This window comes from Pseudorhodoferax soli (genome assembly GCF_003337555.1).
Lineage (GTDB): Bacteria > Pseudomonadota > Gammaproteobacteria > Burkholderiales > Burkholderiaceae_C > Pseudorhodoferax > Pseudorhodoferax soli.
In genome coordinates this window covers 57,672-114,776 of sequence record NZ_QPJK01000013.1, presented here as the reverse complement: position 1 = coordinate 114,776, position 57,105 = coordinate 57,672, and the positions used below count along the sequence as shown (strand labels likewise).

At 64.3% G+C, this 57,105-nt stretch carries 48 protein-coding genes (1 of these 48 cut by a window edge); 14 read left to right on the top strand and 34 right to left on the bottom strand.

Translation table 11 applies throughout. The features are described from left to right. Window positions 1-207, bottom strand: partial view of a hypothetical protein gene (locus DES41_RS33490; RefSeq protein WP_147283033.1) — the 5' portion only. Its footprint begins 69 nt before the window's first position; 207 of the gene's 276 nt are visible here — the first part of the coding sequence; the start codon lies at window positions 205-207; its stop codon lies beyond the left edge, outside the window. Next, window positions 207-443, bottom strand: a complete 237-nt coding sequence (locus DES41_RS33485) for a MerR family transcriptional regulator (RefSeq protein WP_211333136.1) — start codon at window positions 441-443, stop codon at window positions 207-209. The genes DES41_RS33490 and DES41_RS33485 overlap by 1 nt, the downstream gene beginning before the upstream one ends. 147 nt (window positions 444-590) lie before the next feature. Between DES41_RS33485 and DES41_RS33480 the strand changes: the two genes are divergently transcribed. The 4 genes from DES41_RS33480 (at window position 591) to DES41_RS33460 (ending at window position 8,971) form a co-directional block, all read left to right on the top strand. Continuing rightward, complete coding sequence (locus DES41_RS33480; protein WP_147283032.1) at window positions 591-1,217, top strand: hypothetical protein; 627 nt, start codon at window positions 591-593, stop codon at window positions 1,215-1,217. A gap of 1 nt (window position 1,218) precedes the next feature. Then, window positions 1,219-2,418 (top strand): tyrosine-type recombinase/integrase, encoded by a 1,200-nt coding sequence (locus tag DES41_RS33475; RefSeq protein ID WP_114471960.1) that lies wholly within the window; start codon window positions 1,219-1,221, stop codon window positions 2,416-2,418. A 300-nt stretch (window positions 2,419-2,718) separates the two neighbouring features. Further along, entirely contained in the window at window positions 2,719-4,026 is a 1,308-nt protein-coding gene (locus DES41_RS33470) for a tyrosine-type recombinase/integrase (RefSeq protein ID WP_114471959.1), read from the top strand. A gap of 931 nt (window positions 4,027-4,957) precedes the next feature. Beyond that, window positions 4,958-8,971, top strand: a complete 4,014-nt coding sequence (locus DES41_RS33460; RefSeq protein ID WP_147283031.1) for an nSTAND3 domain-containing NTPase — start codon at window positions 4,958-4,960, stop codon at window positions 8,969-8,971. 448 nt (window positions 8,972-9,419) lie between these two features. Here DES41_RS33460 and DES41_RS33455 read toward each other — a convergent pair whose 3' ends face one another. Both DES41_RS33455 and DES41_RS33450 read right to left on the bottom strand, forming a co-directional pair. Continuing rightward, window positions 9,420-9,854, bottom strand: a complete 435-nt coding sequence (locus DES41_RS33455; RefSeq protein WP_245965995.1) for an H-NS histone family protein — start codon at window positions 9,852-9,854, stop codon at window positions 9,420-9,422. 190 nt (window positions 9,855-10,044) lie between these two features. After that, entirely contained in the window at window positions 10,045-10,713 is a 669-nt protein-coding gene (locus DES41_RS33450) for a hypothetical protein (RefSeq protein WP_147283030.1), read from the bottom strand. A gap of 508 nt (window positions 10,714-11,221) precedes the next feature. Here DES41_RS33450 and DES41_RS33445 point away from each other — a divergent pair. The 3 genes from DES41_RS33445 (at window position 11,222) to DES41_RS33435 (ending at window position 18,625) form a co-directional block, all read left to right on the top strand. After that, complete coding sequence (locus tag DES41_RS33445) at window positions 11,222-16,093, top strand: AAA domain-containing protein (RefSeq protein ID WP_114471954.1); 4,872 nt, start codon at window positions 11,222-11,224, stop codon at window positions 16,091-16,093. Beyond that, window positions 16,086-17,663 (top strand): hypothetical protein, encoded by a 1,578-nt coding sequence (locus DES41_RS33440; RefSeq protein WP_114471953.1) that lies wholly within the window; start codon window positions 16,086-16,088, stop codon window positions 17,661-17,663. The genes DES41_RS33445 and DES41_RS33440 overlap by 8 nt, the downstream gene beginning before the upstream one ends. Before the next feature lie 563 nt (window positions 17,664-18,226). Next, window positions 18,227-18,625 (top strand): HU family DNA-binding protein, encoded by a 399-nt coding sequence (locus tag DES41_RS33435; RefSeq protein WP_114471952.1) that lies wholly within the window; start codon window positions 18,227-18,229, stop codon window positions 18,623-18,625. Between the two features lie 155 nt (window positions 18,626-18,780). Here DES41_RS33435 and DES41_RS38150 read toward each other — a convergent pair whose 3' ends face one another. After that, entirely contained in the window at window positions 18,781-19,116 is a 336-nt protein-coding gene (locus DES41_RS38150) for a hypothetical protein (RefSeq protein WP_147283029.1), read from the bottom strand. Beyond that, window positions 19,094-20,113 (bottom strand): PRTRC system protein D, encoded by a 1,020-nt coding sequence (locus DES41_RS33430; protein ID WP_114471951.1) that lies wholly within the window; start codon window positions 20,111-20,113, stop codon window positions 19,094-19,096. The genes DES41_RS38150 and DES41_RS33430 overlap by 23 nt, the downstream gene beginning before the upstream one ends. A gap of 1,171 nt (window positions 20,114-21,284) precedes the next feature. On the opposite strand from DES41_RS33430, the gene DES41_RS33425 reads away from it, so the two are divergent. Beyond that, window positions 21,285-22,490 (top strand): integrase domain-containing protein, encoded by a 1,206-nt coding sequence (locus tag DES41_RS33425; RefSeq protein WP_114471950.1) that lies wholly within the window; start codon window positions 21,285-21,287, stop codon window positions 22,488-22,490. A 505-nt stretch (window positions 22,491-22,995) separates the two neighbouring features. On the opposite strand, the gene DES41_RS33420 is transcribed toward DES41_RS33425, so the two are convergent. From DES41_RS33420 to DES41_RS38600, 4 genes are all read right to left on the bottom strand, one after another. Then, complete coding sequence (locus DES41_RS33420) at window positions 22,996-25,113, bottom strand: ParB/RepB/Spo0J family partition protein (protein ID WP_114471949.1); 2,118 nt, start codon at window positions 25,111-25,113, stop codon at window positions 22,996-22,998. 458 nt (window positions 25,114-25,571) lie between these two features. Next, window positions 25,572-26,207, bottom strand: coding sequence for a YkgJ family cysteine cluster protein (locus DES41_RS33410; protein WP_114471947.1), 636 nt, complete (start codon window positions 26,205-26,207; stop codon window positions 25,572-25,574). A 3-nt stretch (window positions 26,208-26,210) separates the two neighbouring features. Next, window positions 26,211-26,468: a hypothetical protein gene (locus tag DES41_RS38605; RefSeq protein ID WP_114471946.1), complete on the bottom strand. Its 258-nt coding sequence runs from the start codon at window positions 26,466-26,468 to the stop codon at window positions 26,211-26,213. A 22-nt stretch (window positions 26,469-26,490) separates the two neighbouring features. Next, window positions 26,491-26,667 carry a hypothetical protein gene (locus DES41_RS38600; protein WP_170168367.1) on the bottom strand — a complete coding sequence of 59 codons (177 nt, stop codon included), beginning with the start codon at window positions 26,665-26,667 and terminating at the stop codon, window positions 26,491-26,493. Window positions 26,668-26,915: 248 nt separating this feature from the next. Here DES41_RS38600 and DES41_RS33400 point away from each other — a divergent pair, with 248 nt between their 5' ends. Next, entirely contained in the window at window positions 26,916-27,179 is a 264-nt protein-coding gene (locus tag DES41_RS33400; RefSeq protein ID WP_114472062.1) for a hypothetical protein, read from the top strand. 66 nt (window positions 27,180-27,245) lie between these two features. On the opposite strand, the gene DES41_RS38140 is transcribed toward DES41_RS33400, so the two are convergent. The 5 genes from DES41_RS38140 to DES41_RS33380 form a co-directional block, all read right to left on the bottom strand. Beyond that, the gene (locus DES41_RS38140; RefSeq protein ID WP_147283028.1) at window positions 27,246-27,605 is read right to left on the bottom strand and encodes a DUF6283 family protein; all 360 of its coding nucleotides are present in this window, start codon (window positions 27,603-27,605) and stop codon (window positions 27,246-27,248) included. Continuing rightward, window positions 27,602-27,880 carry a hypothetical protein gene (locus DES41_RS33395; protein ID WP_147283027.1) on the bottom strand — a complete coding sequence of 93 codons (279 nt, stop codon included), beginning with the start codon at window positions 27,878-27,880 and terminating at the stop codon, window positions 27,602-27,604. Before DES41_RS33395 ends, DES41_RS38140 begins: the two co-directional genes overlap by 4 nt. A gap of 197 nt (window positions 27,881-28,077) precedes the next feature. Further along, window positions 28,078-28,602, bottom strand: a complete 525-nt coding sequence (locus DES41_RS33390) for a hypothetical protein (RefSeq protein WP_147283026.1) — start codon at window positions 28,600-28,602, stop codon at window positions 28,078-28,080. A 95-nt stretch (window positions 28,603-28,697) separates the two neighbouring features. Then, the gene (locus tag DES41_RS33385; protein WP_114471943.1) at window positions 28,698-28,958 is read right to left on the bottom strand and encodes a hypothetical protein; all 261 of its coding nucleotides are present in this window, start codon (window positions 28,956-28,958) and stop codon (window positions 28,698-28,700) included. A 749-nt stretch (window positions 28,959-29,707) separates the two neighbouring features. Continuing rightward, complete coding sequence (locus DES41_RS33380) at window positions 29,708-30,553, bottom strand: LysR family transcriptional regulator (protein ID WP_114472061.1); 846 nt, start codon at window positions 30,551-30,553, stop codon at window positions 29,708-29,710. Window positions 30,554-30,711: 158 nt separating this feature from the next. Here DES41_RS33380 and DES41_RS33375 point away from each other — a divergent pair, with 158 nt between their 5' ends. After that, window positions 30,712-32,103: a KamA family radical SAM protein gene (locus DES41_RS33375; protein WP_245965994.1), complete on the top strand. Its 1,392-nt coding sequence runs from the start codon at window positions 30,712-30,714 to the stop codon at window positions 32,101-32,103. Window positions 32,104-32,176: 73 nt separating this feature from the next. Then, a complete protein-coding gene (locus DES41_RS33370) occupies window positions 32,177-34,003 on the top strand; it encodes an FAD/NAD(P)-binding protein (protein ID WP_211333135.1) in 1,827 nt (608 codons plus the stop codon). 98 nt (window positions 34,004-34,101) lie between these two features. On the opposite strand, the gene DES41_RS33365 is transcribed toward DES41_RS33370, so the two are convergent. From DES41_RS33365 to DES41_RS33315, 11 genes are all read right to left on the bottom strand, one after another. Continuing rightward, entirely contained in the window at window positions 34,102-35,016 is a 915-nt protein-coding gene (locus DES41_RS33365) for a nucleotidyl transferase AbiEii/AbiGii toxin family protein (protein WP_114471942.1), read from the bottom strand. After that, entirely contained in the window at window positions 35,013-35,750 is a 738-nt protein-coding gene (locus tag DES41_RS33360; protein ID WP_170168379.1) for a type IV toxin-antitoxin system AbiEi family antitoxin domain-containing protein, read from the bottom strand. Before DES41_RS33360 ends, DES41_RS33365 begins: the two co-directional genes overlap by 4 nt. Window positions 35,751-35,891: 141 nt before the next feature. Beyond that, a complete protein-coding gene (locus DES41_RS33355; protein WP_114471940.1) occupies window positions 35,892-36,608 on the bottom strand; it encodes an alpha/beta hydrolase in 717 nt (238 codons plus the stop codon). A gap of 12 nt (window positions 36,609-36,620) precedes the next feature. After that, window positions 36,621-37,607, bottom strand: coding sequence for a Bug family tripartite tricarboxylate transporter substrate binding protein (locus tag DES41_RS33350; protein ID WP_170168366.1), 987 nt, complete (start codon window positions 37,605-37,607; stop codon window positions 36,621-36,623). Window positions 37,608-37,764: 157 nt separating this feature from the next. Continuing rightward, window positions 37,765-38,793 (bottom strand): SMP-30/gluconolactonase/LRE family protein, encoded by a 1,029-nt coding sequence (locus DES41_RS33345; protein WP_245965993.1) that lies wholly within the window; start codon window positions 38,791-38,793, stop codon window positions 37,765-37,767. A gap of 4 nt (window positions 38,794-38,797) precedes the next feature. Further along, the gene (locus DES41_RS33340; RefSeq protein WP_114471938.1) at window positions 38,798-39,784 is read right to left on the bottom strand and encodes a Bug family tripartite tricarboxylate transporter substrate binding protein; all 987 of its coding nucleotides are present in this window, start codon (window positions 39,782-39,784) and stop codon (window positions 38,798-38,800) included. A gap of 109 nt (window positions 39,785-39,893) precedes the next feature. After that, entirely contained in the window at window positions 39,894-40,400 is a 507-nt protein-coding gene (locus DES41_RS33335) for a cupin domain-containing protein (RefSeq protein ID WP_114471937.1), read from the bottom strand. Further along, window positions 40,397-41,692: an aspartate aminotransferase type Ic gene (locus DES41_RS33330; RefSeq protein WP_114471936.1), complete on the bottom strand. Its 1,296-nt coding sequence runs from the start codon at window positions 41,690-41,692 to the stop codon at window positions 40,397-40,399. The genes DES41_RS33335 and DES41_RS33330 overlap by 4 nt, the downstream gene beginning before the upstream one ends. Beyond that, entirely contained in the window at window positions 41,676-42,251 is a 576-nt protein-coding gene (locus tag DES41_RS33325; RefSeq protein WP_114471935.1) for a RidA family protein, read from the bottom strand. The genes DES41_RS33330 and DES41_RS33325 overlap by 17 nt, the downstream gene beginning before the upstream one ends. Next, a complete protein-coding gene (locus DES41_RS33320) occupies window positions 42,248-43,390 on the bottom strand; it encodes a threonine ammonia-lyase (RefSeq protein WP_245965992.1) in 1,143 nt (380 codons plus the stop codon). Before DES41_RS33320 ends, DES41_RS33325 begins: the two co-directional genes overlap by 4 nt. Beyond that, complete coding sequence (locus DES41_RS33315) at window positions 43,387-44,352, bottom strand: 3-hydroxyacyl-CoA dehydrogenase family protein (protein ID WP_114471934.1); 966 nt, start codon at window positions 44,350-44,352, stop codon at window positions 43,387-43,389. The genes DES41_RS33320 and DES41_RS33315 overlap by 4 nt, the downstream gene beginning before the upstream one ends. Before the next feature lie 104 nt (window positions 44,353-44,456). On the opposite strand from DES41_RS33315, the gene DES41_RS33310 reads away from it, so the two are divergent. Further along, window positions 44,457-45,881 (top strand): aminotransferase-like domain-containing protein, encoded by a 1,425-nt coding sequence (locus tag DES41_RS33310; RefSeq protein ID WP_114471933.1) that lies wholly within the window; start codon window positions 44,457-44,459, stop codon window positions 45,879-45,881. Here DES41_RS33310 and dinG read toward each other — a convergent pair. Beyond that, complete coding sequence (gene dinG, locus DES41_RS33305; protein ID WP_114471932.1) at window positions 45,843-48,101, bottom strand: ATP-dependent DNA helicase DinG; 2,259 nt, start codon at window positions 48,099-48,101, stop codon at window positions 45,843-45,845. The two genes, DES41_RS33310 and dinG, sit on opposite strands and share 39 nt — an antisense overlap. A 318-nt stretch (window positions 48,102-48,419) precedes the next feature. Beyond that, window positions 48,420-48,752, bottom strand: a complete 333-nt coding sequence (locus tag DES41_RS33300; RefSeq protein WP_114472057.1) for an ArsR/SmtB family transcription factor — start codon at window positions 48,750-48,752, stop codon at window positions 48,420-48,422. A 99-nt stretch (window positions 48,753-48,851) separates the two neighbouring features. Between DES41_RS33300 and DES41_RS33295 the strand changes: the two genes are divergently transcribed. Next, entirely contained in the window at window positions 48,852-49,940 is a 1,089-nt protein-coding gene (locus DES41_RS33295; RefSeq protein WP_114471931.1) for an NADH:flavin oxidoreductase/NADH oxidase, read from the top strand. A gap of 136 nt (window positions 49,941-50,076) precedes the next feature. On the opposite strand, the gene DES41_RS33290 is transcribed toward DES41_RS33295, so the two are convergent. Beyond that, window positions 50,077-51,324 carry a DUF1173 family protein gene (locus DES41_RS33290; protein WP_114471930.1) on the bottom strand — a complete coding sequence of 416 codons (1,248 nt, stop codon included), beginning with the start codon at window positions 51,322-51,324 and terminating at the stop codon, window positions 50,077-50,079. 904 nt (window positions 51,325-52,228) lie between these two features. Between DES41_RS33290 and DES41_RS33285 the strand changes: the two genes are divergently transcribed. Next, window positions 52,229-52,750 carry a hypothetical protein gene (locus DES41_RS33285; protein ID WP_114471929.1) on the top strand — a complete coding sequence of 174 codons (522 nt, stop codon included), beginning with the start codon at window positions 52,229-52,231 and terminating at the stop codon, window positions 52,748-52,750. Window positions 52,751-52,884: 134 nt separating this feature from the next. On the opposite strand, the gene DES41_RS33280 is transcribed toward DES41_RS33285, so the two are convergent. The 5 genes from DES41_RS33280 to DES41_RS33260 all read right to left on the bottom strand — a co-directional run bounded on the left by DES41_RS33280 (window position 52,885) and on the right by DES41_RS33260 (window position 56,634). Beyond that, window positions 52,885-53,643 carry a hypothetical protein gene (locus DES41_RS33280; protein ID WP_147283025.1) on the bottom strand — a complete coding sequence of 253 codons (759 nt, stop codon included), beginning with the start codon at window positions 53,641-53,643 and terminating at the stop codon, window positions 52,885-52,887. Between the two features lie 144 nt (window positions 53,644-53,787). Next, on the bottom strand, window positions 53,788-54,708 hold the full coding sequence (locus DES41_RS33275) for a site-specific integrase (RefSeq protein WP_170168365.1): 921 nt from the start codon (window positions 54,706-54,708) through the stop codon (window positions 53,788-53,790). A 272-nt stretch (window positions 54,709-54,980) separates the two neighbouring features. Further along, on the bottom strand, window positions 54,981-55,217 hold the full coding sequence (locus DES41_RS33270; RefSeq protein WP_114471926.1) for a hypothetical protein: 237 nt from the start codon (window positions 55,215-55,217) through the stop codon (window positions 54,981-54,983). A 51-nt stretch (window positions 55,218-55,268) separates the two neighbouring features. Then, entirely contained in the window at window positions 55,269-55,478 is a 210-nt protein-coding gene (locus DES41_RS33265; RefSeq protein WP_114471925.1) for a helix-turn-helix transcriptional regulator, read from the bottom strand. Between the two features lie 412 nt (window positions 55,479-55,890). Continuing rightward, a complete protein-coding gene (locus DES41_RS33260) occupies window positions 55,891-56,634 on the bottom strand; it encodes an AcaB family transcriptional regulator (RefSeq protein WP_114471924.1) in 744 nt (247 codons plus the stop codon). Window positions 56,635-57,105: the final 471 nt, after the last annotated feature.

Here is a 57,105-nt window from a genome sequence, read left to right as displayed (position 1 = left end):
GACCAATCCCCATCTGGTGGAGAAATAGCGCACCTGGCCGTCCTCGGCATTGGTGCGGTGCAGTTGGTGGCCGGCCCTTGCGAACTGGGCCTGCAGGTTGGCAAAGGACTTGTCGCCGGTGCCGGCGCCGCCCATAATCGCCTTCTCCTGCTCTCTCGTAGGTGCATTCGCCGGGCTCCACCCCGGCGTTTGCTTTTGTGCGGCCATCACTGCACCGCCTCCATCGCGCGAGCCGCAGCGGTGCTTGTTGCCGCTCCGGCTTTCAGCCAGTGGTCGAGGTCTTCCTTGAAGTACCAGACGCGACCACGCTTAATGAATCTGGGCCCAACCCCCTTGACCGCCCACTGCGCCAGCGTCTTGGGTGCGTTGCCCAGGTACTTGCTTGCGTTCTTCCGATCCATCCGGCCATCTGGAAGCACCAAGACCTCTGGTGTCGTTGCCATAACAGTCCTTTCGTGTGTTCAAAGTCAGCACAATTGCGGCCTTTCGGCAACTATAGCGGAAAACATGTGTTGAAAGTCAACTCATGAGCGCGGTAAGATGCGGTCGAGCACATTCGAGAACCATTGACCTACGGAGTAACCCAGAACATGACGAAAGCAGAAGCGCGCAAAGGCGGCGGGGCAAAGACGTCTCGGTCCGAAACCGTCACCGTCCGCCTTGATCCACGGCTTCGTTACCTTGCCGAAGTCGCTGCGGCAGTCCAGCGGCGCACGCTATCCAGCTACATCGAGTCGGCAGTCGAAGCGAGCTTGAGTTCCGTCTACTTGGACCATGAACACGACGTGACGGTGGCGTCGTCTGCCAAACTGTTGTGGTTTATCAACGAGCCGGCGCGACTGGCGCGCCTCAATAAGCTCTACCCGCATTTGCTTGACGTCGCGCAGCAGCGTCTAGTGCGCGCCGCGAAGGAGGCGTCGATCCTGATCGGAGCAGCCTTGCGCCGGCCTGGAGCTAGCGAAGAGGACCACGCCGAAGAGGAAGCAGAGGCACTTCGTCCGTACTGGGACTATCTCAAGCTGGCATCTGAGGATGACACGCCAATGGCAGAGATTCTCTCCACCGTAGCGGCTATGAAGAAGGAGTTCGAAACTGGGGGGGCTGTCACTCTAGAACGCATCGAAAAGCGAATGGCCGAGCTAGACGCCAAGCACAAGAAGGACATGGCGTGGCTGGAGGCGAAGAAGCAGGAAGTTCAAGCCGGCGCTGGGGCCTAACGTGGCGAAGTCGTTCGTGAAGTTGGATCGTCGCGAGCTGCGGAAGCTCAAGCCGGGCCAGAAGGTCATGGAGCACGGCATCAGCTTTCAGCGGCTCGAAAACGGCGACGGCGTCTACACCGTCAATGTCATGGTGGACGGCCAGCGCATTCACCGGGTGGTCGGTCGGGAGTCCGAAGGTGTCACCCGCAGCCAAGCAGAGGAGTTCATTGAGAAGGCTAGGACGGACGCCCGCCATGACCGTCTGGCGCTGCCCAAGGGTCGCAAGGTAGTGCTGTCCTTCAACGATGCAGCGGTCAAGTACATCGCCCGCCTGAAGGAGTCAGGCGGCAAGAACATCGATACCAAAGAGCAGCACCTACAGCAGCACCTGGTCCCCTTCTTCAGCGGCAAGCCCTTGGGCAAAATCGTCGCATTCGACATCGAGCGGTACAAGAAGCACCGCCTGGCCCAGGTGGTGCAGGCTGGGGGAGACTGGCGCAGCGGCAAGCGTGTGGCGAGGGAAACAGGCCGCACAACTTCGCCTGGCACGGTCAATCGAGAGATTGCCACCCTGTCGCACTTGTTCAACCAAGCTGTCGAGTGGGAGTGGATCGTTGCCAGGCCACGGATGCGCAGGATGGCGGAAGGCACCGGCCGCATCGTCTATCTGACCGCCGAGCAGGTACAGCGCTTTCTGGCTGCCTGCATGGCATCGGACAACGGCCAGCTGTACCCGTTCGCCCTGATCGCGCTGGAGACGTCTATGCGCAAGTCCGAGGTGCTGTCGGTGCGCAAGGAAAACATCCGCCTTGACCGCAGGATGATCTACCTGCCCAAAGCGAAGGCCGGGGCGCGTGAGCAGCCCATCACTGACCGACTGGCCGGCTTCTTGGAGCAGTACATGCGCGACTCTGTGCCGGCCAAATCGCCATGGCTCTTCCCGTCCGACCTTTCCAAGTCGGGCCACACCGTTGCGCTAGAGAAGCCATTCCGTACGGCAGCAACAGCTGCCGGCTTAGATCCGGCCCAGGTTGTGCGGCACACACTGAGGCACACCGCGGTAAGCCATCTCGTGCAGTCCGGCGTGGACCTGCCGACCGTGAAGCGAATCAGCGGTCACAAGACACTGCAGATGGTGGAACGCTACGCCCATCAGGATGGTGAACACATCCAGGCAGCAATGGATAAGCTGCAGGCCAGACTGACGCACAAGGCTTGACGCGATTACACGTGAACTACACAAAGCGAAGACGGAAAAAGAAAAAGCGCCTAGGTCTTTCGACCTAAGCGCTTGATTTCATTGCTTAATTTTGGTGGGCCCTGAGTGACTCGAACACTCGACCTACGGATTAAGAGTCTGGAATTCATGGGTTTTCATGGGACGGCGTGAGACCTCCTGAAATCAAACTTTCCTTATTTAAATCAACGGCTTATAGTCTCTCCGTCAGTCCACCTCGTCTCACCGAAAGTCGTGCAATCCGCCGATTTTTCGGACACCAGTCGGACACGGAGAACCAACATGCCGCTGCTAACCGTTCGTGCAATCGAGGCACTGAAGCCTCAAGCCAAGCCATTCAAGGTGCTGTTGGATCGAGGCCTACATTTGCGTGTAGCGATCGACGGCGTACGGACCTTGCTGGTCCGATACACAGTGAAGGGTTCAACCGATGAGCGCCAATATCGGTTGCCCCAACCTTATGGCGACGGCCCTGGCCAGATCCGTCTCGCTGCGGCGTGCGCCGAAGCTCTGAGAATTCGATCCCTGGCTCGCGATGGAGTCGATTGGCCAGCGCAGGAAGAGGCGCGGCTGAAGGCAGAGGCCGCCCTGCGCGCAAAAGCCGAGCGGGAGGTCGGCCTTACCGTAAAGGACGCTGTGCGCGAGTACGTCGACAAGAAGCGACGCGCCAAGGACGGCCTTGCGTTGAAGGCCCGGACGAAAGCTGACTACTTGGCCATGGTCGAGCCAGGCGGCAAGTCCAGCAAAGGCCGGAAGTTCAACGACGGCCTTCTTTTTCCGGTTGCCCACAAACTGCTTTCCAGTCTCACACCCGAGGACATCCGCGGTGTCTACCAGCTGCAGTTGAAGCGTTCGGAGCGCGAAGCGACGTATGCCATGCAGGTCCTGAGAGCGGTGCTGCGATGGCACGGCGTACTGATCCCGAATAGCCCGCTGAGCATCGAGACTGCAGGTCGTGATCGGATCATCCTGGCGCCCCCGCGGGGCAAGCCAGCCCCCCTCCCCGCCGAGAAGCTCGGGGCATGGTGGCTGGCGGCGTGCGCCTTCGACCGAGTTGCTGCCGACTACTATCGGTTCCAGCTTCTCACTGGTTGCCGTGGAGTCGAAATTCACGGTGACAAGCGATATGAGTACCAGCCCATCAAGGTCGGCGACCTGAACGTAGGGGCCGCGAGCATCACCCTGGTTGACACGAAGAACCGGACCGACCACAAGCTCCTGCTGTCTCGACAGGCGCTTGAGATTGCCAAGCGCTGCGCCAATGGTCGCAAGCCAGACGAGCCCCTGTTCGAGGTTGTTGATGCCCGCAAGACACTGGCACGCATCAACGCGGCGGCAGGCACTGAGGTTCAAGGACATGGGCTGCGCTCGACCTTCGCGAGCATCGCGGAGGAAATCGTGTCCGGAGGCGTTCTCAAGCGTGTGCTGAACCACACCGTGAGCAACGACGTCACTCTCGGCCACTACGTGGGCAAGGGCGAGGCACAGCTACGCGCGGGTTGGCAGGTTGTCTCGGACTACATCGAAGCGGCGGCGCAAGCCGAGCTTGCGGCGAGAACGGATGCATCCGCTCTTGTCACGACCGCTTGAGCGGCTGAAGATCGGCCGCTGGAGGCGAGGCGAGACGCCGGCAGATCAGGTTAAAGATCAACGGCAGGTCCGAACAGGACAGCCGAGCCGCGCGCTTCTGCGTCAACTAGCGACCAAACGAATCTCAGATCTGGGGCGAAAAACACTAGCCGGCAAGGGCACCTGCTTCGTCATCACCGAGCCGCATCACCACAGGGCGCTGTGTGCGCTCCCGAAGCAATGCCAAAGCTCGCCTCGCAACTGCCAGTCCTGCGCCATCGGAAGGAAGTCCGGCGAAGTTCAGTGGCTCGGTATCTCCGACCAATTGCCAGAGCAGCCGCTGGTATGCCCCCGCGACCGCGCACTCCGCGAAGCGCGTGGGATCGACCCCACTGGGGACGGACCGACCGCCCACGCTCATCAGTGGAGGCAGCCTGGCTAGGCTGTATTCCTTAAGCGGGCCCTCATGCAATTCGTCGGCGCGATGGATCGCGGTCTCGAGAGGAGCTAGGAGCGCCGCAGGCATGAGCCGGTGCAAGTGCGTCGAAGCAACGTGCGCGTCGTGAATGAGGAGGCGCAGTGAGCCCATCGGCGAAAGTTCCCGGGCGTGCCTCGGCAGGCGTGGCAGGCGACGAGGCGCGGACTGCGGTAGTCCTGCCGCGTCCAACAGATCGGCGCAGTAGGAACGCGTCTTGGCCGGCGTCAGATCACAGAGTATGTCGACCGGCACCATTCCGACGCGCCGTACGGCTCGGGCCAGCCGTAAGAACCGCAGCGGCGGTGAGACGTCCAGCCATGTGGGTTTGCTGTTCCCTACTTCCGGGGCGTAGTTGCCATCCACCCCACATGTTTCGATCTATTCCAGAGTACGCCTTCACTTGAAATCGCAGCCGTCGCCCTTGGCCGCCATTGCCCTGCCCAGGAGCGGCCGATCGAGTCTAATGTGCGCCCTATGATCGAGCCTGCCGACTCCGAACGAGCCCAAGAAGACAGGACTGGCGCTCGGCCCGCCCTAGCGGGTTATGCCTATCAAGTCGACGTTTCCATCCTGGCAGCGTTGCGCATCCTCTTTGTCAGCAAGTCGGCTTCACGCATCACGCTGGAGCCGGCGGGCACAGAAGACATCGAAGTAGAACTCGCCGCCGACGACCCCGGCCACGTCCAGGCGATGACGCCTCTTGGTGCCGGCCACAGACTGGTCATGCAGGTGAAGCTTCGCAACGGAGAGCCCTGGTCGATCGACGCATTCATCCAACTGCTCAAGCATGGAAAGCGCCGCACGCCAGCCAAAGACCATTTGCGCGACCCGCACGTACGCTATCTTTTGGTCACCAATGCTGATGTCTCGGGCGTAGCACGCGATCTCCTTGTCGAAGATTTCGAGGAGCACCCAGGGCGCCGAGCTTTCCCCCACTCTCTACGCACGATCCTGCCAGAGGCGCCGGATGGGCGAGTTGCCATCTACTCAGGCTTGACCCGGAGGCTTCTTGCCTTCGAACTGGAGGATGTACTGACCACCATCCTGCGAGTTCCGAAGAACCGTCAAGACCAGTGCCTCGCCGCGCTCCGCACCGAAGCAAAGAGCCGGATGGCAGGCATCTCGCCTGGGGCCTGGGCCTTCAACGATCTTCTTGCCACGATTCGTGCTCATGGAGGATTCCTGGCGAGCGTTGCGGAGCTTGACGCCTTCGTCCCACCGTCGAACTATCCCGACATGGTTCGCCAGCTCGACAGAAAGCACGCAGTCGTGATTGCGGGATCGTCGGGTACCGGCAAGACGCTGGCAGCACAAGCGCTTTGCGATCGGGCCCGCAGGAAGAATGGCGCGCTTGATATCGTCGTGGTGGATCCGAACAGCGACCCATCCAGCATCCGCCAACTCGTACAGACCGGACCAAAGCTGTTCTACCTGGAGGACCCATGGGGTCAGAACAGCCTGCGCGTTGGCTCGGCGACATGGACCGACCAACTGCCGCACATGTTGCGTGGTGCCAATGCGGGGAACCGCTTTGTCGTTACGTCCCGAAGCGACATGCTGAGCAGCGCTCAGGCCGGCCAAGAGTTCGATCCATGGATCGTGCAACTCGAGGCAGATCGCTACCACGACGGGCGGCTTGCGGAGATATACGACAGGCGAATGGACCTTCTTCCTCCGGAGCTGCAGTCCGTAGCGCTTGGCTTCAAAAACCACGCCCTGAGCAAACTTGAGAAGCCGTTGGAGATCGACCGGTTCTTCGCCGGGCTTATTTCCGACCGGAATGCGGGTGAGAACGATGGACAGTGGCTTCATCGGCTTATCGACATGGCGCATCGAGATGCGGTTGAGGCAGTGGTTTGCCGCTTTCTGGCCCATGCAGATGAGAGCAGTCAGTCCGCCGTCATTTGGGGACTGCTGGCGGCGCGAGGTTCATTCGAGCGCACGCAGCTCTTCGCACTAGTGCGGCGACTGCGGAGCATTGAACCGTCGCTCGCTAAGGGCCTGGACAGACTGGTTGACACCTTGATCGCCGCGCGCCATCTGCGCCAGCCGGCCACCACGGTGGCCTTCGCACACCCGAGCGTCCGCGCCGCATTCGAGACACATCTGAAAGGGAAGTGGCTGGACAAAGAGCCCGCGTTCACGGCTCTGCTCAGCGCATTGACCACACTCCCGGACCCGATCCTCGAATGGGGGATGGAAACGGCTGCGAGGGCGATCGGCGAAGGTCGGCGCCTCGTCTCAAAGCTCAGCGGCGACGACATGACCCCGGAGGTTCCCGCGCATGCCCAGCGCCTAGTCGATCAATGGCTCGATGCAGCGCTTGTCGATCCAGGCGCGGATTTCTCCAAGCTACTCGAACTTGCCAGTGATGTTGGCAGCGCTGCATCCAATCCGTCCGAACTCGCCCGTTGGCTTCTGACGAGTGTCCGGCGCGGTGTGGCGTACTTCATGGATGAATGGACGGCTCCCACCTTTTCCGATGAATGGTATGAGCAGATCTCCAATGATCCGCGGTCATTTGCCATCGCCGACCGCTTCGTCCGCGAACAGCTTGCTAGCGAACGTGGATCGTACGACTCGGACTTCCCGGCCGCGCTCGACCGAATTGCCAAGGGACTCGACGATGCATATCTCGATGCCGCTCACCGGCTCGTGGGGATGGGGCACGGATCGAACTTCGAGCCAGTCCTAGTCGGAGCAACGCGCGATCTCACCGCATTCAAGTGTGTTTTCGATGAGGCACTCGATGATCTTGCTGGCGACGAGGCAAGTCGTGCGCGCAGGTGGGAAACGCGGCGATCCATCGATGATGGCGAATGCGACTACGCGGTGGAGGAGTACTACAACTCTGGCGATGATGACGAGGGCTTCGCATCTGGGACCATCATCGAACACTACGTCAAGGCGCTCCGCACTGCTGGCCAGTGGAGGACATTGGCACAGCACCATCGAAGGACTGAACCTGCGTTCTCTTTCCATTGGGCACGGGCAATCGGGAGCGCCGAGGGCACGTCGGCGCCCTGCCTCGAGGAGCTCACTGCGATGGTCGCAGCGACACGGACGAGCGGGAATGAATGCGAAGCGTGGCGCGCTTTGCGCAATCACTGGCACCAGGATTTTCGCGAGTCGCTCAAGCAAGCCATTGGCGTAGGCATTCCAGATCAGTTCGACAGCCACGCCGCAATGGATTGCGCCATGGCTGTCGATCGAACCCTGCTTTGCGAGGTATTCAACGCCTGTCCAACAGCTGCGTCGCGCGTCGCTCTCCTCGGCGAGCTTGTGGGCACGCGTAAGCGCCATATGCTGAGCCACATGGCAGGCTTGCCGTGCCTTGTCCAGGCGCTGCGTGCCCCATACCTGGAGATCGGCAAAGCGCTGCTTCGCAATGGCTCGCGACCGGCTAGACTGAGCCCCGAAGCCGTCGTGGTTCTCCAGGAGGCAGCAGAGACCCTGCCGCCTCGCGCTCTTTCCGTTGTGGTCCCTCTCCTCCTCAAGAACTCTGGGGTGCGCAGCGAGCATCTTCGGCGCTGGCTGAAAGAAACCACGGACGCTGATGTCGCCGAGGAGGCCGCGCGCGCGGCGGTTGCAATCAGAGATGAGGAGGCGATGGAGTTGGCCCTGCGGCATTGCCGTGCCAATGCCCGCGCCGTCGCCCTCGACTTCCTCGCGAACCGGGCAGACGCTCCGTTGTCTGCCGAACTTTTAGCGCTGTGCAGCGACCCCGGACACAGGGTTCGACTGGTTTTGGTGCGCGCCCTCGCGAAGAAGCCTCACCCATTGCACCTCGCTGCGCTGCTGCATCGGATGAGCGACACGTGGTCCGACGCCGACCCGTACCATAACGATCCCGATTCCTTTCCGATCGCACGAGAGGCAGCGCTGGCGCTGGCGGCGTACGCGCCGTTGAACGACGAGGTCGGCGACTTTCTACTCAATCTCGCCAGGACCACCTTAGATCGGCGACTCCGCCAGGATTGCTTGCAAATGGCGGCCCGACACGGCTCACCCACGGCGCGTCAGAAGACGCTCACAATCGTTTGCAGTCCTGATCGTGAGCCGCCCGGGATGAGGCTTGACGCCCTTGATGCGCTGGTCGCGGCGAACTCCATCGAACCTGAACTGCTGGAGCCGTTCACGCCGGACTGGATCCTGAGCCGTGGGGCTGCGCTCGCGACTTCAGCGACCGTGTTGGTTTGCGACCGTGCTCCGCTGCACACGGCTGTCGCGTTTTGCGAGCGTATGGTCCACTCCAGCGCGGATCGATCGCTCGGCGTTCTCGGAGCTTGCCGCCTCCACCACCGTGACGCCGAGGCTGCCCAGGCGATCCTGAATCTGCTCCAGGAGCAGCACCCAGCACGTCAGCTTCTTGCCGCCCGAGTTCATCGCCTGCCCCTATCGGTACTGGATGACCTTGGTGACATCAAGCGCCAACCCTGGGTCCAGCGATGGCTGAGCGATCGGATCGCCGACGACTCCCCGAATTAAACGGATAGCGGCGCGACCAATCCTGGTCGGCGGTCTTGGCGATAGTCAGTCGATCTGCCGCACTTTCTGGCTTTTGATGTCCACGCAGAACTGATCCAGCACTCCGCTAACATCCGCATGAAGCCACCTGAGAGACACGGGGAGTCTGCGTGATCTTCGAAACGGAAACCAGCGGCGGCGCGTTGCGCAAACTCGACGCGGAGCCTGGATGGCATGACCAAGTGCCCAACACGTTCGGACGGTATGACACTTCGCTCCACCTGGTTGTCTGTCCATCCTTCCAGACAGCGCGGGCCACAATCGCATCCGCATCCGCATCCGCATCCGCATCCGCATCCGCATCCGCCGGAGCGGGCATGCGGGTCAACTCCAACTTCAGCGACATCCTGGCCCTAGGAGCCTGACGCCTTCCGCGCCCCAAGACGAATAGGCCAATGGGGCCTACGCGTCAGACCTTGAGCTCCTCTGGCGTCTTTCCACTGGCCAGTGCTTCTGTGAACCACCTCGGCTTTGGACCAAAGCCAGACCAGGCATTGCCTGCGTCGTCCTTGAACTTGATGCCGCCAGCGCCAGCCCGCGGCTTCTTGGCAGGCGCCTTCGAGGAAGAAACCTCTGCACCTTCTGCCGGCGCCTGTCCTGAAGGTGCGACACCGGCGGACTTCACACGACGGGGCGATGGCCGCGCACCACCGAACCCCAACTCGCCCGCCGTGATGCTGTAGTAAGAAATTGCTTCCTTGATGCGATCAATGACGCCTGCTTTCTCGTGGGCCACGATCGTCGCCGCGCGTTCTTTCAGCTTGGCGATCTCAACATCAATCTCTTTCAGCGTCTGAGTGGGCTCAACCATCAACGACTTTGCAGCGGTACGGCGGTTCTTCATAGAAGTTATGCGGTAACAAATGGGCTTTCAGTCTAATGGAGACGGACGACCGTCGAACAGTCCATTGAGAGCGCTAGGAAAAAGGGCGCATCCAACGATCACGCACGCAGCACCAATTGATCCCGGCGCAGCGAGACTGGGCGACATCAATTCCCCGGCGCACCAGATCTACGAACAGTCGGGAGTGGCATCAAACTTCGCTCTTCTTCAGGGCAATGGCATGCCCGAAGATCTCACCGACGGCCTCCATCCATTGGGCGGCGCCCAGCATGCGAACCGCGAACAGGTACAGACCGACAAAGGCCATGCCGATCCATTCATAGGCCCCGAAACCCGAACCGCCCTCTGAGAATTTAAGGAAAGACAGGAAGGCGCTGACGCCGAGAGGAATCAATCCGACCTTGTCCAGCGCTCCGACGATCAGAGCGATGCGCTCGCGCAACTGACACGCGCTTCGTTCAAACATCGCCCGGGCGTAAACGAGCTCTTGCTCAACCCCAACCGCTGCCAACTCGCGGATCAAGCGCAGGCTGGCATCCAACTCATCCGCTAGAGGTAGCGAGACCTCCTTTTCTGGGTTTCTCATCTTGACGAGCTCGTGTGCGAGCACGGTGATCTGATAGAGAACCACCAGCAGAGACGCAGCGTAAAAGAGCCTGGTGGCGACGTGTGCCAGCACTCCCCACTCCAACACCGCAAGGACCGCGAACAGGCAACCGGATACCACGCATACCGTAGTCATCCAGAAAACCCATTTCTGTGCCCGTGTTTGGTTGAACTCGAATCGGGCGTCACGGGTTGTGCGCTCGATCACCAAGTTGACAACGCCTTTGCTTGTCTCTGTGGGGATACCAGTCATAGATCAGGTGGGTACCAGGCGAAGAACCTACGGTCGCGTAGGCACAGTAGTCGGCGAGGGTACCCCATGCCCAGCACCGATCTTGATCGCACTACGCCCGTCAATGCGCTCCTGAAGAAGCGCGCACATCTCTTGCGTCGAAGGGCTGTAGATCCCGTGGCGCACAACGAACATCAAGCGTTCCTGTGGCGAACTGGAGTGCAATACGCTGGCTGGAACGGCGCGCAACCGGCCTTGTACCTCCAGCAGTTGGGTGGAGATGTCCCAGGTCTGGCGCGGAGCTAGTACGAAGGACTTCCTGGCTGCGATTGGCGCGGACGACCGGTCAGCGCATCGCGCCCGGGAAACAGTCTCAGGGAGCAGCTCCAGGCCCAGGCTGCGAAGCGCCACCGCAGGACGGTGGCGGCGCATTGCAGATCCCGTATGCTTTTCGGTTGGCTCATGGGCCCTCGCCCGCCGTTCCGAGCGATTTGGAACGTCAACAAGAAGACATCGGGAGGTTTCAACTGTGCGAATCAACTACCTCAGCGCCCGGGGAGTCTTGGAGGTGGAGCACGCCACGCTGCGCGAACTCGAGACCAAGCTGCCGGATACCTGGGGCGCCTACGCAGCTTTTCGGCTGCTCACCCGCGGCTCCAAACTGCCGCTGGATATCGACCTGTTGCTTCTGACCACAAACCGGATCCTGGTGGTCGAGTTGAAGAACTGGTCTGGCGACATCGAGTACTCCTCTGGCCAGTGGTTCCACCGCGGCTACGCGACGCCCTCACCGGTCGAGGTGACGGACAACAAGGTTCGGGCGCTGAAGAGCTTCATCCGCGAGAAGTACCCCACGATGAAGATTCCCTTCATCGAAACGCTTGTTGTCCTGTGCCATCCCAAATGCCGCCTGGTCAGATTTCCTGACGAGCAACGCCGCTTTGTCTCCACGCTCAACGAGTTCGTGCATGTCGCGACCGACGTCGGCCGCTACAAGAAGCGTTTCCCCGACACGCCGCCCAACTTCCTCTATCGGTCGGCGGACCCCCTGCAAAACAGGCAGCAGTACAACGCCATCTTCTCGTCCAACAACCCTGCAGTGCTCCGGCGCCGCACCGTGCTGTACGGTTTCGAGCAGATCGACGACCACGCGGACTACGTCCACCCGCGCAAGATCTGGTCGGAGTTTCTCGCCGAGCACCAGGAGAGCAGAAGCTCCAAAGCGCTGCTACGCAAGTGGAACTTCGAGGTGCTTGCTGCGGGCGGCACCTCCACGGTCGAGCGCCAAACAATCGGGCTGCGAGAGCTGCGGCTGAACGAGCAGCTCCGTGTTCAGGCATCGGATCTGCACGAAGACCTGCTCGAACCCATCGGCTCTGCGACCGCGGACGACATCACCACGAACTTCGTCGAAGCATACCGCCTACCCGCTGGCATTGAGCGACTCGGCGAGCATCTGGCACGCAACGCCGACATGGACGAGCTGGACAGGCGCGCCCTTGCCAAAAGCATCCTGGCGCGCTTTTCCAAGCTGCACGCACTCGGGATCGCCCACCGGGACATCACCAGGCGCACGCTCTGGGTGCTGGAGCCCTCCCGCGTCATCCTGTCAACGTTTGCAGCAGCCCGCGTGCCCCAAGCCCACACCGTGGGGGTTCACCGGATCGAGCTTGAAACGGGTTCCATCGACCTACCCGAAGATGGAGGCGGTCGCCAGGAGGCGCGCACCACCGACGCCTTCGCACGCGATGCATTCCTACTTGGGGTGTTGGTCTACGAGTTGATGGAAGGCCGCGAACTTGAGCGACGCAACCAAGTGCCTGTCTACGACGGTACCGCAACGCTCAACGTCCCCGCTCTCGCGCCATGGTACGCACAAGCCATGAGCCTTGACCCAGCTGCACGCTACCGCAGCGCATCCGACGCGCTGGACGCACTCAACGCCTGCCTGGCTGTGGAGTTCGGCCCCGACATCTGCGAGGCAGATTTCGACGGGTACGACACCACAGCCAGCCCCATGACCCTCCAGTGCAAACGCATGATCTCGCCGGCGTCAACGAAGACGGTCTACGAGTCGGAACGGGATGGAGTGCGTGTCCTGGTCAAGTGCTGGCCCCAGCTCAAGTACGACCAGAAGTACCCGGCACGCAACCTGCGCCTCCTGGCGTTCCTTCAACAGGCGCGATCACTGCGCCAATCCGGCTTCGACGCATCACCTGAGGTCCTGGACTTTGGCCTGAGTCCATTCGGTCTGATGCTGGTCACGCGATGGATCGAAGGCTCCACGCTTGCCGAGTGGTTGGAAGCCAACAGCGACGGACGGTTGCGGGCGATGCTGGCGCTGGCGCTTCTGAACGCGGTTCGGCGGCTCCATGTCCTCGGACTTTCCCATGGCGATGTCAAAGCAGACAACATCGTCGTCCCGCAAACGGCCGATGGCGAGGCGCCTGGCGTCGTACTGGTGGACATTCCCGATCTGAGCGCCGACGGCGACGAAGGCATCACCATCGGCGCGGTGCCACCAGCACTGGAAGGGGCGTCGCCCTTGCACCGCGATGCGTTCGCCGTGTGCGCCTTGGTCCTTGACCTCATCCCTGAGGAGTTTTCCAGCACCCGCAGCGACATCGCACGCGCACTCGACTTGGTGGACACTCCACCTCCCTTGGACCTGTTGGCGGAAACGCTGCAGGACGAGCTTCACCCCAAGTCCCGCGCGCCTGCGTCCTTCAAGGCCACGCTCAAGCGGCGCGGCCGAGGTGGCCCCCCATCGCTGGATCTGATCTCCAACCACGGCGAGTTCTCCGTGCGCGCGACACTGCATGCAGAGACTGGTCATGTGCGCTTCTACGTCGTCGGCACAAAGCAGGAGCTGTACATCATGTACGACCCAGCTCAAGAGGCTGTGCTCGACGCCGCCGTCAAGGAGATCGATCACATCGATTTCGTCAGTGCATTTCGCCGCAAGAACTTCACGTTGAACGCTGAGATCCAGGTTGCGTTCGGCGAGGAGCACAACGCCGACACCCTGGCAGGCCTGCTGTTCCAGTTGTACCGCGCGCGTGTCCCTGACGATTTGGAGGCGGGCGGATCAACCGACGGGCGTGCCAGAGACCCCTACGCACGGCAAGCCGACGCGGCACTGCTGCACGCGATGACAGCCCGAGCCTTCTGGACAGCATTGGCCGACACCGATGAGATGAACGTCACCACGATTACCGTGCGGACCGGCGTCAAGCAAGTGCCCCCAGGAAGTGGCGAGTGGCTCATCCCCTACGACTGTGAAGGTGGTGTTCTCGACTTCACGGAGGGTGAGACCATCGAGTTGTTGGAACGGCGCCTCGACGTGAGCGACGGCAACGAACGCTGGTTCACCATCGGCAGGGTATCGCCAGACCTGGGACGAGACCTGATGAAGGTGCGCTCCAAAAGCATGCTGTTCGCCCCGAAGCCGGGCGACACCCTCCATGTACGTGGCACGTTCGAGAAGGTCGGTTCGGAGCGACGCGTCGCGGCCATGAAGCGCGTTCTGGCTGGCGGAGGTCTCATTCCATCCCTGGTCGACTTCTTCGACCCCGAGGTGGAGCGAGCACCGCAACCAGACGCTTCGATCGTGCTGGAGGACCTTGGAGAGTACGAGCTCAACGCGTCTCAGGAGGAGGCCCTGCGGACAGCCTTGTCGTTTGGGCCCATCTCACTCCTCCAGGGCCCTCCAGGCACGGGCAAAACCAAGTTCATCGCGTCTTTCGTCCATCTGCTGCTCTCGCGCGGTCTGGCCGGCAACATCCTGCTCGTCAGCCAATCGCACGAAGCGGTGAACAACGCGATGCTCAAGGTGTCCAATTCGTTGCGGGCCTCGCGCATGGAGGTACCCATGGTCCGCGTCGGGTTGCCGTCGATGGTGTCTCCGGGACTTCGCAGCATCCAGGAGGACGCACTGCGCCAACGCTACCGGGAGAGCTTCGATGCGGAGGTCAAAGAAAGGGTACGCGCCGTCGGCGTCGCCATGGGTCTCCCTCCCGAGTATGTTCGAACCGCTACAGATCTTCACATCACGTTGGGGCCCCTGATGCAAGGCATCGAGCGCCTGACCCTTGCCGTGGAAGAAGGCGAAGGTGGGGATACGTCGGCGGCCGAGCATCTTAAGCGCCTCGGGGAGGTGTTCGCCGAGGTGGCCGCGCGTCAGTTCGGCATTGAAGCGCCGCCAAGCGCCAACGATGTTGGCCACCTCAAGGCTTTGCTGGAGGCCAAGTTGGACGAGTTGGCCACGCAGAACGGTTCGCCGAGTCCTTCGAAGCGCGCCCGCCTCGAACAGATTGCGCGCTTGTCAACCGAATTCGCCCAAGTGCTGCGCAACCCTCGTTCCAACTACACCTCCTTTCTCGCTCGCTCCTCCAAGATCGTGGCGGGCACCTGCGTCGGCGTCGGCAAGCAAGCGCTCGGCATCACGGAAGTACCTTACGATTGGGTCATCGTGGACGAAGCGGCGCGCGCCTCCCCAATGGAGCTCGTGGTCGCAATGCAGGCGGGGAAGCGCGTCCTGTTGGTCGGTGACCACCTGCAACTGCCACCCTCCTACCCTCGGGCTGTCGAGGAGCAGGCCTCGGCGTTGCTGGGCGTCTCGCGCAAGGACTTCCGCCGCATCAACAACTTTCAAAGAGCCTTCTCTTCAAAGTACGGCAAGTCCGTCGGCCGGACTCTGCGGGTCCAGTACCGGATGGCAGAACACATCAACCGGCTGGTCTCGCATTGCTTCTACGCCGACGCGCTCGAAGTCGGTCGCAAGCCTCCAGGTGACGAGTACGCGATGCTGCCCGACTTCCTCGCTTCGCAGGTGGTCTGGATCGACACCCAGGACCAAGCTCGGCTCGGCTTCCACCGTGCAGCGGGCACCCATGAAGGCGCGTTGGTCAACGAGGCCGAGGCAGCTGCGGTGGTCGATGTCGTCCGCGCCATCCTTACTTCGACGGACTTCATTCAGGAAGTCATGGAGGAGCGGCGCGACGACGAGCCGATCATCGGCATCATCGCCATGTATGCCGCGCAGCGGGACCTCATCCGCCGCAAGCTCGAGCAAGCCGATTGGGCCTCCAAACTGCGCGACCAATTCACGGTCGGCACAGTGGACAGCTACCAAGGCAAGGAGAACCGGATCATCGTCCTGTCTGTCGTACGCAATGACACGAACGAGAACATCGGCTTCCTGGCCGATCCCGAGCGGATCAACGTGGCGATGTCCCGCGCAAAAGACCGCCTCGTGATCGTCAGCTCATCGTCCATGTGGAGAACAAGGACCTCGACGCCGATGAAGCGCGTGCTCGACGAGGTCGAGCGTCTCGCGGACCAGGGCAACGCACAGTTCGTGCCCTCCAAGGACCTGAAGCGGAGCATCGTCCATGCGTGAGCGTTTCAACACCGTCGCCGTCGCGATCCCAGCGCAGCTGTTCAACGTCCGCTGCCATGTCTCTATCGACCGCCAGGTTCCGGCCATGACGGATTTCGCCGTCCGGTTGCTGCACCTGAGCGGCCCCTTGGATGTCAGCGCACTGAGGGAGTACTTCGGCTTGTCGGCCAGCGAGCTCCGCGACCTGTTGGAAGTGCTGCGCGAAGAAGGTCTTGTGGGCGAGGCGAACGGACGCGTTTCCTTGACGTCTTATGCCGAGTCCCGCTTCGCCACGTCATCCGACGGGCTGCCCCGCTTCACAAGAATCGCGGAGCGGCAGAGCCGGCCTATCTTCGAGCTACTGAGCTACACGCCACTCCCCAAGGCCCTGTCAAACAACTATTGGGACAACGCCCTGGAGTTGAAGTGGGGGGCAGACGATCCGCAGGCGGGTAGAACGCTCGAGCGCGCAGAAGCGGCATTCCACAAGCACTTCATCGACATCGAGCGCTTCGAACTGGAGGATGTGCGGCGACGCGCATATGCCTGCTACAAGGTCGACGAGATCCGTGCAGGGCGACCGTTCAGCGTACCGTTGCCTGTGCACTTTGAAGTCGACCTTGATGGCAACGTCGAGTTCGAGATCGACGCCCAGCTCGACCTTCTTCCGGAATCTCTGCGCTCGCAAGTGCGCACCCTGACGGCAGACCGCATCGCGGCCCTCAGCACGCGCCCCGACAACCTGAGCGCGTTTGTGGATCGGTTCGACGATGAGCTGCTCGCCCGCTATCTGCCCACGCCCGGCCCAGGCGAGGCACGCAGCGCGGTCATACGGCCAGACGGACGGATCGGGCTGCGCAAGACGCCTGTCCTGGATTTCGGGCGGTACGTGCACGAGGTGCATGGCCAAGCCAACGGCGAGGTGTACGACGGCGGCGGAAGCCAGGCTCTTCTTGGCGCCCTCTACATGCCCAAGTGCCAGTCACGGCTGCTGGACGGACTGCGCAAAGCTCTCCCACAGCTCAAGAAGAGTACGAAGGCGGCCCTGCCCCCAGCGGTCTTCTGGGTGATTCCCGACTCCGACCTGTGGGGCCGCACGAGTTTGGTGCGTGATCTGCTCCATGGCGTGCGCGTGGCCCTCCAAGATGCACGCGCCGAGCCGCCTGAGATCATCGTCGTTGCGCCATGCCGACAGGACGAGAACCGTGACCGCCTCGTCAAACGCGCACGTCACCTGCTCGAGGCCGGATTCAGCCGCGTCATCCTGAGCCCCTGCCTGCCAAAGCACGAGTGCTTTGAGGTGCTCCTAATCCCAGGGGTTTTCGGTGCTGCGACATACCAATGGACCGTTCCCAGCGCGAACCGGTACAACGTACCTCTGGGTTTCCTTACGCAGTCCAGCATCAAACTCCAGAGAATGGCCGCCTTTTCTCAAGCTGCTATTGCTGCATCCCTCTACACGGCGGACCGCGGCAGCGGGACGACACCTGACGAACGCAAGTTCAGATTCGAGGAGGCGGCAGCAGCCGAGTTTGCATTTCTGGACCACTATGCCACCTCCCTCGCACCTTTGACCGGCGGTAGAGAATAGAGCGACGAAACCCGATCACCGTCTAAACACCACACCAATTATCGCAACTTCGGCACGACATGGCTCACGCCCCTCCGATCCTCGACTCTCAACTCGCCAAAGCTTGGCTAGTAGTCCAGTTTGAACGTCGCGATAAGTGCTTGGCGAATGACCGACTCGCACTTTTTCGTCTAGTTTCAAGAGACGAGCTCGCGGTCGGTCTTCAGTACGGCTTGGCGGCATTCGCCCATCAAATAGAGCCGATCCATGGAGCACAGGTCCACCAATCGCTTTACGCCGTCGTTTGGCCAGTCTGAAGGTCTCTCCGCGGCGCTCAAGCAAGGCTGCTTGCCCCCATAGCAGCAAGCAGCCTCTTTGACCGGGCAGGAAGGAGCAAGCCACGCCAGATCGGCATGCAGCACTGCGATGCAGGCCGCTCAGGACTCCGGTGGCGCGAGCTCCACCTTCAGCAGGCTGGCCTCGGCCAGAGCCTCTCGTTCGTTCACGGAGGCAAGCCTAGAATAACGACGGCGTGCCGCAGCCGCTGTGCGCATGCTCCTCCAACTACTCGGATCGACACTCAAATGGCAACTGCGAAAAAGGCCCCCAAAGCCGCCCCGGCTGCGAAGCCGGCATCCCCCGCGGCGAAGGCCGCGGCCCCCACCATCAAGCCCATCAAGGAAGCACTCAACAAGACGACGCTGACCGCGTTGTTGGCTGAGCAGTCCGGCGTTGAGCCCAAGGCGGTGAAGGCCGTTCTGGCAGCGCTCGAGTCGGCCGTTCTGGGCTCGGTGCACAAGAAGGGCATCGGCGAGTTCACGCTGCCCGGCCTGCTCAAGATCGGCCTTCTGAAGGTTCCGGCCAAGCCCAAGCGCAAGGGCATCGATCCCTTCACGAAGCAGGAACGTGAGTTCGCGGCCAAGCCCGCAACGGTGAAGATCAAGGTCCGCTCCCTCAAGAAGCTGAAGGACGCTGCGCTGTAAGCGTCGCGCGGGACGGGATCTCCGTCCGCGCAGCATGATGAAAAGCCACCAGCGGCGCCCCAAGCGCTGCAAGTGGCTTTTTCTTTTCCGTGCGCACATCGGTGTCCGCAGCGAACCTGCCCGCAGAAGCTCGTCACGATAAGGGTCGGGCATCGTCAGTTGTCGAGCGGCGGATCGAAGAGACCGCTTGTCAGCGTCGGATGCAGCTCACCCAGTTGCTCCGGGTCGTCGCTCGGCGACACGCGCATCCCTGGGGCGTCAACGGCACTTGCGCTCGGGGCGGGTTCGGGCGCCCGGGTGCCTCGGTCCATGGCCAGGCCGTCATGCGCGAGAGTGCGTAGGCGTGCCAGCCTCCTGCGCCCCTTGGACAACGACGCCAGTGCATCGAACAAGAGCGGATCGTCGCTGCGCCTGAAATCCAGCGTGACCCGCAGTCGTGGGTTGGCGTCGACCTGGACGGCATCAACCTCAGGACTCTTCGCTCGAGGCATCGGCCTGCTCCGCACTCAGAAGGTTCGCGCCAGCGATCTGAAACCCCTTGACGTTGGCGAACATCGGATCCTTGATGACGTGGATCTTGTGCTTCGGGAACGCCGCCTTGACCGCGTCCTTGAACATGAAGGCCCCTCCCCCGACAAGGATCACGTTCTGGATGCTGTAGTCCTCCGCGATCCATTCCATCATCGAGGAGACGGCCCCACGGGCCACTGCATGGGCCGTCGGAAGGATCGGCGTCAGGTCGTAGGGCTTCTGGTAGATCAGCAAAGGCTTGCCGGTGCGCAGCGCCGTGTCGATTGCCGGCAGGTCGCTGTAGGGGCGACCGATGTCGCTGCTGATCTCCTGCGCGATGGTCTTGAGCACGTCGGACATCCCACGGTTGACCGAGCTGCTGACCTTGGAGACCAACCGCATGCCGCGCGACAGGAGCCAGTCGAAGGTGCGCGAGCCCGGATCGATGATCAGGCTTTGCTCCTGCGCGATGGTCTTCTGCTTGCCGTAGGCCGCCGTGAAGTGCACCAGAGCGCCCTGGGGCTGCGCCACCGCCACGGCCTTCCTGACTTCCACTGTTTTTCCTGCGCCCACGTCGTGCACGCCGGTCATGAGGCGCTCCAACTGCGCCTTGCGCGCCTGAAACGATGCCACCGGCAGTCCGACAACGAGCAGGTCGATCGTGCTCAGCCTCATGTAGCTCAGGGCACCGCGCGCCAGCGCGAGGTACTCCGGCGTCTCGATGTACCGGTCGTGCAGTTGCGTCCCGCGGAAGGTGTCGGCAGCCAGGTGCACGTCCGGACCCACCTCGTAGAAGAGTTTGTCGATGGGAATACTGACGGTCCTTCGACGCTGTCCGTCGGTGCGCTGCGCCGAGTCTTTCGCGCTGACGTAAGCCAACGAAGGGAAGGACCCGCACTTGACCTCCTGTGGTGTGTGGCCGACGACGAACTTGGTGTTGCCGAACCCGACATCGATGGCTCTGACGATCTTGCTCATTGGCTTGCTCTCCCCGTGCGGACAACGATGGAGCGAGCGTGAACGAGGGTGGCGCTTCTCACCAACGAGAAACGGCATTCAACGACGACCGTTTCGCGTTCACAGGGCCATGCACGCCATCTCGGCGCGGTAGACAGGCACGGTCCCGCAACTTCAACGTGCGTTGAAGGACACTTCAAGTCGGAACACGAAGTCTCCGGAACGGCCGATCCCAACTTGAAGAACACTTCAAGTTCCTCAGGATCACCAACCGGTCTCACGCCGCCCCGCATGCAACCGATCCAGATCTGACCTGCAACCAGAGGCCATTCCCCTCGGTGTCAACCCTCTCTCACAGCGTACCCCAGGAAGCCCACCTGAGACATGGAGACACCACAAACCCAGGCATCACCGCCACTCCGAATTCCGGCAACCTACTTGACGCCCGCTTTTGGCCGTAGTCCACTGGATGCTCCCGAAGGCCTCCTGGCCTTGGCTCCCATCGGTGGAGCCCAATCAGGCGTCGCGGTCGATACCCGCCCTTCGAGTCCCGGCCTTGAGCCCGGATGAGCGCTGCCCTTGAGCAGCCCTCTGGAGGTCAGTTCGTAGTGAATGCCCGCGACATGCCGGCCCTTGTGGTTGGGGTGAGCCTTGAGCTCACGTCGCAGAGCGTGAAGAGCCACGCGCACGGCACCAGATGCCGATGCCAGAGTTCCCGCCACCTTTCGAGCAAGCGCTTTGCGCGGCACGCGGTCGTGTTTGTCCATATGGGCTCCACGCGTGTCACCGCTCGGACATCTGACGCTTCCTGGCCACGGTCAGGGAAGCTACCCCGCAGATGGGTGGCGCTACGACAGCAGCACTGATCCCGCAGATGTGCCCCGGCATGACCGAGGCGCAGCGCACAGACCACAAGGTCGAGGCGCACCAACCCTGTCCGGCGCGGAAACGCGCCAACAGGACGGATCAAAACGTTTTCATTTTTAAGAACGACCGAGCCACTGCCCTGCTCCACGCAGCGCAAGGGTTGAACCATGGGGATGCGCGGTGCGGCGTGGTCACGCACCAAGCGCGGTTGGATTGGCCACAGCCGGTGCCGGTACCTGGAGTCCGCCTGCACCGAGAGAACTGGGACTTCTGACGCAGCAAGGGCAGGTGCGCGGGACACCGGCCAACAGACACGGAGAAACACATGCCGAATCTCGCATCCCTTCAACATGGACAGACCGCCCGTCAGCCGGCCTACCGCTCATCGACGGCAAGCGGCCCAATGAAGCGCCGCACCGACTGGGCCGGCCTGAGCGCGGTGGACATCATGAGGCGCCATCCGCCTGGCTCGCTGCCGCCTGAGAAGGCGCTGGAGATGCTCATCACCTTGTTCAACGAGCAGCACACGGCCAAGCACAAGAGCGTTTCTCACAAGACCCGGCACGACCGGGCGGTGTTCCTTCGCCGCTTCCTGCGTGAGTTGCGCACGAAGGCCGGCTTTGCCACCCTGCCCGACCCGCGAAACCTGGGAGGACGGCACATTCAGGCGACCGTCGACCTGTGGCGCAAGGATCAGATGGCTGCGGCCACCATTCAGACCTACCTGAGCTTCCTGCGTGGACTGGCACTGTGGATCGGCAAGCCGGGTCTGGTCCTGCAGCCGGCCGCGTATGGCCTGTCGCCTTCGCAGTACCAGCGACATGAGGTGGCGCAGCGCGACCGAAGCTGGACCGGCGCCGGCATCGACATCGACCCGCTGATTGAAGAAGTCTGCGCACGCGACCGCCACGTGGGCGCGGCGCTGCGGCTGATCCGAGCGTTCGGGCTACGCCGCAAGGAAGCGGTCATGATGCGCCCCCACGCCTGTGTGGTGCCGTTCGAAGCCACGGGAATGCCAATGGATCGCAAGAAGGCCGACAGCTACCTTTGGGTGCGCCAGGGAAGCAAAGGAGGCAGGCCGCGCTTCGTGGCAATCTGCACGCAGATCCAGCATGACGCGTTGGCCTACGCGAGGCAGGTCGCTGGCAGTGCGGATGCGCACGTGAGTGACCCCAACCGCGAACTCAAGCAGAACCTGAACCACTTCAGCTATGTCATGCGCTTCTTTGGCTTGTCCCTTGCCGAGCGTGGGGCGACGGGACACGGTCTGCGGCACGAGGTGCTCGTCGAGGTGTGGCGCAGCCAAACGGGTACGGAGCCTCCCGTGCGCCATGGGCGGCAACCGCCAGCAGAGCTGGCCAACGCCGCTCGCCAGGAGATCGCTGAGACGGCAGGTCACGCTCGCAAGCGCGCTGCCGGCGCGTACATCGGCTCGGCCCGGGCGGCTCGACAGGCCGACGCCATGGGCGGTGATCACGCCGTTGCAGACGCGCTCGAACACCAAGTAAAGAATCTGGGAACCGATGCCTAGGCGCTGGCGATCCGGCCGAATGTAGAGAAGCTCCAGCAGCAGGTGGTCAGTGCATGGCTCGGTCACCGAGAAGCCGACGCGCTCGCCATCCACCACGATGTGCCGAGTTTGCTCTGGCGCGAAGCCAGGCCACAAGCACTCCCGCGCACGGGCCCGATCGAAGCGCCCCAGCCGTTCCAGGTTCTCGCGCATGGCCTTCATCCCAAGGGCCACGAGGGCATCGAAGTCTGATTCCGAAACGGGGGTAAGTGCGATGTGCGGCTTGGGCGCTATGGGATTTCAGCCGGTACGTGACCAGCATGAAGCCGTTGCTGCGCACTGCACGAACTGCTGCAGTGGCTGAGGCTGCGAGCCACACCAAACGGATTCGATCCGACGTCGATGTGGTCAGCTGCCTGTAGGCCGCACCGCCGCTGAGCGGCGGCGTCGGCGCAGCGAGACTCTCGTCCTGAAGAGCCCCCCGGCATGCGGTCGCACGCAGGGGGAGCACTGTCTCAGGGCCGTCTCAGGACGCCTCGGCCGGCAGTTCTGAATCCTTGGGTTCGCTGGCGGCCCCAGCCGGCGCGGTGCCGCTTGTGGCTGCGTCGGCTCGAGCCTGTTCGTCTTCGCCGCCCACGTCGAATGGCGGGTCTTCGTCAGCGTTCGCGGCGATATCGGTGCCCGGCACTTCTGTCGGAGGACGCAGACGCAGTACGGTGGGCAACCAGCCGGTTCCAGCGACGGCCTGAGCGGCATGGGCCACGGCACCCTCCTTCTTGAGGGCCTGCATTGCAGCGCCGGCCGCTGCGCCTGTCGCTTCGCCGATCACCTCGGTCGCACGTGCCTTGGAGACGTGCTGAAAGTACGACGGGCCGGTCGCTTCCCACCATTTCGCCATGTCCAGCCCCAGCGCCTGGGCGAGCCCATCGGTGCGCTGCTGTGCCGGTTCGGTTGCGTAGACACCCGTGACGGTGATTGCCACCAGGAAGGTGAAGAGTTGCCGGACGGTGTCCGGCTCCTGGCTCAGGACCCACGGCAGCACGTCTGCGGCCTGGGTCGGGAGAATGGACTGCCAGTGGCTCCGCTTGGCGTCCAGGGTCTGCCAAGCCTTGCCGGACTCGATGTCCTGCGCGTCGGTGCGCAAGCCGTAGTGCGTGTCGGTGACGCTCAGCTTCAACGGGTCTTCGCAGCCGTAGGCTTGACGATAGTCCTCCAGCAGCAGGGACTTGGCCATTTGGGCGGTCAGCACCGCCAGGGCCACATCGGAACGGTCGAGCAGCTCCGCCTGGATCGCGGCCACACGGTGTGCGGTCAGGTTGCGAACGAGTTTTTCCGAGTGCACCGGGCGGGTCTTCGGTGCGGGTATGGACGCCAGGGCCGGGCTTTCTCGTCCAGCCCCTGCCCCTCCACGGCTTGCCTGCAGCACACTTGCCCGGTCATCCGGACGGATCAGGCCGTAGCGAACGGCCGGCTCGGCGTCGTTGCCCACGTACACCAGACAGCCGGCCTCGGCCATCAACTCGGACGGCCAGACTGCCAGCGCTTCCTCCAACGCGGTCACCTGGGCAGACAGTTCCTCGCACTGCGCTTCCAGGCGCGTGCACTCCGCTTCGGAATCCTCGTCCGGTTCGTCCAGGTCGTAGATCTCATTCATGCGCTGGCTGTGCTGCTCCAGTTGCTCGTTCAGCGTCTGCAGCACGGTGGCTTCTTCCTTGCTGGGTTCGCGGGACGCCTTGCGCAGTTCGCCGTGGCGCACGTACTCGTCGTGGACGTAGCGCGGGCGCACATCCACCCACTTCCACCCCTCGGCCGCGATCTTCTTGGCCTTGCGCTGGAGCTTGGCGACGGCCAGTTGGTCGAGCAAGGCGGCGTCCAGCAGGTAGACCTTCTTGTCGTTGTCGCTGAACAGGTCGCGGCGGGTCGGGCCACCGGCTTTCTCGTACGCCTTGACGGTGACGTACTTGGCGACCGGGCTGCGGTCGGACTCCACCTCGCCTTGGGTGAGGATGCGGCGCAGGTGCTCGGGATGGCGATTCCAGGAGTCCAGGCCCATCCACGCTTGCTCCTGGCGCTCGTGGTCTTCGACGGAGGCCAGCACCATCAGGCATTCCAGGTTGATGCTGCCCTCGCGGAACTGCGTCATCAGGCGCGGGGACACGGCGGCCAGCTTCATGCGGCGCTTGACCACCATGGGCGTGACGCCGAAGGCCGCAGCAACGTCCTCGACGGGCTTCCCACGCGCGACGAGCTTGGCGAATGCCTCGTACTCGTCGGCGGCGTGCATCGGAAGGTGAAAGGCGTTCTCCGCGAGGCTGGCGATGAGCCCCCGGTCGGCCGGGACGATCAGCACCGGCACGGGGAAGTTTTCTGGCAGATCACCTGCTGCGACCAGCGTGGTCAGCGCTTCGAGCCTGCGCCCCCCAGCGCATACCTCGTAGGTGTTGCTCTGGCCCGGCACGACGATGAGGTTCTGCAGTACGCCGCATTCCTTGATGGATGCGGCCAGCTCGGGGATGCTGAGCTTGGGCGAGGTGCCGGGCGTGCGGGCCTGGTAGTCCACCGACAGAACCAGTTGGGAGAAGGGAAGGAAGGTGCGCTGCGAAGCCTGGATGACAGCTTCGAACTCGGCCTTGGACAGTTTCATGGTCACTCCTGTACAGGAAACGGGACCGGCACCAGCGCCGGCCCTTGATTCAGGATCTCATCGGGACGGCGGCTTGCAAGGGCGGCTCCAGCCCGGCCGCCGTAGATGGTGTCCTGCCTGCCAACTAGTGAACGCAGCCGCTCAAGATCGGCGCGGGTGCCAGGTCAGAGGGCTAGATCAACGATCCGCGAAGAACGGCTGAGAGCGGTGCCTACCGTTTCGGCTTCCAGGCCAACGGCCTACGCACCGGCTTGGCGCGACCTGCAAGGTGCAGGCGTGAAAGCACCGGCTAGCCCGAGCCCGAGCCCGAGCCCGAGTCCGAGCCCGAGTCCGAGTCCGAGTCCGAGTCCGAGTCCGAGTCCGAGCGAACTAGCCGTGTCACTCCTGGCGATGGGAACGGGTTGCGAGCAGCACAAGCATCCGGCAAGCACATGCCCTTCTCGCGCTCCATTCGCTTGCTATCTCGGGAAAAAGTCTCGGATATCTGCCAGCGGCGTCGATGCCTGCGCCATCAGGTACAAGGTCTTGAGTTGCCCACTGTTGGCGTATGGGACCGGTATGTCCTGACCTGGAACCAGCCGGCACAGTAGATCATCGTCATCGAGGTTGAGCAGCAGCCTGCAAGCCATGGGACGCACCTCATAGATGCTGCAAGCGTCGTCAACCAGGAAGGGACAAGGAGCACCAACGTCCCTGGCACCGATAGCCTGGACCGCCGCCACACCGTCGGCCGCATCGGCAAACGAACCAACACGAACAGAGTGCGCTGGCTCAGCTGGGGCCCTGCCGACGTGGCGTCCAATGAGCGCAGCTTCGACGCTGGAGATCGTCACCGAGATGTGGCAGCAATGTGAGCAACCGCGCCGGCAGGCCGCGACGCTTTCGAGAGGCTTTGCCCATGCGGACGCCGCGCGCTGCAGCCAGACAATTCGCTGCGCTGCGGTTGACGCCTTTTGCGACACCCGCAGTAGTTTGTTTGCATCCTGGTTCGGTACGGCCGACGCGGTCTTCCGTGTCGCACGTTCAAGCGCAGCAGGCCAGCGCTCTTTCACGTACTCCGGCAGTGCAGATAGATCTGGCTCGGTCGCGCCCATGGACTACAACCCCAAGACACTCGCCGAGTGCACTTCAGGCACGCACCGCAAAAACTCAGCCGACTCAAAGGTATCGATGGTGCGGTCGGTTAGTGCCCAGAACACGATTGGCGTGCAGGCATCCACTAGCCGCGTGTAGAAGTTCTCCACCTTGAACTCATTTGGGATCGCTTCCCAGGGAGGCAGCAGCCGATCCGTGCCAAAGACAGGCTCAGCATCCGAAATGCTGTCGAGATCCTGCCTCGTCAACGGGTACGTCATGTTGAGGCGTAAGGAACCAAGTCTAGGTTTCCTGCGGCCACACTGTGCGGTACTCCGGCCAGGTGTCCTTGATCGCGTCCTCAGCGACCAGCTCGGGATGGGTATCTTCGTAGCCTTCAGGTCGTTTGAGCGCAACGAGCACTTCGTCGTCCGCGACCGCAATCTTCACGATCTTGGTGGTGGTTTTGGTGGTGGTCATCCCTGAAGTATCTGCGAAAGCGTATACCACGGCGGCGGGAAGCGCTGACAACCAAGATCTCTTGAATGAGGCCACCCGAGGCTCGTAGGGCATGAGGCGCAAGGCGGATGTTGCGCTTCGCTGCTGCTCGCGCGACCCCATTGCGGCGGCGGCCGAGGATTCAATCGTGCCAGCCCTGCTCGAACGTTTCCAAGCCTGACGTACCGCAGAGAGGAGCAAGCCCCTGCCACAATAGTTTGATGATGCCCATGGACCCAGACCACGAAATCAACGCGGACCCAGCGCGCGGGACCGTCTGGGTCAATGGGTACGATGGTTCATCCATCGGCCGCTTCAGCAAGCGGTTTGGCATCGATGTCCACCGAACGGGTACCGCGCAGTTGGCAGGTGAAGGCGAGTGCCTCGTATGCACGCACGGACCGGCCGATCACGCGACCTGGCTGCTCTTCATCGAGGCGATGCAGCAACACCACGGCGTACAGGTTCAGCCGGACCTGCTGACCTGGACCTAGACCGGTCTTGCTTTTCGAGATTGTTGACGGCGCCGCTCGGCGTCGGTTCGCCGCCTGGCAGGCTCACTACGCTGGCTCGACGGGCTTGCCGGGCAGCGTTGCCTCAAACGATGGATGCTGCTCCCCTCGTAGCCGTAGCTTTCCGATGTTCGAGCATGACAGTACGCTTAGCCGCAGCGGGATGTTGTTGCCTGGCCCAAGTTGATGATTGACCCAGCCGACGCAGTGCGCGTCATCTGTTTCGTGGCAAGCCATGGCGCGCAGCGGCGCTCCAGGCACAGGCAATTGCCCGGGTTCCGCGATCGTGTCTGCCAGTGCCTGGTGCTTGGTCTCGCAGTAGCCATCTGGAATGTCATGAGGATCGACGCCGACCCGCCAAGGGCACTTCTCGCATTGGACGGTGCGTTTGAGTTTCCAGAAGGTCATGAAAGAGACGTTTCCGTTGAAGCTGCGACGACCTCGACGGCGGTTCCGTAGCTGAAACAGCCGTCGTGCGCCTTGATCGCATCAAGGTCATGCTCCATGTCCCATGCGCAGTCCTGGTGGTAAACAAAGCGATGCAGTCCCGCAGACCCATCATCCAGATAGCCCTCCACCCACAAGGCTTCGCCTGCGATGGCGCCGTCGCAGTAGCAGCAAATCATCTGCGACGGTACTCGGTCTAGCCGGCGAGAGGTTTCGACGAGGTGAACATCGCACATGCCTGGATTGTGGCGGAGAACCCTGCATGCGCAACGATCATGCACCGGACGCGTGCCGCAAGTCCGGGCGGCGTCACCGGGTTTCGCCGAGCGCTTGTCGAAAGTAGTAGGTCTGTAGATCCAAAAGCGACCGGCACAACTTCGGCACCATGGCCTGGCATGTACGAACTGTCGAGCGACAATCCACCGAGGCAACCCTAGAAGTCGGCCCACTCCGTCAGGTCCAATGCCTGGCGCGCCTCAGCGAACAAGCTCTGCACTTGCTTCAGCTTGTCCCCCTCAAGCCTTACGAACATGCGCTCCGGCAAATAGGTAAACAGCTCCGCAGCGACCACTTCGTGAAGCACGCCCCAGACCTTCTGTTTCAGGATCCAGAAGATCAGGAACTCGGTATCGTAGGCAGCACCCCAGTAGGCATTCCCTGTTTCAGGCCAGGTCGCCTCGACTACTCGACCGTCCTCGTCGATGCACCAGGCATGCGGGATCAGGATCGAGCCACCCTGCGCAATGCCTTCGACATAGGTCAGTTCCGGAAAATCCATCGCCAGTTGCGCAGCGTTTCGGTAGCACTGCTTTGCGGGACCACGAGGGTAGTCGTGTTGAGCCGCTAAGTTCGCCTGGGCATACCCTGCTACCAGCGTCAGCTTCGCACCCAGTTGGCCGAACGAAGCCTCCAACTGGAGTTGACGCTCGATGCGGCTGAACTGGGTCTTCGAAGACATGCGCCACTTTAGCTGCCACAGGGCCTCGGAAAGCTCCCGCGGCAGAAAGACAGCGGACTGCGGGCCGCCCACCGGCCACGCCGCCCGGGCGTACCTCAGCGCATGTTGTCTCCGAGCTCGCGCATCTGCATCGCCAAGTCGAGCAGCTTGCCCTTCTTCGCGTAGTGGCGCGCAAGGCGCCACTCGCTGATGAGGTCGGTCGCCATTTCAAAGTCGGCCAGGCTTAGCGCGTACAGCCGCTCCAGTCTGAACGATGCCTCCAGTTCCAAGGCGATGACCAGATCGGCCACAACGGCTGCAGTGTCCGACAGCGGCTGTTCTTCGATGAGACGACGTGCCTGTTTGAGAGCGGTCATGGCGGAGCGTGTTCCTTGAAGTTGGAACTGCGCCTTGTAAGCGCCGCAGCTGCCAGCCACGGCACAGAAATTGGCGCCCGGGTTTCGCTCCGGGCGAGCGGGAAAGGCCTGCTTTCCTTCAGTCCACACTGCCTAGTGAACAGGGGGCTTGCGCCCGGCGAGGCCAAGAATAGCAAAGCGCTATGGCACCACCTGCAGGAAGTCCCCACCCGGCGCCGGACGTTGCACATTGCAATGCGGCCGTCAGCTTCTGGGACCTTGTTCATCGTAGGGATCACGGCTGCCCGCCCTCCAAGCGGAAGACTGGATCAACGTTGCGACCGGCCAGGGTCCAGCATCGGCGTGAGGAGCATTGACATCGAGCTGGCCCCTTTCTGAAGAGGTCCAGGAGCACTCGACGTGAACGCCGGTGGACGTTCGTCGGCGCCGGCGTCACTCATCCACATTGCGATGGCTGCTCAAGAAGGAGGCAATCCTGTGGGAACGCGCATGGATACTGGGTCGCCGCAATCCCTCCAGCCGGTGTCCCCAGAGATATCCACAGATGGCCGGGACAAGTTCGGTGCCAGGGACGATCGCGTTTCAGCGCTTCAACGTCGCCAGCGGGGGGCGCTGCACCGCAGAACATCTGGCTCGACAGCGATTGGCCGGCACGTTTGATACAGCCGCGCTGTCGCCCAGTCCAGCCGAGCGTGCATTCAGGTGAAATGGCTCCGCTGCGCCCGGACGTTGGCAAGTTGAATGCCGATCTATGGCGAGGCATCGCGCAGTGACGCGCGCAGCATGCGCTGGATCGCCTTTCCATTGGCATCGACGTGACGCGAAAGCATCACCACCTTGGAGGGCGGGAATGCCGGCAATCCGAGCTCGGGGCCGACATCGATGAGGCCGTCGGCCGCCAGCCGTCGCGCAACCGGCATGACACCTACACCGGACTGCGCTGCCGAGATCGCCGCGGCGACGCCACTCGTCCAGAGAGCATCGACCCACGGTACCTTGGCCCGCATCAGCAAACGCCTGGCCAGCGCGCCCACGCCGCAAACATCCATCGCCGTGATCAGCGGAATCGGACGACCGGCCAGACCCGCCGCAGTGCTTGCGAACCAGGCGTATGGGTCCACGAACAAGAGGTCGCCGTCGCGGCGCGTCCCCTGCCGCAGGATTGCCACGTCGAGATCGCCGCGTTCGAAGTCCCTGCGCAACGATCCCGCATCGTCCACGCGAAGCTTGAGCAGCAGCTCGGGATCGCTGGCTCTGATGCGGGCAATGACCCGAGGAAGCTCTGGCCCTGCGACCTGCTCGCTGACGCCGATGCTCAGGACGCGCCCAGGACGCGCGACCGTGGACAGCGCCGTCTGCTGGGCGAGCAGCAACTCTCGCGCATGCGGCAGGAACGCCTCGCCCTGCGCCGAGAGCCGAACGTGTCGTGGCGTGCGATCCAGCAAGCGGCGGCCCAGATGCTTCTCAAGGCGGTGGAGCTGCTGGCTGATTCCAGCCTGAGTGACACCTAGCACGTCCGCGGCGCGCGTGAAGCTGTGCAACTCGGCCACCAGGACGAAAGCTTCCACCGCGGCGAGATCGAGGTGTTGGCGCATCTTCAACAAGCGCTCGCAATCTCTGAAACAGCCCTTTGGGGCTTCATCTCCAAGGGCCTCTTCTTTAAATTTTTCCTGAGGCGAACACGGGCGGAGACCAACCGATCCGTGACCTCGTCGCCAGCACCAACCCACTGGACACGCACAGGAGAAGACACATGCAGGACGCCGCAGCGCACGCCAAGTTCAAGCCCTACACGCGCCAGAGCATCAAGCAGGCGCCGCAGTGGGAGCGTTTGCACCGAGATCAAAGAGAGGCCGTCGACGTCGTGTCGCGCATCCTTCCGTTCCGGGTGAACGCATACGTGCTGGACCACCTGATCGACTGGGACCGGGTCCCCGACGATCCGATCTACCGCCTGACGTTTCCGCACCGGGACATGCTCCCGGACAACGAGTATCTCGATATGCATCGCATGATCTCCGGTGGTGCGCCCGAGGCGCAGATTGACGAGTTCGTGCGGTCGATCCGCATGCGGATGAATCCGCACCCGGCCGGCCAGATGACCCACAACGTTCCGACGCTGGACGGTGTGGCGCTGCGCGGCCTGCAGCACAAGTACCGCGAGACGGTCCTGTTCTTTCCCGGTGCTGGACAGACCTGCCATGCCTACTGCACCTTCTGCTTCCGCTGGCCGCAGTTCGTCGGCATGGAGGAGCTGAAGTTTGACGCCAAGGAGTCGCAGGAGCTATGTGCCTACCTGCGCCGCCACCCCGAAGTTACCGACGTGCTGGTGACCGGTGGCGATCCGATGGTGATGAACGCCCGATCCCTGGCCGAATACCTCGATCCGTTGCTGGCGCCCGAGCTGGCCCATGTGCAGAGCATCCGCATCGGCACGAAGTCGGTGGCGTACTGGCCCCAGCGCTACGTGACCGACAAGGACGCGGACGATCTGCTGCGCCTGTTCGAGCGGGTCGTGGGCGCCGGCCGCAACCTGGCATTGATGGCCCACTACAGCCACCCACGCGAGCTTGAGCAGCCGGTCGCGCAGCAGGCGGTGCGTCGGATCATCGCAACCGGTGCGACCGTGCGCATCCAGGCTCCTCTGATTCGACACGTCAATGAGGACGCAGCCTGCTGGTCGGAGCTCTGGACCACTGGCGTGAAGCTGGGCGCTACCCCGTACTACATGTTCGTCGAGCGGGACACGGGCCCGAGCAGCTACTTCAAGTTGCCGCTGGTGAAGGCATACCAGGTGTTTCAGCAGGCCTACCGCTCGGTGTCGGGCCTCGCGCGCACCGTGCGCGGCCCGTCGATGAGTGCCTTTCCTGGCAAGGTCATGGTTGACGGCATCGTGGAGCTGGGCGGAGAGAAGTTGCTCGCGCTGCAGTTCCTGCAGGCCCGCAATCCGCTGTGGGTGCGTCGTCCCTTCTACGCCAAGTACGACGCGCAAGCGAGCTGGCTGGACGAGCTGCGGCCAGCATTCGGCGAGCGCTTTTTCTTCGAAGCGGATCAGCCAGCAGCGCCGAGCAGCCTGCTCCAGCCCATCGCGATCCACCCTTCCAGGACTTCGCCCGGGCCAGCCACCGAGCGGCCCCCGTGCTGACGTCTTGTTGACCTTCATGGCGCCCGCGGCGCGAGCGACCACTAAAACAACCCCAATCCGAAGGGAGCCAAGCATGGATCCGACGAGAGTGGCCATCATCGGTCTGGGCCCGCGCGGCGTCACGGTGCTCGAACGCGTGCTCGAGCATGCGCACCGTTTGCCTGTGGGGGCGAGCCTGCAGATCGATGTCTACGACGAGGGAAACGCCGGCGAGGGTTGTCACCGCGCCAGCCAGCCAGACCACCTGCTGATCAACACGGTGGCGTCCCAGGTGAGCATCTTCCCGCCCTCCAGCCTCGCCGGCGGCCACGGCGGCATTTCCCTGGTCGAATGGGCGCATGCCTTTGGCTACCGGCGCCACGGCGACAGCTTCGTCAGAAGTGAGACCGGTTCCGCAAAGCCCATCACCCAGGCGGACCACCTGCCGCGCGCCCTGCTCGGCGAGTACCTGGCTTGGGCCTGCCAACGGATCGTGGGCATGATGCCCACCCATGTGAGGGTGACCCACCATCGCAAGCAGGTCGTCGATCTGCGTCCGATGGACGAGGGATTCGAGGTGGTCGTGAGCGGCGGCGCTGCACACCGTGCCGACTTCGTGTTCCTCACCACCGGCCACGGACACCGCAGTCCGAACGGCCAGGACCGGGCGTTCGACCGCTTCGTTAACTCCCACCGACAGCGCAATGCACTCCTCGCGTACGTGGCGACGCCCTATCCCATCGAGCGGCTCGACAGCATCGACCCGACCGCCACGGTCGCTGTCCAGGGACTTGGACTGACCTCGCACGATGTGGTCTCCGCCCTCACCTTGGGTCGCGGCGGGCGCTACGTACACGATCAGGGCAGACTCAGGTACCTGCCCTCCGGGCGGGAACCGCGCATGCTCCTGTTCTCGCGCAACAGCCTGCCGTTTGCGGCGCGCGGCGTCAACCAGAAGGGCCTTGCCGGCAAGCACCAGGCCGCGATCTTCACGGTCGAGGCGGTAATCCGCCGGCGTCAGGCGGCGCTCGCCGCTACTGGTGATCCGCGGATTGACTTCGAGGCTGATGTGCTGCCGCTCGTGCTGCAGGAGATGGCATACGCCTACCGGTGCGCGGTGCAAAAGGAGCGCTGCATCGCCGAGGGCTTTGAAGCCACTGACCAGGAGCTACGCGCGATCGAAGGCATCCTGTGGCCGCTCAAGAAGCGGCCCTTCGACTCATTCGGCGCGTTCAACGACTTCGTGCACGGACTGATCGAGGAGGACCTGGCGGAGGCGGCCAAGGGGAACCTGACCAGTCCGGTGAAGGCTGCGACCGATGCGCTGCGCGACACCCGCGAGGCGTTGCGCGCGGCGGTCGAGCACGGCGGCCTGACGCCGCTCTCGCACCGCTTCTTCGTGGAGAACTTCAACGCGGCGACGAACAGGGTGTCCTTCGGGCCACCGCGCCAACGCAACGCGGAGTACCTTGCGCTGCGCGAGGCCGGCTTGATCGACATCACCGGAGGCCCGGGTGCCACCGTCGTTGGTGATCCGCACAGCGCCCGCTTCCGAATCTCCGCGCCGTACCCGACCGGGGAACACCACACCGAGGCCGATGTGCTCGTCGTGGCGCGACTGGACGCCTACTCCCCGCTCACGGACTCGGCACCACTCACGACGCGTCTCCTTGAGCGCGGCTTGATCCGCTCGTTCTGCAACGGCAACTACCACCCCTGCGGTGTAGAGATCGACAGGGCGATGCACCCCGTAGGCTTCGACGGTGTCCCGTGCAGCAACATCTGGGTGTTGGGCTATCCGGCCGAGGGAGCGCATTTCTACACCCATGCGCTTCCACGCCCGGGCGTGCTTTCGCGACAAACACTGGACGCGCAGCAGTGCGTGCTGGAGATGTTTGCCCAAGTTGCGCGGCGCTCTTGAGCTGATCTGGAAGATGCGGCGGCCGCCTGATGCCAGAGCGTTGCCGCGTCTGAACCCCGTCCGCGCTGGCGCACACACCCGGATGCGAGCGCGCGCGGTCAGGCGCTGAGGCGATCGGCCAGCAACTTCGCTTGTTCCGCGAACTTCTTCGGATTGGTCTTGCGCAGCTGGGACAGGTTGAGCAGCTTCCAACGCACGCCGGGCATCTGCTCAAGATGAGCGATCTCCAGCACCTCCCAGTCCGGCGCGCCAGCCGCCAGCGATCGCAGGAAGGTCCGTTCGTCCTCGTCCAGGTCGTGCGCCACTTCATGCACCAGCCGCTCGCGCGCCGCGAGCAGATCGTCCAGTGGCACTGGATCTGCAGTCATCCCTTGAAAGTTGTGCGCATAGTCGTGCCGGATGTCGCGCATCGGCGGGAACAGCACCTCGTGGATGGGCCGGTTGCTGCTGGCCAGGTAGACCACGAATGCGCGGCGGATGGCCGGCGTGAGGCCCTCATGTGCGAACAGCTGCATCACGTCGAACAGGTCCCGTGGATGCTGGCGGTCAAGCGCAGCCACGAGTTTGCCCCCGTACGCGTCCTCCAGCGACACCATGGGGATCTCCAGGTCTGCCATCAGGACGTCGCGTGCCGTCGGCGTGAGCGAGGCCCGCTGCACCGCGGTGACCGTGCCCCGCATCACATAGTTCACCTCGATCTTGACCTGGATGGCCCCACCGCGCACCAGCAGTTTGGTCTCTCCGGCCGCCGCCGCCGGTACGTGGGCTTGAAGGCCCCGCTTGCCCAGGCGCACCGAGGCCTCACGGATGGCTCCATTGATGCGCGCAAGTGCCTCGTCACGCGGGAGGGTGTGGTCCACGAAGACCAGGTCGAGATCCACCGACAACCGGGGCATGTCCCGGATGAAGAGGTTGATCGCCGTTCCGCCCTTGAGCGCGAACATGTCATCGACGAACACCAGCGGAGCGACGCGTGTCAGCAGCCGCGCAGTTTCCAGGTAGATCTCGTTCATGGCTTGAGAACCAGCAGTCCGTCAGGCGAGCGCGATACCCAAGGCCGGTCGCTGCCGGTCGGCAGGGTCGCCGGGTCGAGCTTGGCGGCCCAGGGAAGCGCACCTTCGCGGCCCAGCTGCAGGCACAGCCGCACGGTCTTGATGCTCAAGCAGCGCTGCAGCAACTCGCGCAGCACATCGGCGCGCAGGCTGTAGGCGTTCTCGAGGAGTTCGCGGGCCTCTTGCAGCGGTTGTCGCAGCCCAACTTCGCTCAGCATCTCCAGCAATGCCCGCTCGGGCGAAGACACCTGCGGAGCGCCGTCGCGCTTCTCGAACGGACCGGCGTGGAGCAGGCTCTCCGCCGGCTCGTCAAAGAGCCGCTTGCGGTGGTACTCGGCTGCAAAACGTTCCGTGAACCACTGCGGCAGTTGCCCTGCATCCCAACCGTAGAGCTGCAGCGTTGGCTTGTGCGCGACATACTGGCGTATCCCGTACCAATCCAGTGCCGACTTGCCGCCGACATGCAAGCCTGCAAGCCTGTGCTGCAGAAACACGAGGCAAGGATGTAGCGCCAGCACGTCGTTCTGCCTGGCGAACACGCCGCGTGTCAGACGCACCAGCCAGCCGGCGCGCACGTAGTGCACGGCCAGGTCCGCTGAGATGCCCATCGCCGCCAGGTCCTCTGACGCCAATGGGCTTCCAAGCGGCCAACGGGCGAAGAGCGCGTTTAATTTGCTGGTTCCAGTCGTAGCCACACTACGATTGAAGCAGAAATTCGAAGCTGGCGCAATTTGAAAAATGTTTTCCATTCGTAGTGAAACTACGATTAGTTAGAATAATTCAAATTTCGGCCGTCATCATGGACTGGCATAAGGAGCCATCTTCGGACCGGGCCCTCAGCCGATAGCCGCGACGATTTGTTCGACCGCCTGTCGCCGAAGCAATGGACGCGTGGAGATCCAGTCATGCAGCCGATGCCCCGCGCCGTCCAGCCAGCGGAAGTCTGCCCGCCGAGATTGGGCGCTGGCGCGCGCATAGCCATGCTGCACAGCCTGCGGAACAACAGCATCCTCGGATCCATAGAAGCACAGAAGCCGCCCTTCGAACCGCCGCAGCGCCTCGAATGCCGGTGAATCTTCGAAGCTCCGCGTACCCCGGATCACAGACCGAAACGCATCGCCGAAGAGCGCATCCTCCGCCCGCAGCTCGTACGCCGCAGGGCAGAACAGCACCAGCGCGTCCGGCCTGAGCGTCTCGGTGAGACGGCAAGCAATGTGGCCCGCCATGCTGGTCGCCACGATGGCGCGTGGCTGCGGTGGCTGCAAGCTGCCCACTACACGAAGTGCTTCCTTGCGCCGCCGGGCGAGGCTGGCCTCCTCCATGCTCCCCCCGCTACGGCCATGGCCGGAGAAATCCATCGCCACGCTCGCCACGCCACGCACGGCAAGATCTTCGCGCAGGTACCGCGTGCCTTCGGATGAAGTCGCCGCCCCACCCCCATGCAGGAAGAGCACATAGCGCTCGTCGCCCTGCCCCTTCGCGCTTGCCCAGCAGGACTCGACATGGAGCCCGAAGCCGTCGAAAGCCAACTTGAATTCGGTCACATGGGTCATCAACCGCAAAGCCTACTCGGGACGGATGCCCTGCGACCGGATCAGTTGCCCCCAGCGGCTGCGCTCGCCCTCAAGGAAGGCCGAGAACGCGGAAGCGCTGCCAGGATGCAGCTCGGCACCCATCTCGGCGAACTTCGCGACCACTTCCGGTTGCCGGAAGATCCGGTTCACCTCGGCATTGAGCCGCTCGGCGACGGTCGCGGGTGTCCCCGCCGGCACGTACAAGCCGAAGAAGTTGTAGATCTGCAGTTGCGGCAGGCCCAGCTCGGTGAAGGTCGGCACATCCGGCAACTGGGCCAACCGCTCCTTGCCGGTGTACGCGATGGCGTGGATCTTTCCGGCGCGGACCTGCGGCAACGCCGTCACCGTGTTGTCGATCATCATGGGAACCTGCCCACCGATCACATCGGGCATCGCGGGCGCGGTGCCACGGTATGGCACATGCAGCAGATCGACCCGACCTGCTGTCTTGAGCGTCTCCAGGGCCATGTGGCTGATGCTGCCCGAGCCGAAGCTGGCCACTGCGATGCTGCCCGGCTGTTCGCGCGCCCAGCCGAGGATCTGCGGCAATGAGGCGCCGGCGAAACGCTCGTTGGCCTTGGTCGCCACCAGCAGCAAGCCGTTGCGCTCGATCATCGCCACCGGAACCAGGTCCTTGCGTGGATCGAAGCGCAGCTTGGGATACAGGGCGTCCGCCAGCGCGACGATGCCGCCGCCGACGAGCAAGGTATGCCCATCCGGCTTGGCCTGCGCCACGTACTCCGTGCCGACCAGACCGAAGGCCCCGGAACGGTTCTCGACGATGGCTGGCACCTTCAGGGACTTGGCCAGCTCCTGGGCCAGCGTGCGTCCGATCACGTCGGTCAGACCACCTGGCGCGAAAGGCACGACCACCCGCAAGGTCTCACGGGGCCAGGCCGCCTCGGCGTGCCCGACGTTGGGGAGCGCGGCGCCCAGCGCCGCAAGGAACACAATGAACAGTTGGGCGCAGCGTGTCATGCTGAACTCCTGCGATGAATGTGAGTGAACTCGGTCCCGCCGCATCGCGACCTGGAAGGCTGCGCAACGCGAACGAGCGCGGCGGCGGAGCGGCATGCGGGTTCGCCGGTCGGCGATCTCGCACCGGCCGCCCCGCCGGTCTAGCAGCTCAGGAGCCTTACGCCATGCCGGCGAAGCGTCGATGCCAGTGCGCAGGTTCATGCCCTGGTACCGGACAGTCGAACGCCAGCACTCTCTCGCCTAGCAACGACCCCAGGAACACCGTGCGACGTTGAGGGCCTGCGAAGCACAGACTCGACACGTTGCCCAGGGTGCTGGCTCCGCAGGTCCAGATGCTGTCCCGGCGCAGGCGCCGCGCATCGAGGTCCGATACGTACTGCGCCACGTGCGCCGCGTCGGTGTCCGCGATCACCAATTGCAGCTCGCCGTCGGGCCGCACGACGTAGACCTTGTTGCTGACGATGCAGGTGACCCAGACTCCGCCGAAGGCGTCGAAGCACACCCCATCCAGCTGATCGCCAGCCGGGAAGCTGCAAACGGTCTCGCGGTCCGTCAGCTCGGGACCTGGGCGCAGACGAAAGCGCGTGAGGCGCCTGGCGTGGGTCTCGTTGACATAGACGAACTGTCCGTCCGGCGAGAACGCCAGCTCGTTGGTGTAGCCCAGCCCATCGGCGAGGATCCGCGTCCCGCGGGCATCGTGCACAGCGATGTAGCCGTCCGCGATGTCCGGGTACCAGGCCTGCATGCGCGGGATGTGCCGTGTGCTGACCGTGAACCAGATTCGGCCATCGGCATCTTCCACCACATAGTTGGTCGGAGGCAGCGGCTTGCCCTCCAGGGCAGTCACGATCGGCAGCGCGCAACCGGCGTCGCCCAGCGCGTAGACGCCGCCCTCGGCATCCCCAAGGTGGGCGACCAGCACGCGCCCATCGGACGCAAGCGCGATCCCGTTGGCATGCAGGGGGCCGCCCTGGAGCGTGCTCCCACGCACCAGGTGCGCGCGTCCGTCCGGTGTGATGTGCGTGAAGCCTCCGCGCCGGTCCGACATCAGGAATTCGCCCGAGGCGTTCGACAAGATGCACTCGGGGCTCCGCAGTCCGTCGAAGACGGGCCGCAGCTCGGACACCGGCACGTGATAGTCCCGCGGCAATGGATACCGCGCCTGGCCATTCGTCTGCACACGCACCTGCTCACTCCAGCTTGAGGCCGCGGTCCGCGACGATGGCGCGCCGGATGCCCAGCTCCTTGTCGATGAGCGCGGTGAACGCTGCCACACTGCCGCCCACGGCCTGGATGCCTGCCTTCTCGAAGCGCTGGCGCACCGACGGATCGGCCAGCGCGCGATCGGCGGCGGCGTGTAGACGCTGCTGCAGCGCGGGCGGCAGCTTTGCCGGCGCGACAAGCCCCATCCAGGCGGTGTTGTCCAGCGCTGGCTGGCCTGCCTCCGTGAAGGTCGGAACCTGCGGCAGCGCGGCGCTGCGCTGCGGGCTCATGACAGCGATGGCGCGCAGTGCGCCCGACTGGATGTGCGGCAGCATGGATGGCAGGTTGTCGAACATCATGTCGACCTGGCCGCCCAGGAGATCCGCGATCGCGGGCCCCGCGCCTTTGTAGGGCACGTGGACCAGCGGTGTGCCCGTCACCGCCTTGAACAGCTCGCCATCCAGGTGCCCCACGCCGCCCGTGCCGGCCGAGGCAAAGGTGCACGGGATCGGGCAGCGTGCCAGCTGCGCGACCAGCTGCTCGAGGTTGCTCACCGGCAGCTTTGAAGCGTTCACCGCCAGTACCACGGGCACTGTGGCCAGCGTGATGATGGGCGTGAATCCGGTGACCGGGTCGTACGGGTTCTTGGGATTGATGGCGGGATTGGTCGCCATGGTGGAGACCGTCGCGAGACCCAGGACGAGGCCGTCGGGCGCCGCCTTGGACACGAAGTTCGCACCCACGGCGCCGCCCGCACCTGGGCGGTTCTCGACGATGACCGTCTGCGCCAGTTCGCGTGCCAGTGCGTCGGAGAACGCACGGGCCACGATGTCGGTCGCGCCCCCAGGGGCGAACGGCACGACGAGGCGCACCACCCTGTCGCTCTGTGGTGCTGGCGTCTGGGCCGGCGCGACGGTGCACGCGAACAGGCTGCAGGTCGCGAAGACCGCTTGCAGCAACTTGGAAGAGAACATGGAAACCTCCTTCAGGACAAAAATGGGCAAAGCGATGCCATCGCCGCAGAAGCGGCGTTTCAAACGTGGGACGACCTTGTTGGGGAAAAGCGCGCGGAAGCGGCCGCGCTCAGGTGTCCGTGGCCTGCGCCACGATGTGCCGGTAGCCGCCGTCAGGCTCCTTGCGCATCAAGGAGCCGGTGAACGCCTGCTCGGGCAGGTTCTGCGCGGAGTACACGATGGCGTCCTCCGTGTTGCTCAGGTTCTGCAGGTCGTGGTCCATCCAGGCCGGCACGTAGAAGCTGTCCCCGGCCGCCCAGGTGATCAGCTCGCCGCCGAGCTGTGAAGCGCCCCGTCCCTTGAGCACGAAGTACAGGTGCCAGAACGAGTGGCTGTGCATGCGCCCCTGCTCACCGGGACCCAGCGCCTGCACGATCAGCGAGATGCTGCCGTTCAGTCCGAGTGCGTCGGGCTCGCCGGTCGGCGTCAACGCCAGGGCGCGCGTCAGCCGCTGCGGGCTCGTAGGCTGTGCGGACAGTGCGGCGTCCACATCGGGCTTGCGCCAGATCGCGGGCCGACCGGCGGGCTGGGCGCTGCGCGCGAGGTATCGCGCGAACGCAAGGAAATGGCCGTTCATGGCAGTGGCTCCTCGGTGCAGGCCAGCAGGATGCTGAGGCAGATGCCTTCCATCGCCACGGCGAGGTCGGCGATGTCGGGAAAGCTCGGCGCCAGACGCAGGTTGCTGTCGCGTGGATCGTGGCCGAGCGGATAGGTCTTGCCCGCAGGAACGAGCACGATGCCGAGCTGGCGGGCCAGCTCGACGACCCTGCGCGCGCAACCCTCGCGAACCTGCAGGCTCACGAAGTAACCGCCGCGCGGCGTGGTCCAGGTCGCGACGCCGCGCCCGCCCAGGTGGCGGCGCAGGCTCTCTTCCACCAGCGCAAACTTGGGCGCCAGAATCGCCCGGTGTCCGTTCATGTGCTCCAGGAGACCCGAGTGGTTGCGCAGCAGGTGCACATGGCGCAGCTGGTTGAGCTTGTCCGGTCCGATGGAGCGAACGCCGGCATGCCGGGCGTACCACTCCAGGTTGGTCCTGGACGCCGCCACCATGCCGAGGCCTGCCCCCGCGAAGGTGATCTTCGAGGTCGAACCGAAGACCAGGGGACGATCCCCATGGCCCGCCTGCTCGCTCAGCGCCAGGATGCTCGGCACACCCTCCTCGCGGTCCGTCAGGTGGTGCACGGCGTAGGCGTTGTCCCAGAACAGCCGGAAGTCCGGCGCCGCCGTGCGCATGCGTGCCAGCCGTTGGACCACCTCCTCCGAGTAGGTCTCGCCCGTCGGGTTGCTGTAGACCGGCACGCACCACATGCCCTTGACGCGCGGATCGCGCACCAGCTCCTCCACAACCGCCATGTCCGGACCGCTACCGGTCATCGGCACCAGCAGCATCTCGAGGTCGTAGGCTTCGCAGAGCGCAAAGTGGCGGTCGTAGCCCGGCACGGGGCACAGGAACCGGTCCGTCTCATCCGTCCAAGGCTGGGTTCCTCCAGGCACGCCATGCAGCAGCGCGAAGGCCAACATGTCGTGCATCAGCGCGAGGCTGGAGTTGTTCGCCACGGCCACCTGCTCCGCAGGCGCACCCAGCATGGTCGCGAACAGCCGCCGTGCTTCCGGCAAACCCAGTGGCCCGCCGTAGTAATTGCGCGCATCGCCACCGTCCTCACCGACGTAGCCGCCGCGGCCCGGCAGGCCAAGCAAGGCGTCGGACAGGCTCAGTTGCTGCGCGCACGGCTTGCCGCGCGTCATGTCGATGCTCACGTCCCGTGACTGGAAGGCCCGGTAGCGTGCCTCCCACTGAAGGCGTTCCCCTGCAGCGGCGGCCGGCGCCGATGCGGCGCGAGCACTGGATCTTTCAGAGGTGTTGTGCATGTTGTTCCTTCTTGGGTTGGGATGGCGTCGAGCCAGCGACAACCAGGTCGAGCTCCACGCTTGCGTCTTGAGGCAGTTGGTAGACACCTACCGCGGTGCGCGCGGCCAGGCCGACGCTTCCGAACACCTGCGCCAGTAGTTCAGACGCGGCGTCCGCCACTTCGCTGTGCCGCGTGAAGTCCTGCGTGCACTGGACGAACACCTGCAGCTTGAGCACCCGCTCGACGTGGTCGAGCGAGCCAAGGGTCTGGCGCAGCGCGCCAAGAGCACGCAGCGTGCACAACCGTGCAGCATGCCGGGCCTGCTCCATGCGAACGTCCTCACCCACGCGTCCCGTGACGGCGACCCGCCCTCCCACCCGCGGCAGTTGTCCGCTCAGGTATAGCAACCCTCCGTGCGCCGTCACCAGCCCATAGTGGGCCGCAGGCGCGACGTCTTCGGGAATGTCAAGACCGAGCAACCGGACCTGCCGTTCAGGCGTCGGTGCGTCGCATGCCGCCGAAGTCCGAGTGCGCTTCGCGTCGCCGCGAGCAACTGGCGCTTGAAGGGTCGTGCTCATGCCCGTCCCTCCTTGCCGGCCGGCGCCAGGGCTGGCTGCAGGCACCGGACGAACAACCCCGGATCCACGTTGCCGCCGGAGCAGACCACCAGCGTGTTGCGACCGGAGAGCACGACCTTGTGCGACAGAACCGCTGCGAGGGCCGCAGCCCCGCCCGGCTCCAGCACCAGCTTGAACGAAGAGAACGCAAAGGCCATCGCGGCGAGGGCCTCTTCATCGGAGACCGTGACCCCACATGCGCCGTGTTCCCGAAGGATGGGCAGCGTGAGGCGTCCTGGCGCGGGCGCCAGCAATGCGTCCTGGATGGAGCCGGATCGCTGCGCGTTGTGCTCATGGGTTCCCGCACGCAGCGAACGCCCGGTGTCGTCGAATCCTTCGGGCTCGACCACCACGATGCGCAGCCGAGGCCAGGCCGCACGCAGCGCGACGGCCCAGCCTGCCGCCAAACCTCCTCCACTGCAACACAGCAACGCCGTGTCGAGCGCCCTGCCCGCCAACTGCTCCACCGCCTCAAGCGCACCGGTCCCCGCCCCCGCCATCACCATCGCGTCATCGAAGGGCGGCACCAGCGTCATGCCCTGGTCCTCCACCAGGCGCTGGCCGATGGCCTCGCGGTCGTCGCGCTCGCGGTCGTACAGGAGCACGGTCGCACCGCGCGCACGGCATCCGTCGATCTTGATCGCCGGCGCATCGGCAGGCATCACGACGGCGACGGGCACGCCCAGCATGCGGCCGGCCTCCGACACCGCGAGCGCGTGGTTTCCCGATGAGTACGCCACGACGCCACGCAGCCGCTCGGCCGCAGACATGGACAGGATGCGATTGCAGGCGCCGCGGAACTTGAAGGATCCGCTACGCTGCAGGTTCTCGGCCTTCAGGAACACCCGCCCGCCTGCCCGGGCGTCCAACTCGGACGAGCGCAGCAGCGGTGTGCGCACTGCATGCCCCTGGATTCGGACGGACGCGCGCTGGATCGCGTCGAGGTCCGGTGCGTTTGCAGCCGATGGCCTTTTGTCGGAGCCGTCCAAGCTTGCATGAGCCACCACGCGCACGCCGTCGCCGGAGGCAGCCGCCCCAGCGATGTCGGCCAGGGCGCCAGCGTTCGTGCCCGCCGCGTCGAGGAAGCCGGGCAGCGTCACGGTGCCTCCGTCGAGATCACAGCACCCGAGCTGCACGCCGTCGGCAAGGCGGCGGGCATGAGCAAGCGCTGAGCCTGCTGCAGCACGCCCTCGTACCGGGCACGCTCACTGGCGATCTCCTCTTCGGTCCACTTCCAGAAGCCATGGCCACTCTTGGTGCCGTATCGTCCCGTGGAGACCTTCTCGCGCAGCACCTTGCTGGGCGAGATGTCGTTGCACAGGCTTGGATAGATCGACGAGGCAGCCGCGAACTGCGTGTCCAGTCCAGCGAACTCCTTCTGCAGGATCGGCCCGGCAGCGACGTAGCGAAAGCCGAAGCCGAAACGCACGGCTGCATCCACGTCCTCCGGCGATGCCAGCCCCTCGTCGATGACCGAGAACGCCTCGCGCATCAGTGCATGCTGAATTCGGTTGGCCAGGAAGCCCGGCACGTCGCGGTTCACACGCACCGGAATGCGGCCTACCGCCGCGAAGATCTCCAACAGCCGGTCCATCGTCGCGTCCCGCGTGAACGCCCCCTTCGCGACCTCGACCAGGGGAACCAGGTGTGCCGGTAGGAAGAAGTGCGCATTGGCCATGCGCGCCGCCGTGGTGCACCCTGCCGCGATGTCGGTGATGCGCAGCCCGCTGCTGTTCGAGCCAATCGGCACGCCAGCTGGCACCAGGACGTCGAGCAAGCCGAAAACCTCGCGTTTGACCTCCAGCTTCTCCGTGACGGTCTCGATGACGACATCCACGCCATTCCAGTCCACATCGCGCAATGCATGGCGCATGCGCAGCAGGCCATACCGGGCGTCTCCGCCCATCTGCTTCACGGACTGGGCCACATGCCGCGCGACGTTGTCCCACTCGTCGCTGACAGGCGCCACGACCTGCGTGGTCCAACCGGCGTTCACGAAGATGGCAGCAATGTCCCTGCCCATGATGCCGCTGCCCACGACAACTGCTCTTCCGCAATCCATACTCGGCTCCTTGCTTTGTTTACTACCCACACGGCGAACTGTATGACTTTGAATTAGTACAGTTCGCCAAGAAACGCAGTCAGTGTATTAATGCAGTCTCGAGAATGCAAGATAGCAGCGCTGAAAAATTTGCGTCGTGGCCTGCCGCCCTCAAGGCTCGCAAGGGTCCGAAGTACCTGGCCATCGTCGAGCTGATAAAGGAAGATGTGCGCGAAGGCCGGCTCAAACCCGGGGAGCCGTTGCTGTCGCAGCGCGCGCTGGCGTCGCTGCTCAAGATCAACTTCACCACGGTGGGCCGGGCCTACGAGGAGGCTGAGAAGCAGGGACTGGTGCAGACCCGCCAGGGCCAGGGCACATTCATCGCGGGCGTGCGTCCCGGCGAGCGGCCTGCTGCGGGCGCCCCGGACGAGGCCGCCGGCAACGCAGACGACCCAATCGACCTCAGCACCAGTTGGCCGCCGAACCTGGACATCGCGGCCATGCTGGCCGACGAGGTACGCCAGCTGACGCACGAGCGCAGCTTCGACTTTCTGGCGCGCCGCAAGGGAGGCGTTCCCGGAGCGGATCGCAGCGCCGGACAGACATGGCTTCAGCCCCGCTTTGACGCCCCGCTGGATGGCCGGGTGGCCATGGCCTCTGGCACCCGCAACGCGCTCATCGCTTTGTTTTCGCGGCTGGTCGGCACCGGTGGCCGCCTGATGGTCGAGTCCATGTGCTGGCCAACGGTTCGCACGCTGGCCGCAGTGCTGGGCATCGAGCTCGTGCCGGTCGCACTGGACGCTGAGGGGCTCAGTCCCGAGGCACTGGACGAGGCCGCGCAGAAGTCGGGTGCCACCGCCCTGTACTGTGTGCCCTCGCTGCAGAACCCCACCGGTGCGGTCATGGGCCTGCAGCGCAGGCAGGCGGTGATCGAGGTTGCACGCCGGCGCGGTATCACGCTGATCGAGGACGATGCCTACGGCGGCCTGCAAAAAGAGCCGCAGCCGCTGCTGGGTGCACTCGCCCCGGACATCACCTACTCGCTGTTCGGCCTGGCCAAGCTGGTCTCGCCCAGTCTGCGCGTGTGCTATGTGGTGACCCCGGACGCGGCGGCCACGGAACGCCTGGTCGAGGTGCTGCGCGCCACGATGCAATCGGTCTCGCCGCTGGAGGGCGCACTCGCGACCCATCTCATTCACAGAAAAATGTTGGTGCCTTTGATCGAGCGCGTTCGCACCGAGGCGAGCACCCGCCAGCAGATCGCGCACGGGGTTCTCGACCGACACGGCGCCACGGGACAGGCGGAAGGCTTGTTCTGCTGGTTGCCCCTGCCAGCGCGGTGGGACGCGTCAGAATTCGCGATGCGCCTGCGCGGCGAAGGCGTGCTGGTGGCAGCCGGCAAGAGCTTCGCTCTGGCACCGGCCACTGCGCCGAATGCCATTCGCATCGCCACAGGCGCCGTCGCTTCCACGCAGGTCCTCTCACTCGCGCTGCAGCGCATCGACGTGCTGCTACGCCAGAACCCCTCGCTGCTCAGCACCATCGATTGACCTGGCGGAAGGCGCCGGCGGCACGGAGACCTCCAACGCCTGCGAGTCGCGCTGACTTTGCGCGTGCAACGGCCGGTCGCCGATGACGATCCTGAACGGCGGCAGGCCACGCAGCAGCATGCGTCCCCAACGCGTGGATCCCAGCCGCGGATCCAGCACCGTCACGGTGCCGTAGTCGTCATCGGTGCGCAGCAGCCTTCCGGTGGCCTGTGCCAGTCGGATGCCGACTTCGGGCACGCTACGTTCCAGGAACGCCGAGCGCCCCTGGGCCTCGATCCACTCACGGCGGGCTTGCTCGACAGGACCGTCCGGCACAGAGAACGGCAGCTTGGCGCAGATCACATGGGTGCAGTAGTCGCGAGGCAGATCGACACCTTCGGCAAGGCTTGCAAGGCCGAACAACACCGAGCATTGGCCCGCGTCGATGCGCTCGCGGTGGCGAGCGATCAGTTCGCGCCGCGCCACGACACCCTGCATGAGCACGAGATCGCGCAGATGCTTGGGCAGCGCAGCGTGCACCTCCCGCATCTGCCGGCCCGAGGCGAACAACACGAGCGTTCCGCGCTGTTGCTCCAGCAGCGCAGGCAGCCGCGAGGAAACCTCCTGACCATGGCTGGTCGGATCGCGCGGATCGGCTTGCACGGCTGGAATGTGTAGCGTGGCCTTGCTGGCGTAGTCGAACGGCGAGGACACGTGAAGGAGCTTGAGCGCAGACAGCCCGCGCAACCCTGCCTCCTCCAGGAACAGGTCGAAGCGCCCGCATGCGCGTACCGTCGCCGAGGTGAGGACTGCGGCACCGACGCGTTCCCAGAGCAGTTCACGCAGCCGTGGTCCACCGCTCAGCGGGGACGCGCACACCTGGAAGTCGTCCTCGCCGTCGGGACGCGAGCACCTTTCGATCCAGCGCGCGGTCGGAGCCTCCTCTTGTGCGCCACCGCAAGCCGGGGTCTTGCCGGTGCGCAGCATCGCCGTCCAGGTCGAGACCAACTGCTCGGTGCGCGCCAGGCATGGCGCAAGCGCACTCAAGTGCGGCTGCGCCTGTGCAGGCGCTTCGCCTGCGAATTGAACCAAGGCCGAGCGGATCGCATCCAGTTCCTTCCCCATTGCCTGGGCTGCCTGCAGCACGCCTGCCCCGCAATCCTGCACGTCACCCGGCAGTAGGCCTGCACGGAAGCGATGAACGCTCTGTTCGCCGGTGAACTCGCAGTGCCTGCCGACCACTTCCATCAACCGATCCAACGCCGTTCCCAACCGCGCTCCTGCGAGGGCTGGTTCCGGGACCACCGGTGCACGGCGAGACGCACGCAGAGCACGGCATGCGGCCTGCGCCGCGTTCACTGCCGAACCCAGCCAACTTCCCGCACCGCAAAGCGAGTGGCGTGTGGCCCCTCTGGAGACCATCTTCGCGGGTAGGCTGTGGGCTTCGTCGAACACGAGCAAGGCCTCACGCAGGTCCGGCAAGGTCGTACCGCCCTCGATGGCCGCCGCAGACAGCACGAGGTCATGGTTCGCAACCACCACATCCGCGTCCTGGGCGCGCTGGCGTCCAAGGTAGAAGGGACATTGCCCGAAGCTTGGACACCTGGCTCCCATGCAGCCTTGCCGGTCGGTGCTCACGCCGCGCCATACCTTGTCAGGGATCAGCTCGGGCCAGGCGTCGCGGTCTCCGTCCCAGCGGCCGGCCTCGAACCGATCCGCGAGCTTGCGGTGCCAAAGCAGGGCTTGCATGTCGATGGCGGCCTTCCCGGCGTCTGGATCGATGGCTGCTTCCTCTGGGTCCAGCAGTACATCCTCGGCTTGCTCGCCGTTGAGACGCCGCGCAAGACGCGCCGGGCACAGAAAGCGCCTGCGGCCCTTCGCCACGCCGTACTGGACCGAGAACGGAAGCAGCGCCAACAGCGCCGGGAGGTCCTTGTGCAGGAGTTGCTCCTGCAGCGTGACGGTCGAGGAGGAAACCACCAACTTGCGACCGCGCAGATGCGCAATGACCAAGGCCGGCAGCAAGTAGCCCACCGTCTTGCCTGTCCCTGTTCCCGCTTCGATGACGCCCAAGTGAGCGCCGGCCTGTCGCAGTCCCTCGTTGCAGCCGGCGCGCCCCAGCACATGCGCAACTGCCGCGATCATCTGCAGCTGCGCGCGACGCTTGCGAAACCCAGGCGAGCCCGCGCGAACTGCATCGAGGCAGCTTCGCATCAGTTCCATCTCGGGCTGGGTCAGCATGGACCCAGCATCCCCCCGATCTCAGCAGCGTCAACCCCAAGGTTTGGGCCGCTGGCCAGGACGTCTGAAGCACAGCCAGACCATGGCGAGCGTCGATAGCGAACGTCTGCGGCCGCTGTCTTCTACTTCGGTGCTCGAACTGCGGCATGGCGCCGCTGGAGCGGAGCGTCGCAGGGTCGCCAGCCGCAAGACATGGCTGCGGGCGCCACGTTGGCGCGGATCACCACGGAAAACCACAGGCCGGTGGCCGCGCTCCCTGTTGCGGATCGCACCCTATGGCCTACGCCGGGTGCCCGGTTGTCCAGAGAGGTCAACCGCCTACTTGGCGCCGCGCGAGCGCTTCACATCCGGAACAGGCTGGTTGAGGATGGCGCCCATCAACCCAGGAAAGCGCTTGTCCAGATCCGCACGACGCAATGTGTTCATGTGCGTCGTCCCGGCGCAATCCGTGTGGACCAGGCCGGATTCCCGTAGCACGCGGAAGTGGTGCGACACCGTCGACTTGGGCCGACCTCCATCCAGTTCGCCGCAACTGGCCGCGTCAACTTCCGCCAGACGCCGCACGATGTCAAGGCGTACCGGGTCGCTCAAAGCGTAGAAGACCCTCTCCAAGACGAACTCGTTGGCATCAGGGTGTTTGAGGGCGCGCATCGCCTCGATCATAAACTTTCGCTAGACTGCTTCGTATGTTCGTAATTTATCGAACATTCGAAAGCTCTCGTTCCGATCCAGATTTCTCCCAGAAAGCCAATGTCCGCACTGTTCAACCCCTTCACACTCAAGTCCATCACCCTTCGCAACCGCATCGCGGTTCCCCCCATGTGCCAGTACTCCGCCACGGACGGGCTGATCAACGACTGGCACCTCAGCCACTACGCTTCGTTGGCACGCGGTGGCGCCGGGCTGGTGATCGTCGAAGCGACGGCCGTCTCGCCGGAAGGACGCATCACCCCTGCGTGCACGGGCATCTGGAATGACGATCTCGCGCAAGCATTCGTGCCTGTGGTGCAGTCCATCAAGGCAGCCGGTTCTGTGCCAGGAATTCAGATTGCGCACGCCGGTCGCAAGGCCAGCGCGAATCGCCCCTGGGAAGGCGACGACCACATTGCCGAAGGTGACCCGCGCGGCTGGCAGACCATCGCGCCATCGGCGATCGCCTACGGCCCCGGCCTGCAGAAACAGCCACGCGCCATGACGGTCGAGGACATCCGCCGCGTGCGCCAGGACTTCGTCGATGCTGCTGTGCGCGCGCGTGACGTCGGTTTCGAGTGGTTGGAGCTGCACTTTGCGCACGGCTATCTCGCGCAGAGCTTCTTCGCCGCGGCGTCTAACCACCGCGACGACGCCTACGGCGGGTCTGCGCAGAATCGCGGCCGGTTCCTGCTGGAAACGCTCAGGGCTGTGCGTGAAGTGTGGCCCGAGCATCTGCCGCTGACGGTGCGCTTTGGCGTGTTGGAGTTCGACGGGCGCGACGAACAGACTCTGGTCGAGTCGATCGAGCTGACCCGACAGTTCAAGAGCGCCGGAATGGACATGCTCAGCGTCAGCATCGGCTTCTCGACCCCGGACGCAAAGATCCCATGGGGCTCGCCGTTCCTCGGCCCGATCGCCCAACGCGTGCGCCGCGAAGCCGGCGTTCCCGTGTCCTCGGCCTGGGGTTTCGGTACACCTTCCATTGCCGAGCAAGTGGTGCGAGACGCGCAGCTGGACGTGGTCATGGTGGGCAAGGCGCACTTGGCCAATCCACACTGGTCCTATGCGGCGGCCAAGGAGCTTGGCGTGGAACGGCCATCCTGGGTCCTTCCGGCACCCTACGCGCACTGGCTGGAACGTTACTGAGCTGGCCATCGGCGCGACGCTGGCTTGCGGACTGGTCATAGCGGACTGGTCAGCTCGTCGCTCCAGCCTGTCGGGACTCGGCACGAACAGGCAGACTCGTCTCGACGCTCCAGGAAGGCCCTTGCCTGAAAGCGGATCAGGTACGGCCCGCCCCATCACGCCCCGCAGCATCACGCCGCCCGCCACCTGGGTGGTGCGTGACGGGGAGCTGGGGCATGGGCTCGTCATTGCGCCAGATCCAGCCGTCCGCGGCCTGGGCCGACTTCTCCTTGATCGCACGCTCCTTGGCCGACATGAAAGCGCTCACGACATGCAGGGGCACGGCCTTCGTCCCGGCGTCGAGCAGCAACGCGTTGGGAAAAGCGGCTGCCGTACGCGCGTCATAGCGCAGAGGCTTCAGAAACCGACGACGCTGGGCGACGAGTTCGCCCAGCAGATCGAGCTCGTGCACGCCATCCAGAGGAATCCAGTGCTCGCTGGTGAGCATCATGCTGGCCGCGTCGATCTCGTAGGTGTGCTCGCGGCGGGCCCGGATCAGCGCCGCCATGACGACCCTCACCCGCTGGTTGGTGTCGGCATGCCGAGCCTCCAGCAAAGCGCCGAAGGTTCGCTCGATGCGCCCCCAGGTTCGGGCATCGGCCAGCAGCGGCGCGTCCGGCGCATGCTTGATCCAGACACGGCAGCCCAACGCCGTGGTGTCGCAAGCCTTGAACTCACCCAGCGCGATGGCGAGCGGACTTTGCCCATTGCGGGGATGCAGGACCGACAGCTTCGCGCGACGCCGGCTCGCCGCGCCTTCACGCCCCTCTTCGGAAAAGGGCTCCGGGACGTAGAGCCGCTCGGACAGGCTCAAACCCCTCACCGTGACGCTCTCGGCCGCCTCCAGAAGGTACTTGTGGAGCACGCCCTGGTTGCGCTTGCCCTGCATGGCTGGTGTCCAACGGTTCAGCCCCGCGCGCTCGAATAGGAAGTGCATCAGCGCTCGCAAGCTCATCCGTTTGCGCGCGACAACCACTTCGGCAGGGTCTTGCGGCTCGCCCTTGGGCACGGCCCGTCCGGCAACACGCATCCACGGAAAGTTGACGCGCAGCTCGAAGCTGCCAGGCGTCGGCTCGAGCACAGCTTCTCCGACGAGCTCGCCCAGCCCTGATTGCTGCGCGTCGGGCTCGTAGGAAGGACATTCGGGGTGGTGGCGCATGCCCGAACCTGGCATGCGTTTGAGCACGAACTGACGATGGCGTGCGATGTACATCTCAACGCCTCCCGAGACGCACAGGCATCGAGGCCTTTCCTGGGCGTCGTGGGCCTTCGCCAGCGCGGCTTGAAGCGCCGGATCGTCCGCGCCGTACTCGATACCGGTGACGGTGAACCGCTGGATGTCCATGGAAACCCCTGCAGGAGCAGCGCACATGCTTGCTACCGGCGTGTCGAAGCACAAGCACAAATCCGGGGACAAGGCAGGTGGCTATCGCGCTTGATGACGAGCAGATGCGGCCAGCAGCAGCAACCCGCCTTGCCGTTCTGTGCTGCGAGCCGCGTCAGCCTCTGCGCAAACATCCGCCGACGGCGTCGGCGATCGAGGCGTCGACCAACACCGCCACACGGAACAGCGCGCGATTCGCCCAGCAACGGGTCGATCGATGTGGCCGGGCTGCGTGGCGGCTTGAACCGACGCTGTGCCCGCTGCATAGTCGCATGGCTACCCGTGGGCGTCGAGCTCACCCAGCCTTCATCGTGGCCTCAGGGCTGCTTGAAGTCCGGCCACGGCCGGCGTAGCGATCGTTACTCGCCCTTCGAGCGCTCGGATCCGTCCGAGCCAGGCCATTCCAGTGGCCTTGAGCCCATGCGGCCCAGTTGGGTCGCGGAACCTGGCGCTGTCGTCCATGCGGCGGGCGCCAACCTGACTGCCCGGTCGCGACGGCCTGACCGTCGCGCCGGACATCGAGAGTGAAGCCCCGATCCTCGGATCGCGGGCTTCGACCCGTGGCGTGCCAATGGCCTGCCACTGAGCGCTTCGGCCTGCCGAAGCATCCCAACCGGGGACCCATCCCCGGCGGGGAGACGTGTCCCCATTGCCAATGGAGAGACACACATGCGAACAGCAAGAGAGGGAAAGCAACAGCATGAGGGTGTGTTGCTTGGTAGGCCCAGTCCGCGTTCCGTACGTCCGGCGAGAAGCACCCAGATCCCTGCACTGTGCAGGTCCTGGAGCATCTCGCCGCTCGCGAAACACGCAGCTGGCGACACGGCCTGGCCGAAAAGCGAGTGCCGTTGAAGAAGGCGAAGACATGTCCCAGGACAAGTCGAACGCCGGTCAGAAGCTCTTCAGCGTGGAGCATCTTGAGCAGCAGACGTGGGTCGGGTTCTATCCTGAAGCACGCAAGGATGCGGCACTTGCCGCTGAGATCCTGACGGAGCTGGAACGCGACGAGGACTTCCGTCGTCGCCACCGGGGACTGTATCTGTGCTGCCAACGCAGCATCCGGATCCAGGAGTACAGGGACATGCGCCAACAGCGCATCGGAGCAGCACTGCGGCGCCTGTTCGCCGTGCTGTTCGTTGCATGGCCGGCGGCCGCGGTTGAGGTCGCCAGACGCACGCGCAACCTGGCTGTGGATTGCCTGCCGGAGACCTCGCAGGCCACCACCGACCACCGGGTGCGAAGGCTCATGGAGAGCGATGCCTTCTCGCAGGCCGATCGGTCATTCCGGGATCGGGCGAGAGAGGCGGCAGACAGGTCGGACGATCAGATGCCGACTGTAGCGATGGGCGATCGGCCAACACCGATTCGCCCGACCGCAGCTTCTTGAACTGCCGAGGCGTTCACACCAGGCTGCGCACCGCTCAGGCGGTGCGCGGTCTGGCTTGAACCATCCGTCTGGATGGGAGCCTCAACGGGCGTACCCAACCGCGTGCCGCCACCGAACGCCGTCACGCAACGCGGTCAGCGCCACGCACCGGCAACTGAGGCGCACTGAAGCAGTCGGCCAAGCTGCGGTTCGGGCAAGCAATAGCCCATCGCCGCGTGGTACAGCACGATGGCCGGAAGCAGTGCCTGCATGATGCTGGTCTGCGAAGCGGCCGCTCCGAACTTGCACTCCAGGTCGAATTGGTTCTCGGGAGCGACCTCGTTCTCGTAGTACAGGACCAGTTTCTCGAAAGCCGACGCGTCCGGGGCATCCTCCAGATTCGCGAAAACCGCCGACGTGAAGAACGTCGCGCGAGATCGGGCCATCAGCAGCTCGACCATGTAGCGGTGGTCGCGAAGCAGCTGCCCGAAGCAGCGTCTTTCATGGACACCCCAGACACCGAACTTCAGCAACAGAAACGCCGACGTAGAAACGTCGCCAGACCCATAGCCGCGGCACAGCGAAAGCGTGACCTCCAGCCCCGTCGCGTCAAATCCGTCCGGGTTCGCCGGCCACGGTAGCGTGAAACCTGGCCGATCGTAGTAGGCATCGACGGGTCGCAAGCGGAACTCCGCCACCTCCACCCTCGGGTTGCCAGAGCGCAGAAACTCATGGGCTGACTCGCCCCACACACTGCCAGGAACGAGAGGCTTGACTGCCTCCATCAGATCGTCCGCGATCGGCACGAGGTACTCGCCAAACTCCTCCGTGATCTCGGACCAACGCTCGGGCTCGGTGTGGCAAGACGTGGATGGCAAGGCCTCATCCATTCGATTCAGAGCTTGTTCGAGCATTGAGCGCAGCGGGCCGAGCGGCCTGGGTGATGACGCGAACATTATGCGGAACACTGATGGCACGCTCGCGTCTATTCCGTCTGCATGGGGCCAGCCGCGCTGCAAGCGGCCCCGCGTGCCGTCCTGCGACTGGCGCGGGCCCGATCAGACCAGCTGCTCCATCAGCTCGTCGAGGCCGAGCCTTTTCCTGCGGTGACGCAGCTCCCGCACGCCCAGAATCTCCTCGATCTGGTCCTCATCCGCGCCGCGCCGGCGCAACCGTTCCACCACGGTGTAGCGCGCGCTCTGCGCGGAAAGTCCAGGGATGCCGATGCGCCGGAAGATCTTCCTGTAGGCGTAGTGGATCTCCGGACACAGGCACCGCTCACCCGCGACGGAGGGCACCGCTTCGATGCGGAACGCGCGCTCGGCAGCGCTGTGAAAGAGCGCCGCATCAGGATCAAGGCCACGGTACGGCAAGCGCGCAGGCCATGAGCCTGCGTCGGGCTCCGCGCTCGCGGCCAGACGGGTGGCCAAGTAGGCATCGATGGCCTCGCGCGCGCACGCACTGCCGAAGTACAGAGGCCTTGCGCGCCCGCTGGTCGCCACATCGTCCCGCACCTCCGAGCGCTTGCGCACACGACCATCGGCATCGAGGTAGTCTGCGACGACCAGACGCGCCACCTCAAGCGGACGCAGTCCAGTGGCAAACAAGATCCACACCATCGCGGCATCGCGCTCGGGTGTGTCTGTACGCGTGCGGACGCGTTGCATCATGGTGTGAATGTCCTCGTCGGACAGCACCATGGGATCGGTCGGCTTTGGGGGCGCAGGCACCGGCCTGTAGCGTGCAAGCGCCTGGTCGATGGCCAGGCGATGCTCCCTGAGCTTTCCGACGAACATTGCGCTGCTCTGGTTCAGCCCGGGGATGCCCACCGACCGGATCAGCTCGAGTACAAGGGCCTTGATAGGACGCTCGACGGCGGTACGGGTCACTCCGTTCGCGTGCGCGACCGCATCGTAGGTGGCGCCCTCGAGCACCGCCTGCAGCAATCGCGTCGATGAGTTCACCTTCGCCAGGTCCATACCGCATGTCCATCTGCAGTTCATCTGCACTGGATACTGCGGGACGTCGGCCCGCCGGACCACCGTCAATGCACGCTCGATGGCCACGCTTTCGCGATCAGTGAGGTACTCGGGTCCAGGTCCATCGCTGCGCAACACAAGCGCAAGTCAGATCCCGCACCCGCACTCGGCGCAAAGCAACGCGCAAGGCGTACAACGGCCGCGGGCAGTACCCTCAACCGTGTTGAATCGCCAAGCTCAGTTGAACGGGCGGCCAGGGGCGGCGAGGCGCCCTACCAGAACCGCCACCAAGCACGCGCGGCGGCGCTCCGCTCGCGCTCTTCGATCGGCCGCAGATCCAGACCGGAGGCCGTCGCAAGCCCGGCCGTCCGCCCCTTGCGGCGACGCATCTCGGCCTCGTACTCATGCGCGTAGCCACGCGCCTCCCGCAAGCCGCGCAGTGCTCTCTCGCGCCACTCGCGCGCCAGTTGCTCCAGTTCCGCCGTGGCGATGTTCTGCAAGTCAGACATGGGGCGCATTCTGCCAACTTGCGACTGGCCTGCACGCCCGCTCGGAGATGCTCAGCCGCCACGTGCGGTGATCCATCCCTTGATGTCCTCCGCCCGCCAGGCCGTGATGTTGGACGACAGCTTCACCGGCGCGGGGAAGCTGCCGTCGTCCACGCGGCGCCATAGGGTGGATTTCGAGAACGGAACGAAGACAAGCACCTGCGACTGGCGCAAAAAGCCCGTGACGGGAAGCGCCACGGCTGGGCGTGTTTGCTCTGGCATGGTCCGACTCCTCGCCGGCGATTGCCGGCATGCGGTCGACCTTGGTCGTTGGCATGGGCATCAGGTCTGGATCAGCCGCATGCGAGGGACGTGGAACTCCTGCGCCCTCCGCCGACGTCCACTTGGCGGGAGCGATGTACAGAACAGATCGTGCCGAAACCGTGATCGGCTTCGGATCAACGCGCAACAAGGCGCACTGAGATGGCATCGTAAATGGGCCGCATGCCATGGCACAAGGCGGCCCGCACCATCGAGTCTTCAGGGCTTGAGTTGTAAGGGATCCAGCTATCCCTGGCCTGCCAGACCAAGTTGGCATCGCAGGCCAAGCGCGAGACTATCCGTTGAGAGGCGTCTTGCAACGCCATGCGAAGTGTCCGCCACATGCAACGCCCGGACCTTGCGCCATGGGGGCTCAAACGGGCAGGCTTGGCACGTCCTGCGCCGGGGCAGCGGCCTCGCCGCCGGAAGCGGCGTCGCCCGGTACCAACGCGCCAACTTCCGGCTCGGGAACGTCTGCCTGTCCAAGCGCACCCTCCTCCGCGTCCGCATGGGGCGGCTCCCTGGACTCGGCCGCCGCCATGCGCCGCCGCAGCCCCGTGGCCAGCCGGCGCGCGGAGGTGGCGACGCCCTTGATCTGGCGCTTCAGGGCGGCGCGCTGCTTGTCCAGGTCTTCGGTCGAGATCAGCTCGTAGATCTCCAGGGTCTGCAGCAAGGGCATAAGCTGGTCGAGCTGGCCAATGACCTCCAGATAGCGTCGCCCGTTGGAGGAAAGGATGCCGATCTCAACTTCCAACGGCTGCGTGTCGTAGGTCGCTGCGGTATCGATGCCGTGCGCCTTGAACAGTTTCTCGGCCGCATCGATCGCATCGTTCAACATCTTCTTGGTCGCCTCGATCTCGCTGCGCAGTGTGGCCTCCACCGCCTCCACGTCGCGGTGGTCCGCGCGCGAGCGCGCGATCACCGTGATGAAGTGGGCGTTGAGCTGCAACGTGCTGAACATGCGCATGAACATCCGCTTGGCCTCTGCGCTCGTGAAGTGCGTGCGGATCTTGATGCTTGCCACCTCCACCCGCCGGTAGTCTGCCTGCCCTTCCTTGGAAAGGATGCGCGCGTTGACCGCTCCGCGGTCGGTCTTGACAATCTTCGTCTCTGTCATCGCCACCTCCTGTGATGGGGGAGATGCAGGGATCATGGGACGTGCCCATGTGGGCCGCCACCCGAAATGCCACGCGATTGAGGCCCCTCTCGCGCTTGGCTGTGGTTCCGGCCCCTGTCGCGCTTGACCACCTGGCACACGAGAACTACTGTGTGCCCAACGGCAGCTGTCCCGCGCGGCGGTCGGAGCGACTGGATGTCGCCCCGGCCTGCCCGATGCCAGCCCTTCAAGCGATCAAGCCGCGGCACCGCGCCGCGCTCGGACCGAGTACGGCTTTCGAGGCGAACCCATCGCCGCCCCGAAAGCCGATTCCCCGATCGGTAGCTGGCACACCGGTCACGGCGGATCACCGCCTTTCTCAAGTCAGCCCAGGTCTTCGACCTGCAAGCCTCGGACGCTCGCGTCCTGAGATTCCACCACCCCAAGGGGCGCAAGCCCTGCCGGGTGCGCGCCTCCTCATTTCCAGGAGGC

What these genes read in the sequence shown, in the direction of transcription:
- DES41_RS33485 (WP_211333136.1), bottom strand. Translation starts at nt 443, where the DNA reads ATGGCAACGACACCAGAGGTCTTGGTGCTTCCAGATGGCCGGATGGAT.
- DES41_RS33480 (WP_147283032.1), top strand. Translation starts at nt 591, where the DNA reads ATGACGAAAGCAGAAGCGCGCAAAGGCGGCGGGGCAAAGACGTCTCGG.
- DES41_RS33470 (WP_114471959.1), top strand. Translation starts at nt 2,719, where the DNA reads ATGCCGCTGCTAACCGTTCGTGCAATCGAGGCACTGAAGCCTCAAGCC.
- DES41_RS33460 (WP_147283031.1), top strand. Translation starts at nt 4,958, where the DNA reads ATGATCGAGCCTGCCGACTCCGAACGAGCCCAAGAAGACAGGACTGGC.
- DES41_RS33455 (WP_245965995.1), bottom strand. Translation starts at nt 9,854, where the DNA reads ATGAAGAACCGCCGTACCGCTGCAAAGTCGTTGATGGTTGAGCCCACT.
- DES41_RS33450 (WP_147283030.1), bottom strand. Translation starts at nt 10,713, where the DNA reads ATGACTGGTATCCCCACAGAGACAAGCAAAGGCGTTGTCAACTTGGTG.
- DES41_RS33440 (WP_114471953.1), top strand. Translation starts at nt 16,086, where the DNA reads ATGCGTGAGCGTTTCAACACCGTCGCCGTCGCGATCCCAGCGCAGCTG.
- DES41_RS33435 (WP_114471952.1), top strand. Translation starts at nt 18,227, where the DNA reads ATGGCAACTGCGAAAAAGGCCCCCAAAGCCGCCCCGGCTGCGAAGCCG.
- DES41_RS38150 (WP_147283029.1), bottom strand. Translation starts at nt 19,116, where the DNA reads ATGCCTCGAGCGAAGAGTCCTGAGGTTGATGCCGTCCAGGTCGACGCC.
- DES41_RS33430 (WP_114471951.1), bottom strand. Translation starts at nt 20,113, where the DNA reads ATGAGCAAGATCGTCAGAGCCATCGATGTCGGGTTCGGCAACACCAAG.
- DES41_RS33425 (WP_114471950.1), top strand. Translation starts at nt 21,285, where the DNA reads ATGCCGAATCTCGCATCCCTTCAACATGGACAGACCGCCCGTCAGCCG.
- DES41_RS33420 (WP_114471949.1), bottom strand. Translation starts at nt 25,113, where the DNA reads ATGAAACTGTCCAAGGCCGAGTTCGAAGCTGTCATCCAGGCTTCGCAG.
- DES41_RS33410 (WP_114471947.1), bottom strand. Translation starts at nt 26,207, where the DNA reads ATGGGCGCGACCGAGCCAGATCTATCTGCACTGCCGGAGTACGTGAAA.
- DES41_RS38605 (WP_114471946.1), bottom strand. Translation starts at nt 26,468, where the DNA reads ATGACGTACCCGTTGACGAGGCAGGATCTCGACAGCATTTCGGATGCT.
- DES41_RS38600 (WP_170168367.1), bottom strand. Translation starts at nt 26,667, where the DNA reads ATGACCACCACCAAAACCACCACCAAGATCGTGAAGATTGCGGTCGCG.
- DES41_RS33400 (WP_114472062.1), top strand. Translation starts at nt 26,916, where the DNA reads ATGGACCCAGACCACGAAATCAACGCGGACCCAGCGCGCGGGACCGTC.
- DES41_RS38140 (WP_147283028.1), bottom strand. Translation starts at nt 27,605, where the DNA reads ATGACCTTCTGGAAACTCAAACGCACCGTCCAATGCGAGAAGTGCCCT.
- DES41_RS33395 (WP_147283027.1), bottom strand. Translation starts at nt 27,880, where the DNA reads ATGTGCGATGTTCACCTCGTCGAAACCTCTCGCCGGCTAGACCGAGTA.
- DES41_RS33390 (WP_147283026.1), bottom strand. Translation starts at nt 28,602, where the DNA reads ATGTCTTCGAAGACCCAGTTCAGCCGCATCGAGCGTCAACTCCAGTTG.
- DES41_RS33385 (WP_114471943.1), bottom strand. Translation starts at nt 28,958, where the DNA reads ATGACCGCTCTCAAACAGGCACGTCGTCTCATCGAAGAACAGCCGCTG.
- DES41_RS33380 (WP_114472061.1), bottom strand. Translation starts at nt 30,553, where the DNA reads ATGCGCCAACACCTCGATCTCGCCGCGGTGGAAGCTTTCGTCCTGGTG.
- DES41_RS33375 (WP_245965994.1), top strand. Translation starts at nt 30,712, where the DNA reads ATGCAGGACGCCGCAGCGCACGCCAAGTTCAAGCCCTACACGCGCCAG.
- DES41_RS33370 (WP_211333135.1), top strand. Translation starts at nt 32,177, where the DNA reads ATGGATCCGACGAGAGTGGCCATCATCGGTCTGGGCCCGCGCGGCGTC.
- DES41_RS33365 (WP_114471942.1), bottom strand. Translation starts at nt 35,016, where the DNA reads ATGAACGAGATCTACCTGGAAACTGCGCGGCTGCTGACACGCGTCGCT.
- DES41_RS33355 (WP_114471940.1), bottom strand. Translation starts at nt 36,608, where the DNA reads ATGACCCATGTGACCGAATTCAAGTTGGCTTTCGACGGCTTCGGGCTC.
- DES41_RS33350 (WP_170168366.1), bottom strand. Translation starts at nt 37,607, where the DNA reads ATGACACGCTGCGCCCAACTGTTCATTGTGTTCCTTGCGGCGCTGGGC.
- DES41_RS33340 (WP_114471938.1), bottom strand. Translation starts at nt 39,784, where the DNA reads ATGTTCTCTTCCAAGTTGCTGCAAGCGGTCTTCGCGACCTGCAGCCTG.
- DES41_RS33335 (WP_114471937.1), bottom strand. Translation starts at nt 40,400, where the DNA reads ATGAACGGCCATTTCCTTGCGTTCGCGCGATACCTCGCGCGCAGCGCC.
- DES41_RS33330 (WP_114471936.1), bottom strand. Translation starts at nt 41,692, where the DNA reads ATGCACAACACCTCTGAAAGATCCAGTGCTCGCGCCGCATCGGCGCCG.
- DES41_RS33325 (WP_114471935.1), bottom strand. Translation starts at nt 42,251, where the DNA reads ATGAGCACGACCCTTCAAGCGCCAGTTGCTCGCGGCGACGCGAAGCGC.
- DES41_RS33315 (WP_114471934.1), bottom strand. Translation starts at nt 44,352, where the DNA reads ATGGATTGCGGAAGAGCAGTTGTCGTGGGCAGCGGCATCATGGGCAGG.
- DES41_RS33310 (WP_114471933.1), top strand. Translation starts at nt 44,457, where the DNA reads ATGCAAGATAGCAGCGCTGAAAAATTTGCGTCGTGGCCTGCCGCCCTC.
- dinG (WP_114471932.1), bottom strand. Translation starts at nt 48,101, where the DNA reads ATGCTGACCCAGCCCGAGATGGAACTGATGCGAAGCTGCCTCGATGCA.
- DES41_RS33300 (WP_114472057.1), bottom strand. Translation starts at nt 48,752, where the DNA reads ATGCGCGCCCTCAAACACCCTGATGCCAACGAGTTCGTCTTGGAGAGG.
- DES41_RS33295 (WP_114471931.1), top strand. Translation starts at nt 48,852, where the DNA reads ATGTCCGCACTGTTCAACCCCTTCACACTCAAGTCCATCACCCTTCGC.
- DES41_RS33290 (WP_114471930.1), bottom strand. Translation starts at nt 51,324, where the DNA reads ATGGACATCCAGCGGTTCACCGTCACCGGTATCGAGTACGGCGCGGAC.
- DES41_RS33285 (WP_114471929.1), top strand. Translation starts at nt 52,229, where the DNA reads ATGTCCCAGGACAAGTCGAACGCCGGTCAGAAGCTCTTCAGCGTGGAG.
- DES41_RS33280 (WP_147283025.1), bottom strand. Translation starts at nt 53,643, where the DNA reads ATGCTCGAACAAGCTCTGAATCGAATGGATGAGGCCTTGCCATCCACG.
- DES41_RS33275 (WP_170168365.1), bottom strand. Translation starts at nt 54,708, where the DNA reads ATGGACCTGGCGAAGGTGAACTCATCGACGCGATTGCTGCAGGCGGTG.
- DES41_RS33270 (WP_114471926.1), bottom strand. Translation starts at nt 55,217, where the DNA reads ATGTCTGACTTGCAGAACATCGCCACGGCGGAACTGGAGCAACTGGCG.
- DES41_RS33265 (WP_114471925.1), bottom strand. Translation starts at nt 55,478, where the DNA reads ATGCCAGAGCAAACACGCCCAGCCGTGGCGCTTCCCGTCACGGGCTTT.
- DES41_RS33260 (WP_114471924.1), bottom strand. Translation starts at nt 56,634, where the DNA reads ATGACAGAGACGAAGATTGTCAAGACCGACCGCGGAGCGGTCAACGCG.